The organism is Emticicia agri, from assembly GCF_004168285.1.
GTDB classification, from domain to species: Bacteria; Bacteroidota; Bacteroidia; order Cytophagales; family Spirosomataceae; genus Emticicia; species Emticicia agri.
Map to the genome: position 1 here is coordinate 1 of NZ_SEWF01000014.1, position 57671 is coordinate 57671.

General features: G+C 39.1%; 50 protein-coding genes (1 of these 50 running past the window's edge). 16 read left to right on the forward strand and 34 right to left on the reverse strand.

The window, feature by feature from the left end; translation table 11 throughout:
* Positions 1–37: 37 nt before the first annotated feature.
* From EWM59_RS11215 to EWM59_RS11225, 3 genes are all read right to left on the reverse strand, one after another.
* The gene (locus EWM59_RS11215; RefSeq protein WP_130021068.1) at positions 38–1027 is read right to left on the reverse strand and encodes a transposase; all 990 of its coding nucleotides are present in this window, start codon (positions 1025–1027) and stop codon (positions 38–40) included.
* A 290-nt stretch (positions 1028–1317) separates the two neighbouring features.
* Positions 1318–2568: an alkaline phosphatase family protein gene (locus EWM59_RS11220; RefSeq protein ID WP_130021069.1), complete on the reverse strand. Its 1251-nt coding sequence runs from the start codon at positions 2566–2568 to the stop codon at positions 1318–1320.
* Between the two features lie 354 nt (positions 2569–2922).
* Entirely contained in the window at positions 2923–4206 is a 1284-nt protein-coding gene (locus tag EWM59_RS11225) for a Gfo/Idh/MocA family protein (RefSeq protein WP_130021070.1), read from the reverse strand.
* A 280-nt stretch (positions 4207–4486) separates the two neighbouring features.
* Here EWM59_RS11225 and EWM59_RS28235 point away from each other — a divergent pair, with 280 nt between their 5' ends.
* The 4 genes from EWM59_RS28235 (at position 4487) to EWM59_RS11245 (ending at position 12695) form a co-directional block, all read left to right on the forward strand.
* A complete protein-coding gene (locus EWM59_RS28235; protein WP_207219971.1) occupies positions 4487–9823 on the forward strand; it encodes a fibronectin type III domain-containing protein in 5337 nt (1778 codons plus the stop codon).
* Positions 9824–9929: 106 nt separating this feature from the next.
* A complete protein-coding gene (locus tag EWM59_RS11235) occupies positions 9930–11711 on the forward strand; it encodes an ABC transporter ATP-binding protein (protein ID WP_130021071.1) in 1782 nt (593 codons plus the stop codon).
* A 216-nt stretch (positions 11712–11927) separates the two neighbouring features.
* Complete coding sequence (locus tag EWM59_RS11240; protein ID WP_130021072.1) at positions 11928–12464, forward strand: DUF2975 domain-containing protein; 537 nt, start codon at positions 11928–11930, stop codon at positions 12462–12464.
* 3 nt (positions 12465–12467) lie between these two features.
* Positions 12468–12695 carry a helix-turn-helix domain-containing protein gene (locus EWM59_RS11245; RefSeq protein ID WP_130021073.1) on the forward strand — a complete coding sequence of 76 codons (228 nt, stop codon included), beginning with the start codon at positions 12468–12470 and terminating at the stop codon, positions 12693–12695.
* A 181-nt stretch (positions 12696–12876) separates the two neighbouring features.
* Here EWM59_RS11245 and folE read toward each other — a convergent pair whose 3' ends face one another.
* From folE to EWM59_RS11345, 20 genes are all read right to left on the reverse strand, one after another.
* On the reverse strand, positions 12877–13578 hold the full coding sequence (folE, locus tag EWM59_RS11250) for a GTP cyclohydrolase I FolE (RefSeq protein ID WP_130021074.1): 702 nt from the start codon (positions 13576–13578) through the stop codon (positions 12877–12879).
* Complete coding sequence (locus EWM59_RS11255; protein ID WP_130021075.1) at positions 13538–13957, reverse strand: 6-pyruvoyl trahydropterin synthase family protein; 420 nt, start codon at positions 13955–13957, stop codon at positions 13538–13540. The genes folE and EWM59_RS11255 overlap by 41 nt, the downstream gene beginning before the upstream one ends.
* Before the next feature lie 540 nt (positions 13958–14497).
* Positions 14498–15859 carry a vanadium-dependent haloperoxidase gene (locus tag EWM59_RS11260; RefSeq protein ID WP_130021076.1) on the reverse strand — a complete coding sequence of 454 codons (1362 nt, stop codon included), beginning with the start codon at positions 15857–15859 and terminating at the stop codon, positions 14498–14500.
* A gap of 129 nt (positions 15860–15988) precedes the next feature.
* The gene (locus tag EWM59_RS11265) at positions 15989–16483 is read right to left on the reverse strand and encodes a gamma carbonic anhydrase family protein (RefSeq protein ID WP_229239338.1); all 495 of its coding nucleotides are present in this window, start codon (positions 16481–16483) and stop codon (positions 15989–15991) included.
* A gap of 100 nt (positions 16484–16583) precedes the next feature.
* Positions 16584–16943, reverse strand: a complete 360-nt coding sequence (locus tag EWM59_RS28560; RefSeq protein WP_130021077.1) for a DUF3179 domain-containing (seleno)protein — start codon at positions 16941–16943, stop codon at positions 16584–16586.
* The gene (locus EWM59_RS28565; protein WP_130021078.1) at positions 16925–17773 is read right to left on the reverse strand and encodes a DUF3179 domain-containing (seleno)protein; all 849 of its coding nucleotides are present in this window, start codon (positions 17771–17773) and stop codon (positions 16925–16927) included. Before EWM59_RS28565 ends, EWM59_RS28560 begins: the two co-directional genes overlap by 19 nt.
* Positions 17774–17825: 52 nt before the next feature.
* Positions 17826–20003 (reverse strand): TonB-dependent receptor family protein, encoded by a 2178-nt coding sequence (locus EWM59_RS11280; RefSeq protein ID WP_130021079.1) that lies wholly within the window; start codon positions 20001–20003, stop codon positions 17826–17828.
* A gap of 146 nt (positions 20004–20149) precedes the next feature.
* Positions 20150–20689: a hypothetical protein gene (locus EWM59_RS11285; protein ID WP_130021080.1), complete on the reverse strand. Its 540-nt coding sequence runs from the start codon at positions 20687–20689 to the stop codon at positions 20150–20152.
* Positions 20690–20927: 238 nt separating this feature from the next.
* Positions 20928–21497 (reverse strand): carboxymuconolactone decarboxylase family protein, encoded by a 570-nt coding sequence (locus EWM59_RS11290; protein ID WP_130021081.1) that lies wholly within the window; start codon positions 21495–21497, stop codon positions 20928–20930.
* Between the two features lie 102 nt (positions 21498–21599).
* Positions 21600–22142, reverse strand: coding sequence for a carboxymuconolactone decarboxylase family protein (locus EWM59_RS11295; protein WP_130021082.1), 543 nt, complete (start codon positions 22140–22142; stop codon positions 21600–21602).
* Positions 22143–22154: 12 nt separating this feature from the next.
* On the reverse strand, positions 22155–23408 hold the full coding sequence (locus tag EWM59_RS11300; RefSeq protein WP_130021083.1) for an MFS transporter: 1254 nt from the start codon (positions 23406–23408) through the stop codon (positions 22155–22157).
* Positions 23409–23431: 23 nt separating this feature from the next.
* The gene (locus tag EWM59_RS11305; RefSeq protein ID WP_130021084.1) at positions 23432–24286 is read right to left on the reverse strand and encodes a hypothetical protein; all 855 of its coding nucleotides are present in this window, start codon (positions 24284–24286) and stop codon (positions 23432–23434) included.
* 210 nt (positions 24287–24496) lie between these two features.
* Positions 24497–27268 (reverse strand): TonB-dependent receptor, encoded by a 2772-nt coding sequence (locus EWM59_RS11310; protein ID WP_130021085.1) that lies wholly within the window; start codon positions 27266–27268, stop codon positions 24497–24499.
* A 49-nt stretch (positions 27269–27317) separates the two neighbouring features.
* Positions 27318–27881, reverse strand: a complete 564-nt coding sequence (locus EWM59_RS11315; RefSeq protein ID WP_130021086.1) for a carboxymuconolactone decarboxylase family protein — start codon at positions 27879–27881, stop codon at positions 27318–27320.
* Between the two features lie 312 nt (positions 27882–28193).
* Positions 28194–28736: a carboxymuconolactone decarboxylase family protein gene (locus EWM59_RS11320; RefSeq protein WP_130021087.1), complete on the reverse strand. Its 543-nt coding sequence runs from the start codon at positions 28734–28736 to the stop codon at positions 28194–28196.
* Between the two features lie 2 nt (positions 28737–28738).
* Positions 28739–29809: a hypothetical protein gene (locus EWM59_RS11325; RefSeq protein ID WP_130021088.1), complete on the reverse strand. Its 1071-nt coding sequence runs from the start codon at positions 29807–29809 to the stop codon at positions 28739–28741.
* Positions 29810–29853: 44 nt separating this feature from the next.
* On the reverse strand, positions 29854–31392 hold the full coding sequence (locus tag EWM59_RS11330) for a vanadium-dependent haloperoxidase (protein ID WP_130021089.1): 1539 nt from the start codon (positions 31390–31392) through the stop codon (positions 29854–29856).
* Between the two features lie 73 nt (positions 31393–31465).
* Complete coding sequence (locus EWM59_RS11335) at positions 31466–32386, reverse strand: hypothetical protein (protein WP_130021090.1); 921 nt, start codon at positions 32384–32386, stop codon at positions 31466–31468.
* 242 nt (positions 32387–32628) lie between these two features.
* Entirely contained in the window at positions 32629–33096 is a 468-nt protein-coding gene (locus EWM59_RS11340) for a hypothetical protein (protein WP_130021091.1), read from the reverse strand.
* A gap of 134 nt (positions 33097–33230) precedes the next feature.
* Positions 33231–33842: a trimeric intracellular cation channel family protein gene (locus EWM59_RS11345; protein WP_130021092.1), complete on the reverse strand. Its 612-nt coding sequence runs from the start codon at positions 33840–33842 to the stop codon at positions 33231–33233.
* A 71-nt stretch (positions 33843–33913) separates the two neighbouring features.
* Between EWM59_RS11345 and dnaG the strand changes: the two genes are divergently transcribed.
* From dnaG to EWM59_RS11360, 3 genes are all read left to right on the forward strand, one after another.
* Complete coding sequence (gene dnaG / locus EWM59_RS11350) at positions 33914–35887, forward strand: DNA primase (protein ID WP_130021093.1); 1974 nt, start codon at positions 33914–33916, stop codon at positions 35885–35887.
* Between the two features lie 21 nt (positions 35888–35908).
* On the forward strand, positions 35909–36316 hold the full coding sequence (arfB, locus tag EWM59_RS11355) for an alternative ribosome rescue aminoacyl-tRNA hydrolase ArfB (protein WP_130021094.1): 408 nt from the start codon (positions 35909–35911) through the stop codon (positions 36314–36316).
* Positions 36317–36434: 118 nt separating this feature from the next.
* Entirely contained in the window at positions 36435–37331 is an 897-nt protein-coding gene (locus EWM59_RS11360) for a PE-PGRS family protein (RefSeq protein WP_130021095.1), read from the forward strand.
* A gap of 110 nt (positions 37332–37441) precedes the next feature.
* Here EWM59_RS11360 and hslU read toward each other — a convergent pair whose 3' ends face one another.
* Positions 37442–38836, reverse strand: coding sequence for an ATP-dependent protease ATPase subunit HslU (gene hslU / locus EWM59_RS11365; protein WP_130021096.1), 1395 nt, complete (start codon positions 38834–38836; stop codon positions 37442–37444).
* A 200-nt stretch (positions 38837–39036) separates the two neighbouring features.
* Between hslU and EWM59_RS11370 the strand changes: the two genes are divergently transcribed.
* Together EWM59_RS11370 and EWM59_RS11375 are read left to right on the forward strand one after the other, a co-directional pair.
* Positions 39037–39567, forward strand: a complete 531-nt coding sequence (locus EWM59_RS11370) for a M23 family metallopeptidase (RefSeq protein WP_229239339.1) — start codon at positions 39037–39039, stop codon at positions 39565–39567.
* Positions 39568–39856: 289 nt separating this feature from the next.
* On the forward strand, positions 39857–41320 hold the full coding sequence (locus EWM59_RS11375) for a Gfo/Idh/MocA family protein (RefSeq protein ID WP_130021097.1): 1464 nt from the start codon (positions 39857–39859) through the stop codon (positions 41318–41320).
* A 140-nt stretch (positions 41321–41460) separates the two neighbouring features.
* Here EWM59_RS11375 and EWM59_RS11380 read toward each other — a convergent pair whose 3' ends face one another.
* Positions 41461–42138 (reverse strand): NUDIX hydrolase, encoded by a 678-nt coding sequence (locus EWM59_RS11380; protein ID WP_130021098.1) that lies wholly within the window; start codon positions 42136–42138, stop codon positions 41461–41463.
* 32 nt (positions 42139–42170) lie between these two features.
* On the opposite strand from EWM59_RS11380, the gene EWM59_RS11385 reads away from it, so the two are divergent.
* The 5 genes from EWM59_RS11385 to EWM59_RS11405 all read left to right on the forward strand — a co-directional run bounded on the left by EWM59_RS11385 (position 42171) and on the right by EWM59_RS11405 (position 46698).
* Positions 42171–42395 (forward strand): DUF2905 domain-containing protein, encoded by a 225-nt coding sequence (locus tag EWM59_RS11385; RefSeq protein WP_130021099.1) that lies wholly within the window; start codon positions 42171–42173, stop codon positions 42393–42395.
* A gap of 72 nt (positions 42396–42467) precedes the next feature.
* On the forward strand, positions 42468–43901 hold the full coding sequence (locus EWM59_RS11390; RefSeq protein WP_165372156.1) for a PepSY-like domain-containing protein: 1434 nt from the start codon (positions 42468–42470) through the stop codon (positions 43899–43901).
* 85 nt (positions 43902–43986) lie between these two features.
* Positions 43987–44526 (forward strand): RNA polymerase sigma factor, encoded by a 540-nt coding sequence (locus EWM59_RS11395; protein WP_130021101.1) that lies wholly within the window; start codon positions 43987–43989, stop codon positions 44524–44526.
* Positions 44527–44562: 36 nt separating this feature from the next.
* Positions 44563–46161, forward strand: a complete 1599-nt coding sequence (locus EWM59_RS11400) for a hypothetical protein (protein ID WP_130021102.1) — start codon at positions 44563–44565, stop codon at positions 46159–46161.
* Between the two features lie 78 nt (positions 46162–46239).
* On the forward strand, positions 46240–46698 hold the full coding sequence (locus tag EWM59_RS11405; RefSeq protein WP_229239340.1) for a hypothetical protein: 459 nt from the start codon (positions 46240–46242) through the stop codon (positions 46696–46698).
* An 87-nt stretch (positions 46699–46785) separates the two neighbouring features.
* On the opposite strand, the gene EWM59_RS28670 is transcribed toward EWM59_RS11405, so the two are convergent.
* From EWM59_RS28670 to bamJ, 5 genes are all read right to left on the reverse strand, one after another.
* A complete protein-coding gene (locus EWM59_RS28670; protein ID WP_310587849.1) occupies positions 46786–47304 on the reverse strand; it encodes an ABC transporter permease in 519 nt (172 codons plus the stop codon).
* The gene (locus tag EWM59_RS11410) at positions 47265–49484 is read right to left on the reverse strand and encodes an ABC transporter permease (RefSeq protein WP_310587850.1); all 2220 of its coding nucleotides are present in this window, start codon (positions 49482–49484) and stop codon (positions 47265–47267) included. The genes EWM59_RS28670 and EWM59_RS11410 overlap by 40 nt, the downstream gene beginning before the upstream one ends.
* A 16-nt stretch (positions 49485–49500) precedes the next feature.
* Positions 49501–49851 carry a PadR family transcriptional regulator gene (locus EWM59_RS11415; RefSeq protein ID WP_130021103.1) on the reverse strand — a complete coding sequence of 117 codons (351 nt, stop codon included), beginning with the start codon at positions 49849–49851 and terminating at the stop codon, positions 49501–49503.
* Between the two features lie 253 nt (positions 49852–50104).
* Positions 50105–52180, reverse strand: coding sequence for a carboxy terminal-processing peptidase (locus tag EWM59_RS11420; protein WP_229239341.1), 2076 nt, complete (start codon positions 52178–52180; stop codon positions 50105–50107).
* A gap of 174 nt (positions 52181–52354) precedes the next feature.
* Positions 52355–53098 carry a BamJ family beta-barrel-assembly machinery protein gene (gene bamJ / locus EWM59_RS11425; protein WP_130021105.1) on the reverse strand — a complete coding sequence of 248 codons (744 nt, stop codon included), beginning with the start codon at positions 53096–53098 and terminating at the stop codon, positions 52355–52357.
* Positions 53099–53230: 132 nt separating this feature from the next.
* Here bamJ and moeB point away from each other — a divergent pair, with 132 nt between their 5' ends.
* Both moeB and EWM59_RS11435 read left to right on the forward strand, forming a co-directional pair.
* Entirely contained in the window at positions 53231–54334 is a 1104-nt protein-coding gene (moeB, locus tag EWM59_RS11430) for a molybdopterin-synthase adenylyltransferase MoeB (protein WP_130021106.1), read from the forward strand.
* A gap of 61 nt (positions 54335–54395) precedes the next feature.
* A complete protein-coding gene (locus EWM59_RS11435; protein ID WP_130021107.1) occupies positions 54396–54839 on the forward strand; it encodes a transcription elongation factor in 444 nt (147 codons plus the stop codon).
* 145 nt (positions 54840–54984) lie between these two features.
* Here the strand turns inward: EWM59_RS11435 and EWM59_RS11440 are convergent, their stop codons facing one another.
* The 4 genes from EWM59_RS11440 to EWM59_RS11455 all read right to left on the reverse strand — a co-directional run.
* Positions 54985–55731, reverse strand: a complete 747-nt coding sequence (locus EWM59_RS11440) for a glycosyltransferase family 2 protein (RefSeq protein WP_130021108.1) — start codon at positions 55729–55731, stop codon at positions 54985–54987.
* Between the two features lie 111 nt (positions 55732–55842).
* Positions 55843–56667: an amidohydrolase family protein gene (locus tag EWM59_RS11445; RefSeq protein WP_130021109.1), complete on the reverse strand. Its 825-nt coding sequence runs from the start codon at positions 56665–56667 to the stop codon at positions 55843–55845.
* Between the two features lie 21 nt (positions 56668–56688).
* Positions 56689–57315, reverse strand: coding sequence for a carotenoid biosynthesis protein (locus tag EWM59_RS11450; RefSeq protein ID WP_130021110.1), 627 nt, complete (start codon positions 57313–57315; stop codon positions 56689–56691).
* A 17-nt stretch (positions 57316–57332) separates the two neighbouring features.
* A protein-coding gene (locus EWM59_RS11455; RefSeq protein ID WP_130021111.1) for an N-acetylglucosamine kinase crosses the window boundary here: on the reverse strand, positions 57333–57671 show its 3' portion. The gene runs 504 nt beyond the window's last position; only the last 339 of its 843 coding nucleotides appear in the window; its start codon lies off the right edge, out of view — the gene reads right to left on this strand; it ends in the stop codon at positions 57333–57335.

Consider the following 57671-nt stretch of genomic DNA (forward strand, 5'->3'; position numbering starts at 1 on the left):
GATGAACTGTGTTAAAAGTCAATAAAAAGTCGAAATATTATTTGGCAAACTCAAAATCATTGACGAACAAGGTTTGGTTTTTAACCACCCCAAAAACTTGTCTGATTAATTTGTTCATCACGGCAATCATAGCGACTTTGTGAGCTTTACCCAAGGCTCTTTGCCTTTGATAAACAGCCACACAGGCCAGGTTATATTTTTTAGCACTTCGGGCAGCCATATAAAGAATCGCTCTGACATAACCCAGTCCGGTTTTAGCCAGCCCATAGTTTTTGTGTACACTTTTGGAGGAGTGTTTTTCGATGGGAACAATTCCTAAGAACTTAAGTACTTGCTTGACATTGCTAAAGTTCTTAAACCCATCACTGGCGATAATCAAAGCATTGGCAGAGGCATCACCGATACCCACTACTGATTTGATTAAACCAAACAAGTGTTTATGTTGGTCATCATCTAAAGTAAAGAGTTCCTCTTTAAATTTAGTGATTTGTATTTGCAAGGTCATTTGCAATAATTCTAAACTTTCAATGACTAACTTGTCAGCTCTTGGGTCAAAAGACAAGGCATGAAGTTGATTCTCATAGGCTTGTTTCTGAGTCATTAAAGTGGATAAATGTTTCCTTTTTTGTCTGAGATGATGCAAATGCTCATCTTCGATACTGGTGGGAGCAGGTTGATAATTGGCTCCATACAAGCTTAATAAGGCTGCATCCACTCCATCATGCTGATGAGTAACTTTCATACTTTTGACAAACCCTTTGCTTTGGCTTGGAGTGATTACACTAAAAGTAATCTCATGAAGCGTTAAAGCATAGCTTAATGGAAGATTATAAGTACCAGTTTGTTCAAAAATAATATGTACATTTTCACCAAGTGTCTCAATCCACTGATTGATAGCTTCTATAGTATTGTCGATAGTTTGTACAGGAAGTTTGATGAATTTGGATGAAGCTTGACTTAAGCCCTGAGCGATGACTAACTCATGGCTTCCCACATCGATACCTATGTACTGTTTGTTTATAGTCATTGTTTTAAAATAGTTTATTTCATGCTTATAACATCATCGTTTGAAGAGATCTATGTCCCAGTGAACTGTCCATAATCGCATGAAGTGGGTAAGTTGGCTATTAGCATCACTCCAGATATATTTTACCAATTTAGCGTCAATATGACCAACTTAACCGTGTCTTAATTTTATTGTATCTTAACTATAAACCAAATTTTATTCCGACTTTGCAATACTACGATTTGGCGATTGAGCGATTGAGTGATTAATAGGTATTCCCAATTTAATCACTCAATCGCTAACTCACTCAATTATTTCTTAATTATCCCCTCAAGCACCTTCGCATCGCCATCAATATTTTCTGGCACCTTGATGCCCAATAGTGTGGCAACAAAAGGATAAACATGGATATTCTGAAATTCGGGAATCGTTTTTCTCTTTTTGATATTCGGGCCTTGGGCATAAAAAATTGCCCCCATTTCAGGAGTTGTGTAAGGGTCGAAACCATGTGCACCCCATATTTTTTTAGCTATTGGTTTCTTAGCCAAACTTGCTCTCGAATAAAAGCTATAGCCTGCCTCTGCCATCAGTGTTAAATCTCCTATGCGTGGATGGTCAGTATAATGCAAATTTGCAGGAAGGTCAGCTTTTCTATAGACTTTAAAATGACTTTGTTTATTAGCTATACGATGTAGAATACTATCTTCTTTGGCTTTATTTTTCAGAAAAATATTGGCATGTGTACCGCTGTTTACAAAAACAATATCATTATTATCAATATCTTCCAATACATCTTCTGTATAAATAAATTTATCCGGTTCGTTTTTCATTTCATACATCCCGTGGTCTGAGGTCAGAATTACATTCACAGGTAAGTCTATTTTCTCCAAGCCTGTCATCAACATATTTACCAGGCTATCGGCCTCCATCACAGCAGCCCTTGTTTCAGGGGCATTCGGTCCATAATTATGGCCTTGCGTATCTATCATCGAAAAATAGATAGTTATCATATGCGGCCGCTCCGCTTTGGGTAAATGCAACCAGTCAAACACCGCTTCTATTCTTTTCTTGTTCGGTATTTTTTCATTGTAAATATGATAATAGGTCGGATGAGACCCTGCAATGGGTGCTTCAGAACCTACCCAGAAATAAGAAGCCGCCTTCATACCGTTTTGCTGTACCAATTGCCAGATAGGTAAACCACCGTAGTAATAAGGGTCTTCTACTTTTGCTCTCTGACTGATTGAATAAAAAGTATCACGATTTACATCATAAAAAGTATTATCTACTAAACCATGATGCGCAGGATATAAGCCTGTAACCAAAGTATAATGATTGGGAAAAGTCTTACTCGGATACGAAGGAAGCATTTTTGTAGCGGCCGCACCTTTTTTAATAAACTTTTTAATGTGTTTTGGCTTATACTTCTGTACATAATCATGGCGAAAGCCATCAAAAGAAACCATAATTACATAAGGTACCTCTTTAGCCTGGCTAAAAACTGAGAAACTACAAAAAAGGAATAGCATACTTGCCAATCCGGGTTTTGATAATCTTAACATACAGATATTTATTGTTGATGAATCAGAAAACTCAAAAAATTAAGAGCATCTTAAAGGTTTTAAGATGCTCTTACAGATAAAAGAAAACAAACAAATTCTGACATTAGTCTCGCTTACTATTGCGTTTTTCTTCCTTGGCAGCACGTTTTTCTTTCAACGTTTTGGTTGATTCCTTTTTCGTTTCTTTTGCGGGCTTATCCTTTGCCATATCTATAATTGTTTGGTAATACTAAAGTAAATTAAACTGTTTTTATAACTTTTACTACTATCAAATTGTTAAAATTTCTTCCGGGATTTTTTTCAACAATTTAATGACAGCTTAAATAGCTCATATTCAATCGCTTTTTTCTTGTATCAGGTTAAATCCCATTCTTTGCGGTATTCTCTTGAAAGCAAGGCATTAGCTTCTTTGTCATGCCTGAATTTCTCTTTTTTTGCATTCCAATGCAGTTCTCTTCCTAATCTGTAAGAGATTAAACCAAGGTGCATAGGCATGGTCATCTGCCGTGCATATTCTAAATGAGACTCTGGCAAAGAACGATTTTTTACTGCCGTAACAAAATTTTGCTGATGCCCAGGCGAACGGGTAATAGTAACCGGAATCTCAGGAATATCTTTCATAACAACCCCGTTAATAGTTATTTCACGAGAACCGTAATCACACAGCAAAGTACCTTTTTCTCCTTCAAAATAAGCACCTATGCCTTTATTGGCAGCACCGGGTACATTAGGTGGCTGAGAAGTCCAATGCAGTTTAAGTCCTTCAAACTGGTAATCAATATCAATCCATTTGGGGGCATCACCAATACCTTCCGGTGCTTCTCCCTTGGCTTTAATGGTAGTCAAACCTTTAGGTTCTAAAGCCCACCACACCACATCAGCAATATGACACCAGAAATCCTGAAAAACCCCACCGGAATAATCTAAGAAATAACGATAGGTAAAGTGGCAACGCTCAGGGGTATATTTTGAGTAAGGTGCCGGCCCCAGCCACATATCCCAATTAAGTGAGGCAGGAGGTGCCTGATAATTTGCCGGGCCTAATACCGGAGGAGAACCTGTTTTCCAGAGTCTTACAGTATGTACTTTGCCAATAGCCCCACCTTTAATTAATTCTACTACTCTATGGTAATTATCTCCGGCATGAATCTGGGTACCTAACTGAAAAATGCGGTCGTGCTTCTTCATAGCCTTTAGCATCTGTTGCCCTTCTCTTACATTATAAGACAGTGGTTTTTCTCCATATACATCTTTACCTGCCTGAAAGGCCATAATAGCAATCTGGGCATGCCAGTGGTCGGGTGTGGCACAAGTAATGGCGTCAATGTCTTTACGGTCAAGCACATGGCGGAAATCGGCATACCCTTGTGCTTTGGTATCAGGCTGTTTAGATTGTAGGCTTTTGAGTGTCGTATTCAGGTGGTCTGAATCCAAATCACATAAGGCTACTATCTCTACTTCAGGTAAAGCAGCAAACCAGTTCATGTGACTATTGCCCATACCTCCCAGGCCAATATGTGCCACCCGAAGACGGTCGCTGGGTGCTACTTTACGCACCAGACCCGGAAGCAAGGTAAGACCTAATGCTGCAGTACTACTTTGTCGGATAAAATCACGACGATTGAGTGTGCTTTTCATTGTTGAATATTAATAGTGTAGGGGGTGAATATTTGAATAAAAGAATACGGATACAATTTAGAAAAATACTTGGACTGAAGCAAGGTTCTGTTAAATGCGCTCAAAATCTTTATTGGTTAGCCAGCATATTTAGAAGCATACATTGGGCAGAGATACCTTTCTTTTATGTATTAATTCGGCATAAAAATTGCTACTCTTTAATAAAAATACAGTCGTTTAATAAAAAAGTCTATTAAAATAATTAATTTATGTATATTTTTATAAGATTTTTTAAACCTAAATGCCCAGATTATACTCTTTACTTTTACTACTACTTGCTTTTTGTCAGTCGGTAAATGCCCAAACTATGTCCATTTCTTATAGTGGACAAAACCTTTGTCAAGGAAAAGTTGAAAAAATTGATTTTGTTACTTCAGGAAGTTTCAATGCAGACAATTATTTTAAAATTCAGCTTTCAGATGCTTCAGGAGACTTTACTAATCCTGTCGAATTAACCAGATTCTCGCAGACTTCTTTTCAGAAAGTTGCTTTTGTAGTGCCTGACAGTATAGCCGTAGGCACATCTTATCGTATCCGTGTCATTAGTACCAGTCCTGCTATGACAAGCATACCTACTGACGAATTAACAGTATCTGATTCCTGCCTCTCTCCTACGCCACTTCCTATAATAAGTTTACAGAGCCTTAGTTCAACACTGATATGTTCTGGTGCAACTGTTTCAGTTAACTGGAAAGTTACGGGTACGGCACTGGATTCAACTCATTTTTTTACTGTACAACTATCTGATGCCAACGGTAGTTTTGATTTGCCCTATACTGTTGCTGTAGCAGAAGCCAATGATACTACTGCCAGTTTTAGTATTCCTCAGGGTCTTATAGAAGGAACAAAATATAGAATCAGAGTAATAGCTACCAGTCCGGGTATTATCAGTAATACCAATGATACTGATGTAACTATTTTCTCAACACCGCCTGTTCCTTCCATTACAGTTGTTCCTGCTCAACCCTGCTTAGGCGATACTTTCAGGCTTATTGCCAATAATGGTGGCTTAGGAAAAACCAGTTTTTCATGGACAGGGCCGGTAACGGCATCAAAAGATACATTACTGATTACCTCGGGTAGCCCTGCGCATGAGGGTACTTATACCGTAACTATTCAAAGAAATGGTTGCTCTGCTTCTGCTTCTAAAAGTATAATGCTCAGTAATTGTAAACCTGCATGGTCGTGGGCGCTGACAGATAATTTCTGGACTAACACCTTTAATTATCCTTCAACCATCGTTGACACTGAAATAGATAGTGAAAATAATCTGTTTGTTGCAGGGTTCTATTCTCAAGCCATGAGCTTAGGCAATACCCTTCTAACTACACTCAATAGCAGCAATATTTTTTGCGATAATTCAGAGACGGCTGATAAACGAACAGGTTTTATTGCTAAAATTAATGCCGACGGTAAATTAGCTTGGTATAGAAAATGGAATACCCAAAGCACTACCAGCGATTATAAATATTGCGATTTAGCAATAGACAACGGTCAGGTTTTTTTAGTTTCGGAATTCAATGCTACCTCTGCCTGCCCCATTAATCCCGAGACTGGAGCTTCGTTAGTAGTAGCTGATGAAGAAGATTTTTCATTAGGCAATATTGCAGGCTCTTGTCGGTATGTTGTTTCAGATACACTTCCGAACCAATACGAATATCGTTATAAAGGACGCTTTACATGGTTAGCCAAATTTGACCTGAATGGTAACCTCAATATACTAACCAACCTTACCGAACTTAAATCCTGTGGTGTCACTACCAACGGTTTTGATAGCAGACCTGCTTATGGTTTGGGAGAAAAAGGCTACTACTCAATAAAGGCCCGTAATAATAAGTTATGGCTGTTATACACCTGGAATCAGGGTTTACCAAACACACTCCACTTTAGTGATGGCCACGAAATAAAAGATGAAGCAGCAGGATTAGTTGTGATGGAATTGAGCCAGAGTAATCTGAGTATCGTTAATTACCAGAAGGTAAATGTTTTCTCTCCATCAGGCTCTTTAGGTATGTCGAACCTTGAAATTGATGCGCAGAATAATATCATTGTAACAGGTTCTACTGCTACCATTGGTGTAGGTACAGCCGAAGCCGTTTCATTTGGCTCCTATCCGCTTATATTCGGTGATACCGATTATTTTGTAGCTAAATTCAATACTACCTCAAATAACTGGGCATGGGCCAATCGCTCGCAGGTTATTTTATTAGATGACAATGCCGATTCAGCACCCACCATCAAAACAGATTCACAGAATAATATCTATTTAGGTTTTTCTGTGAAAACATCTTATGGTGGCAATTTCGCTAATGTTAACTTACCAACTACTCCACAGGATTATGACGCCAATAATACTTCGGCTTTACTAAAACTGAATCCGAGTGGTGACGGACAATGGGTAAAACTGAATAATCATACCCTAAGAATCGGACGGAATAGCATGGGTATAGATAAGGATGATAATATTTACTTTACCAGTTATCTCAATAACTCTGCTACTGCCGACCGCTTTTTAATTAATGAACACCGTCTGCCTCAAAAAGACCTGGCAACCTTTAGCAGTGTGTCAGGAAATCCATTCGTAGCTATCTATAAACCCAATGGAGATTTAGCAGGCTCAGTGAGTAATATAAGGGTATATGATGCCCTTTATGTGAATGGTTTAGTGATAGACAATAACAAAAATATTATTCTGAGTGGCAGTAACTATGGTAGAGCCGATTTCGGGCAGATGAGTATTAATACTAATTTTGGTAATGCTGCCAATACCAACGATAACCGCCAAAGAGGTTTTATCACTAAAATTGATAATCCTGAAAGTATTGTTTTAGATTATACCAATACCCATCTGTGTACGGGCCTTGAAAATCAAATCAGTTTCAGCACTACAGGTAACCTTGAGAATACATCGTTTAGAGCTGAATTGGTTGAAACAACTACAAACCAAGTAATTACCGTAGCCACAGGCACTACAAGTCCACTCTCTTTTATAGTGGCAGATAGTCTGGCGGGCAAAAAATATTACGCCAGAGTTGTAAGTAACGATAATACAGTAGTAGGCACTATACGTGTAGATAAAATTGTCGAAATCAACACCACGCTTAAACCTGTCATTTCAAGTACATTATTAGGTACGGCTTCTGTACAGGGTATTTGTTACACTCAATTGCCCGACTACCGGATTCAAACCAATATTACAGGGGCGCATATTACCTTAAAAAGAAACGGAGAAACCATTTACGAGGGCGAAAATCTGGATTTTGCGCCTACTGAATCGCAAACGGGTATCTATAAGGTATTTGTTGAAAAACAAGGTTGTACAAGCGAAAGTGCAGAGTTAGATTTCAGGGTAAATCGCCCTGCCAGCGCAAAGCTCACAGGCACGCAGACAGTCAATGATTTTAATTCTCCTGTCTCGCTTTCTCTGGTATTAGAAGGGGGTGGTGAATATGAAGTAAATATTGATGGTATTCCATCGACCCTGAAACTTAATAATGCTACTGAAACAATAAAAGTCAACCCGACACAAAATACTACTTATACTTTAACTTCTGTTTCTAATTATTGTGGTTCCGGTACTATTGTCGGTTCAGCTACTATTTCACTTTGCCAGAACTCTCTGACACTCAGCAATCCTACTGACCATTATAATTCTGGCACAATTGTCAGACAGACCGATGCTAAGCATGGAGAAATTATAGCCAACAACACAATAACAGATAGTGCCAAAGTAACTTATAGTGCCGGAAGAAGCATTATACTCAGCCCTGGTTTTTCTGTTTCCGGTTCAGGTAATTTTACTGCCGAAATTAAAGGCTGTAATTATGTAGTAACAGACCCTGGAACTGGCAACGGGAATGGAAACGAAAATGGAAATGGAAACGGGAATGGAAATGGAAATGGTAACGGAAATGGAGGTGGCAACGAAAACGGGAATGGAAACGAAAATGGAAATGGTAACGGAAATGGAAATGGAGGTGGCAACGAAAACGGGAATGGAAACGAAAATGGAAATGGTAACGGAAATGGGAATGGCAACGAAAATGGAAATGGAAACGAAAATGGAAATGGGAATGGTAACGGCAACGAGAATGAAAATGAAAACGAAGAAGTCAAAGACACTAATTTTAAATTAGGTTTTCAGAAACTACACATTAACCGACCAACGATTGATAAAACTATTGCCGAAATGACCGAATTTGCTCAAAAAGGAGCAAAATTATTTGAAGTAACTATCAGGCTTGACGAAGTATTTAAAACACGCTCACAATTTGATGAGACCAACCCTGAGATTTTGAATGAGCACTGGTATTTGTATGATAAAATTATTAACCATGCCAAGAATACGTATGATTTTGTAGTACTTCGTATCAATGTAGATTATGACGATACACGCTATTATTTTCAGGATAGGAATGAATTTGACCCGACACAAGCTCCTTATGATAATTTTGATAATGCACTGTTTAATCTGTTCGGCGAAATTGTGCAAGACCAGTTCAATAATCCGGCTCGTGTAGCTTACGGCTCAGGTCATGGTTCGTTTTCGTCTCTCACAGCCATAGCTAAGATGAAAGGTTTTGTTCAGAAAGTAATGGACAGATACTACCCGGTACTGGGGCAAAAACTTTATTGGGTTTCAGTAGTTACGACGGCACAGTTTGAGACCGGTGCTAATTTTGAAAATAGCTGGGATGGTGAAAACTTCATTAGTCCTCATCCTTGTGAGTATGATTATTCGCCTGATAATATAAATGCGTTCAGATACTGGTTAGTAAACGAACACTATAATGGTTTAGCTGAACTAAATGCAGCCTACCATACCAATTACAGTGAATCAGGCCAGATTGAACCACCTAAAGTAGGTGTTGATAATATCCGGGCTATGACCTCAGAGCACCTGTTGGCAATGTATAACTCAGTAAAGTTTGAAGACTGGTACAAGTTTAATTACAAACAGATGAAGAACTTTCTGATAAGTTGTAAGAATGTTGTCAAGTCTAAAAATAATACTATTAAATTCTGTTTTGAGTCCGGCTCGGTTGCTGACCAGCTAAGTGCCGCCCGCAAAACCCTTGATGTGCCTGATATCAATACCTTTGCTGATGTATTGAAAACCAATACTGCAACCATGAGTTTCGGAGGACAACACATGTGGGACGGAGATATTGTAAGGTCTAATTTTACCGGAGAAATCCAGACAGAAATCAATGAAATGGATGTGGTGAATATGGCAGGGGTTACAGAACCTACCTTAGTAAAACAAAAAATGCTTGAATATTCAAAAGCTGCTTATCTGAATAAATCGAGAGCTATTATTTTTGTGGCAGAGAAAGATACGCCTTATTATACCAACTCTTTAGAGGCTTTAGGAGAATTAAATGCCTGGATTAATAACCATACTGAAAAGTTTACCGAAGGTGAAACCATTTATATAAACTTATCTGACTTAATCAGGAATTTCTCACAGGCCATTACGCCATTCTACAATATTTCAGCTTCACTGCCGAAGAGTGGTTATGAGAAACGCCCAAAAATTGTTATTAATAATAATACGGCTACTCCATCAGGAAATTAAATCATCGATAACCTGATGCAACATTTTTAGAAAAAATACTGTTAGGTTTTTATAATTGGTTCAGCATTAATGCTGAACTGACTCAAACCTACGCAATCTCTTTTTTGTGAAACATTTAGCTTACCTCAACAAGTTTCTGCTTAAATACAAATGGTATCTGATATTGGGTACTATTTTCACTATTATTTCTAACCTTTTTGGTGTTATTCCGGCACAGGTTGTGCGCCATGCCCTTGATTTGGTTAAGGAAACCATTGATGTTTATTTCCTTTTCGATAATACCGGTATCCAAAAAAATATGTATGATGTTTTTACGACAAGTATCAGCATCTATGGGTTATTAATTTTAGTGATGGCCATTCTGAAAGGTATTTTCCTTTTTGCAGTTCGGCAGACACTTATTGTCATGTCAAGGCATATTGAGTATGACCTCAAAAACGAAATTTATGCCCACTACCAAAGTCTTCCGCTGAGTTTTTACCGAAAGAATAATACCGGAGATCTGATGGCTCGTATTTCGGAAGATGTCAGCAAAGTGAGAATGTATATAGGGCCTTCGATTATGTACCTGATGAATATGGCAGTTCTGGTTGTTCTTGTATTGAGCTATATGTTTTCTATCAATGCCCGACTGACCTGGTGGGTTCTGTTACCCATGCCTCTATTATCTGCCAGTATCTTTTTTGTCAGTACATCTGTCAACAAACGTTCTGAAGAAATCCAGCGAAGTCTTTCGCATTTGTCAACTTTTGTGCAGGAAGCCTTTTCAGGTATCAGAGTACTGAAAGCATTTGCCCGTGAAGACGACTCTGTGAAGCGTTTCAGAAAAGAGAGCAATGTATATAAAGCCAAATCATTGGCACTTACCCGATTTGATGCCCTTTTTACCCCTACTATTGCTTTATTAATTGGTTTAAGTACAGTTTTGTGCGTCTATATAGGTGGACAGGAAATTATTGCAGGCAGGCTGACCCCCGGTAATATCACCGAGTTTATCATGTATGTATTTATGCTTACCTGGCCTTTAACTGCTCTGGGTTGGACATCAAGCCAGATTCAACGGGCGGCGGCTTCACAACAACGTATCAATGAGTTTTTACATATCAAAACTGATATTGTTTCAGAAAAGAACCTGACTAAAGAAATTCAGGGCAGTATTACATTCAGAAATGTGCATTTCACTTATACCGATTCAGGTATTCATGCCCTGAAAGATTTTAATCTGCATATTAAAGCCGGAGAATCGGTAGCCATATTAGGCACGACAGGGTCAGGCAAAAGCACGATTGCTAACCTGATTGTAAGAATGTACGATGCTACCGAAGGAGAAATTCTGATTGATGGTATAGCTATTAAAGATTATAATATTCAGCACGTGCGTAGCCAGATGGGTTATGTACCGCAAGAAGTATTCCTGTTTTCGGATACCATTCTGAATAATGCTAAGTTTGGTTCTCCTGATATTACAGACGAGCGTATCATAAAAGCAGTAAAAGATGCCGACCTCTATAAAAATATCATGGATTTCCCTAATAAATTTGAGACCAAATTAGGTGAGCGCGGGATTACCTTATCAGGTGGACAAAAACAACGTTTGTCTATTGCCCGTGCCATTGCCCGTGAACCTAAAATATTAGTTTTAGATGACTGCCTTTCAGCCGTTGATACCAATACCGAAAATATCATTCTGAATAATTTAGAGAGAATCATGCAGAATCGTACTTCGGTTATTATCTCTCACCGTGTTTCCTCAGCCAAATTAGCCGATAAAATTCTGATGCTCGATGAAGGGGTAGTAATTGAGCAAGGCACACACGAAGAATTGTTGAAGAAAGACGGTGCTTATAAAGAATTATACGAGAAACAATTGCAGGGAGAGGAAGTGTGATAAACCCACTAATGGAGCAATATTATATTTAAACAAACTATATATAATAAAATCTACCCTCCTAATCGAATTTATACACTCAAATACAAACCACAATCAGTAGCTTATCGTTAACTACTTGTAATATCAAAAAATATTTTTTGAATATAGACATATATTTATTGTTTATCAATAATATTTTATTAATTTTGACATATCAAATTAATTTCAACAATTATGTCAAAAACAAACAACTTCGTATTTTGGGGCTTATACATTGTGGCTTGGGTCATTTTTGTCGGCTTATCCATTGAAGCAGGAGGCTTAATAGTAAATTTCTTTTTCAGTCTGTATAAGCCTGAATTTGTCCAGAATCTTTATCAAAAGTTGGACTTAACTCAAATGTATAATGAAAGTAAGTTAGCTTTTTTCGGCATCTATAGCTTTATTCTAATCATTTCAATTTCAAAAGCCTGCCTATTTTATATAGTTATCAGACTCATGCACACAATGGATTTATCAAAACCTTTTAACACTTTTGTTTCGAGACAAATTTCACAAATTAGTTATTACACCCTTTCAATCGGGCTGTTAAGTTATATTGCCAGACAGTTAGCTAAAAATTTAACGCATTACGGTTTTGTTACCGACCCTTTAAATCAATTCTGGGCAGACAGTGACGCCTTTATTTTAATGGGAGCTGTCATTTATATTATTGCTACTATTTTCAAAAAGGGAGTAGATATTCAAAACGAAAATGATTTAACTGTATAAGCTATGGCAATCATTGTAAATTTAGATGTAATGATGGCAAAGCGGAAGATATCACTGAATGAACTTTCTGAAAAAGTTGGGCTGACGTTATCGAACCTTTCTATTTTAAAGACAGGAAAAGCAAAGGCAATCAGATTTAGTACACTGGAAACAATCTGTAATGTATTGGATTGCCAGCCAGGTGACATTTTGGAATATGTTAATGACGAACAAAAAACAACGACCCGCTAATATTGATATTGGTGCAAATGGGGCAGGTCGTTGAAAATTCGACTATTTGCATCGTTGTACTCTACTAATAATCTTGCCATTATTAGTAATATTTATCTTTGCAACGAGACAAGAACGGGTGTACTTGCTTCGTTGCAATTTCCCATTATTAGCTTCAAATACTCACTTTATCCTCAATTCTTTACGCGATATACTTCAAAAACTCAGCCTTTGTAGCCTCCTGCTGAAATTTACCGCCATAAAAACTGGTGATGGTAGTTGATGTATCGTCTTGTACCCCACGTGAGGCCACGCATAAGTGTTTGGCATCCATTACCACGGCTACATCTTCTGTACCCAATACTTTTTGTAATTCTTTAGCAATTTGCATCGTCAGGCGTTCCTGCACTTGTGGTCTTTTGGCAAAATACTGAACTATTCTGTTCAGTTTCGATAAGCCAATTACTTTGCCATTAGCAATATAGGCTACATGCGCTTTGCCAAAAATAGGCACAAAATGGTGTTCGCAATTAGAGTAGAACGAAATGTCCTTTTCTACCAGCATTTCATTGTACTGATACTTATTATCGAAAAGGGTAACAGATGGTTTATTCTCCGGGTTAAGCCCGCTAAAAATCTCTTTCACATACATTTTTGCCACTCGCTTAGGCGTACCTTTCAATGAATCATCGGTTAAATCCAATCCTAAGGTATCCATTATCTGGCGGAAATAGTATTCAATCTGCGCTATCTTCTCCTCATCTTTCATTTCAAAAGCATCGGCACGCATAGGGGTATCTACAGAAGTGTTCAGGTGGTCGTCGCCAATCTCCTCGTCCGTAAGGGCAATTTTAGTATCGTCTTCAAATAACAGGGTATTCAACAAAGTTTCGTTCGGTTTCATATAATCTGATTCTTAGGTCTAAATGATCCGGCAGTTTTGCCCTCAATTTCTCATAAATTACAACTGCGATATTTTCAGCCGATGGATTAATATCTTTAAATTCTTCGGTATCCAGATTCAGATTTTTATGGTCAAACTTATCCAGAATCTCTACTTTTATTAAATCACTTAACAGCTTCATATCCATAACATAGCCCGATTCAGGGTCAATATCTCCGATTACCTGCACTACAAGGTCATAGTTATGCCCGTGGAAATTGTAATTATTACATTTTCCATACACACGTTCATTTTTCTCATCTGGCCAATTAGGATTATTAAGGCGATGAGCAGCATTGAAATGTTCTTTTCTGAACACCGCAACTCGTTTAGAACTCATTATTTTTCTTGATTTAAACGCTTTGAGTATTTGTTTCAAATACCAAATGTGTGAAATTTCAGGGATTTAGTCTCAAAGTTTAAAAGTCGTCTGAAAGGTTGTCAGCAACACTCTTAAACTAAATCAGTGAGAATTTTTCTTTTAACTAAAATGCTTTTTTGTTTTATACTAACATAACAAAATTGCTTACAAAAAGTTGCAAGATGTATTAGACTATTGATAAAAATACTGACAATCAACATTTTGAATTTACATAAATACGTATGTAACAGCGAATAGAAACGGTCTGCCGTCGCAGTCGCCGTCTAAATTAACAACGGTATTTTTTATTGCAAGGCCGGACTTAAGCGGCCGCCGCGCGGTCCGGCTCATACAGACAATAATTCCTTTGTTATTTTAGACACTGACTTCAGTCGGTGAAACACAGAAGGCTAACTATTGGGAACAAAAAAACTCACTCCCCTGAAGAATCAAGAAAGTGAGCCTGGTTTTAAACAAAGGGATTCTATCGTGTACTAAAAATCTTTTTTACTCCTTGGGCTATTTTTTAAAATTAAGCTTTAATATATTCTTTGCAATCTCTCTGCCATTTTTTTGTCCGTTCTCATTGGCCATCCGATACTGAACCCCTGCAAATAGCTGTGCTACAGTAGCTTCATTGGTATACTCTTCAAAAGACTTAAACGAACGGTTAGGTAAACTTCCCTGATAAGTATTATCGGTAAAGGCATAGTTTTCTCCAAAAACTGAGGTCAGTATTTCAGCACTTGCGCCCGAAATCGTTGCGTTGTCGGATGTATATGATGGTACTGGCTGTGTAGCAACCAATGGTAACCAACCGGGTGCAATGGCTTGTCTGATGTAAGTAACAGGTGCCATCAGGTTATAATTATACTTTAATTTCCAGCAAACCACAAAGGCATCGTTCATGGTTAAACCTAACTTAATATATACCTCTGCCGCTTTATCCAATTTAGATTTTTCTTTTTTCAAAGCAATGTTGGCGATACTAAAACTATGTCCGGCTGGTGTAATACCGGCATCTGCCCAGAAATTAGCCAATGCTTTTTGATCTGCCGTCAGGGCTTTATTTATCGTATATACTTCTTTAGCCGCATTATACATGGTTGAATTTTCTTTGAACGAAAATGCAATCGGTGCCAATGGCACTACTGTATTATTGAGCGATGAAAAATTACGGTTTTTTCCCCAGTAAGGCAACAAAGGTGTTTTCTGGTTACTTACAGGCTCCCATGAACCAATAGCTATGGGTACTTTATAAGTAGTCGAAAAATTATTATTCCAACCCTCGTTTCCGCCATCGGTTTTCGAGTAATCCCAGATAGCTTTGGCAATATCTGCCCCGAAATTAATTGAACGCTCTATTAACTGCTGGTTGGTTATACCTGTTTTAAGTGCCGCTTCTGATACCCGACGCAAAGAGTCTATAGACGCCTTGTTATCGTCGTTAGTAGTGGCATATAATTCTTTTATCAGGGTAGAAATGGCAGCATTGGCTGCTATAGCCCAGTTATATTCTTTGGTTGAATCGGGAACGGGCAAGTTTTTTAATCCCGTAATTTTCCCTGTCAACGATTGATAACCGTCTAATCCATACACTACACTTTCATAAAAAGCAAGACTGGTATAAGCTAAACTACGAGCCGCAACAGGTGCTGCATAACCGGGCGTAGATTTTATCAGGCGCAGTTGCAGACTTGCCCAGTTAATAGCAAGGCTTGCATCGTATGTATTTGTTTTCTTTGATTCAACAGCAGGGGCGATTACTTCTTTGTCGGTTTTATCCTTACAAGAAGAAAGCAGAATAGTAAGTATGCAAGTTATGGCGTATAAAGTTACCTTTACGCGTTTTATTGAGAATACTGCGTATAGATTCCTCATATATTTTTTCTTATGTTCCTGACCTAAAAATCTATTTAAAACAAAATCAAAAACCTTGCCAAAAGACCGGGTAAAGTTTTCTATTCTTATTTAGATGAAGAAAATTTTAGGATTCCAACTAATGAGCATTTATTCGTTGGACTTTAACGGAAATTTTCCTGCTTTATGCTCATGTGCCATTTCTACATAATGTTCTGCACTCATAGCTAACTTTTCGGCTATTTCGGGCAACAGGGTTTTTATTACTCTGGCGGGTGTGCCTACTGCCATTGAGTAATCAGGAATTTCCATATTTTCTGTTACCAAAGCATTGGCTCCTATAATACAATACTTACCGATTTTTGCCCGATTCAATACAGTTGCTCTCATGCCAATCAACGAATAATCTCCTACAGTAGCCCCATGCACAATGGCTCCATGTCCTACGGTTACATTTTCACCAATTATTGTAGGTTCGCCAAAGTCAGCATGCAGAATAGCTCCATCCTGAATATTGGTGCGATTCCCAATTACAATTTTCTCAACATCAGCCCGAATCACTGCCGAGTACCATACCGAAACATCTTCGCCAAGTGTTACGTCGCCCATTACACTTGCATTTGGTGCAATAAAATATCCCATCATCTGTTTTTGAATAAGCCACGAATAAACACAAATGCTATGAATTTTCAAGAATCAATCTTCAAAAAAATCATAGCATTTATTAAAACTAATTCATATCAGATTACGGCCAGATGTCAGTAGGCTGGTGAAATTGTTTCCATGCACGCAGGTATTCCTGATATGCCTGTATTTTTGGCAATGTTTTTCCTTTCAGTTCGCCATCTGTACATTCACCTCTCCAGTTCCAGAGGCTATTGGTTTCTCTGTCTCTGAAACCCGCAGAGTCTTGTACAAAGTTTAGTATCTTACCCTCAACTGTTCTACCAAAAACATGGTAAGAGTGGTTATCTGGTTCTACAACAATGGCTATCGGTGTATCTCCGACTTTATCGTTCAGCGTAGTTAGCTTAACCAGATTTTTCCAGGCGTAGGCTTTATTCTTTTTATCAATACTTACACCTACTACCCAACTTCTATCCATAATTTGTCAGGATTTGTCAAAGAATCCACATCCTTGCGCTGACGACGGTCGTAGTTTTTCAAGTCATTGTATTCTTCTGTAAAAGTATCATCAGCCTGAAAAACCTGACCATCAGGGTATTGTACAAAAAATGATTTCAATGTCATTTGCTCAGATGGGATAATTGCCAGTTGCTTGCCTGCCTGTTCGCCTATTACAGCTTCTCCGGTTGCCTGATACCACCACGATTTGGTAGCTGCATCTTCTATCACCGCATTATAATGTCTGGCCCCTACTAAACGGAAAACCTGTTTTTTGCCATCAACAGTAGGGTCAAAAACCAGACCTGAGCGGCACATAGTGCAATAAGTAACCAATACAGGTTTATCACCCACATTATCCTGTATCTTGTGGTGATACCCCACAAACTTGATTGGGTAGGCTTTGGCTATTCCCCCATTCACAACCGTCATCACCACAAGGCTGTCAGGTACTTTATTGTCTTTTTGAGTAGCAAACTGAATTTTGCCGGGTTCTTTAAACATTACTTCTGCTCTGTACGAAACGTCAGTAAAATAATACAGACCTGCGGCTATCAATACAATGACCACTAATAAAATCTTTTGTTTTATGCTGCCTTGAGTAATGTAAGACCAGGCCGGATAAATCAGTAATACCAGACCTATAATTCTTGAAGGAAAAATGATTTTTTCAAGAAAATAGGTAAGTTTAATTGCCTCTAAATCCTGACTACCCGGAAAAGGCATCAGTAGATAAGCCTGTAAGAAGGCAGGTAGAATAAGGCAAATGGTACCTATCCAGAACAAACTTTTTTTAATTGTAGGGGTCATTGTATTCAGGTTATGGTAAAAGTCGCCTCCCCGAGGCGACCCGATAATAGACTTATATTTTCAACCCGAATGATACATTCACACTTCTGCCATCTGATGACCATACGCCGGGACCAGGATAAAAACTCGGACGTTTGGTGAAGTATTGTTCATTCGTCAGGTTATTAATATTCAGTTTCACCATCATACTTTTTGTCAGACGATACGTTGCATTAAGGTCTAATAGTCCATAAGAAGGCACAAGACCTACTGCTCCATTGGCTGATGGTTTTACAGTATTTAAAGCATCGGCATAGCTTTCGGCTGTATAGCTGTATAGTGCTGTTATGCTTAGTTTCGTATAACGGAATGTTATTCCGTTGCGGCTTATCCATTCAGGGGTACTTTCTACTTTGTTGCCTTTTACGCTCACATTTTTGTCGCCTACTCTTAATGTGGCATCCAGATAATGCGCATCCATATAAGCAGTAGAGGTAAAGATTGAGAACGTTGCCTTTTGTGATAAACGGGTATCGTACTCTACGAATGTTTCGATACCATTGGTACGTGAATCCCCAATATTCGTACGTAAATAATAAAAAGCACCATTGGCTTCTGTACCATAGGTAACACCCATCCGGTTGTTATATTGAATCTGAAAAGCACTTATATCCCATTTCCAGTGTTCGGTATTGCCTCTATAACCAATTTCAGCATTGTATCCATAGGCGTCTTTCAGATTTTTATCTATTTTCTCGTAAGTAGCCGAAGGGATAATATCCTTAAATACTACCGGACGGTACGCCTGTGCAAAACCTGCATAGAGATTCTGCGATTGACTCAACTGATAATTGGCATTCAGCCCTAATAATGGAAACTTATGCGTAATAGTAGTTGCCAACTGATTAGCATCATAATACGCAATCTTACCACTTAGGTTCGACTCCCCTACCTCTACTCTTATCCCCGGAGTAAGTGAGAATTTAGAAGTAATGGCAAATCGGTTTTCGGCAAAAAAGGCAAAATTCTTTGTTTTCAGGTGCATATCCCGTACAAAATCACCTATTTTAGATAAATCAAAATCTACACCTGTGGTACCTTTTCCTAATTGCTGGCGATTCAGGTCATTATTCATTAACTGGATACCTGCTACTAAAATAGATGACACTTTGCCTAAATTATAATTATGTAACAACCGTGCTTCTACTGTAAAACTTTTAAAATTGTCAATATCCACCTGACGATTGGCATATTGTAAAGTAACAGGGTCTATGGCATCTACTATGTTTACGGTTCTATCAAACAAAACACTATTTCTGGCACCAAATACGCCTGATGCTACAAACGAAGCACGGGTGCGTGGGCTCAAACGGAAATCTGCCGTGAATGATGGCACGTAGATACTTGGGTTAAAGTAATTACGTGCACGGCTCGCCTGACGAGGATTGGCATAAAACACACTATCGCTCAACGGCCCCGGTACATGATAGAGGTATTTTGAATGTTTGAAATCGGCTTTTAGCGTAACTTTTGAAGAAGCCTGATAAATTAATCCGAGCGCCTCTCCACTATAATCACTTTCCGAATTATCACGGTATCCATCAGAATGTCTTCTTGAATAATAACTATAGTATTGCAATTTCCCTATCTTTCCACTTATCCCATTATAAGTACTCACTAAACCAAAAGAGCCAATTGAGTTAATTGTCTCAAAACTAAAAGCCTTTGTGGTATCGGGCTGTTTAGAAATAAAATTCAGCATACCGCCAAACTGTGCGCCATATTGTAAAGAACCTGTACCACGTACTAACTGAATGGTCTGAATGGCTTCCATAGGTAAACTGAAATGGCTCGCCGGATAGGCATACATATCTGAATTAGTAATGATACCATCGGCACGAAAATTATACTCCCAACCACGGTGCGGGTCAAGTCCACGGGTTGAAATATTAGTCTGGTTGCCTGTACCGTCCATGTCGTAAACAAATACGCCCGGTATTTTAGCGAATATCTGACGAGGTGTTTTTTCGGCAATATTGGCATCAGTCCCCAGCACATTAATCACTTCACTTTTCTTTCCACCAAACAGATAAGTACCTTGTGTAAGAGGCAATCGCTCAATAGAATTTTTGTAACGTTGTTCTAAAATATTTACCTCTTCTAATTCTTTTACTTTTACCGAATCTATTTGTTGAGCATATATATTTGTAAAGCATACCATCAGTATGCATAGTAATTGTATTGACTTCATAAAAATATTCTTTGGAAGCAAAATATGCTGAACAGGCTTGTATTCCTGTGCGTTTTTTTGCTTCAATTAATACTGATTTTATTAAAAGAAAATAGGTATAACACCCTCATGAGAAGGATATTATACCGGGTACTCGTTATATAAAATCAGGTTAACTCAGGCGGAGGTGAATGTAGCAAATGTATGACCTGCTCATTCGACTGGTGTGGTTCTGTATAAAAAGAGGTTTGATATAAACCGGTAATTGGCTCATTTAAGCCAAGCAATACTTCATCAGAAAGGTAAACTTTCTGTAAATCTCCAAACAATTTAATGAGTTTCCCTAATGGGCTGTGCGGTGTATCTGTTTCGGTATCAGTCATTCCCAGAATCAGAGATGCCAGTTCTGTAAAACGTTCCTGCGCATTCTGGTTCGACTTTAAAATTACATACAGGGTATCATTCTCCTGATACTCATGCATAATATTATAAAAATCATTCCCACTTCTTATCAAGCCATCTTTCTCTACACTATTATAATGTGCGTTTGAAGTAGCAGCAGGAATTTTTATAATTTTCCATTTATCGTCAATAATAATATTGGAGCTTGTGCGGTAATTATCTTCAAAAAACAAAGTAGCTATCGTCAGCCCAAACATATTGTAGAGCAGAAGCAATAATAGGCCGATAGCGATAAGTTTTTTCAATGTAGATATTTATCAAAAATACTAAAAACTTTCATTTTTAATAAAACTCTGCATACCTATCAGCTATGCAGAGTCTGTAAATTTTTAACTAAAAACAAAACACAAAATAATTCCTTAAACGAATCTTGTTTCGGCAATTGCACTTAATCATTTGTTAGAAACTCTGCACACCAATCGATGTGCAGAGTATAATTGTCAACCTATGATTAAATCAAAACTAAGATTCAATAGCTTTATGTCATTTGCCGATGCTTTTCATGGCATCAAAACTGGCATAACCTTCTTCTGCAATACGAATACCTCTTGGTATATACACTTGTGGGTCGGTAGGTGCCCAGGTACCCAAACCATCTACATACCTGTTGAACAGACAGAAGGCAGCGGCAATCAGTACCGTATCATGAATTTCTTTATCACTTGCCCCTACATTACGAGCCGCTTCTACCTGCGCTGTTGTTACGTTTTTTCCACCCCTTTGCACGCTTGCAGCAATGGCTAACAATGCCTTTAGCTTGTCTGAAATAGGGGCTTCTTCATAATTCTGTTTGATTTGTCCAATCAATTTTCCATCATCTTCCAGATAACATTGAGCGGCGGCACCATGCACACTCTGGCAAAACAAACAATCATTCAGATAAGAAACATAGGTAGCTATTGTTTCACGTTCACCTCTTGAAAGACTGTTGTTTTCGTCTCTCAATAAGACTTCTGCCAAAGCATTCAACGGGCGAGCCGTATCAGGCCGAAAAGCCATTAATCCTCTGATACCCGGTAGTAGTTCTTCTTCTGGTAATTTGATGTAGGCCATTGTCTGTTTCTTTATGAGTAACAGCGAATAAATTCGCTGGCTAAAATAAATAAGGTAATTTCATCATTCAGGTGCAGACTAAAGTCTGCACGCAACATAATTTTACTTTTTAGGTGCATAACCCAGCCCTTCTGCAATCATCTTGCCTCTCTGACGGAAAACCTCCGGGTCTTCAATAGCAGCTATTCCCATCCCGTCTATATAGCGGTTAAAAAAACAGAAAGTAGCGGCTATAATTACTGTATCATGTATTTCTATATCTGTGGCACCTAATTCTCTCGCTTTGCTTATCTGGCTTTCAGAAACATGCTTTCCTCCTTTCTGTACACTTGCAGCAATTGAAAGTAAAGCCTTTAGTTTATCCGAAATCGGTGCATTTTCATAGTCTTCTTTGATTTGCTCAATCAGGGCTTCGTTATCAGCCAAGTAACAAGCCGCTACTGCTCCATGCACACCTTCACATAACTGGCAATCATTCAACTTTGAAACGAACATACCTATAATCTCACGCTCGGCTTTTGTTAATCCTTCCTCAATACATAAAATCCCTTCGGTAAAGGCGCCTAAGTGCGGAGCGAGATGTGGACGAAAAGCCATCAATCCTCGCATACCTACTGCACCTTCGGGTAACTGAATATATGCCATACGCTTGTTAAATTATCCGTTAATTAAGTTTTTCTCCTTATCCTTACTAAAATAAGCCATACCCAAAGCCACAAAAAACATCACCGAAAATGCCAGTAAGGCATTACCAAAGCCACCAAAAAAAGTTACCAGTGCCCCTACAAAGAATACGGCAGTAGCAGTAAAGAATCGGCCTACATTAAAGCAAAACCCTGTTGCAGTTGCCCTGACAATCGTCGGGAACAATTCGGGTATATAGCTTGACAAAGACCCCTGACTAATGCCAAAACATAATGTCAGCAACGCAGTTTCGGCATAAATAACCGGGCTGAAAGTTTTATTTGTTAAGAATAATACACAACAAGCGCATATCACCCCTATAAAAGTCAACATAAGCGTTTTTCGGTTACCAATGGCACGAATCAAAAAACCGGATAAAACTCCTCCCACAATACCTCCAATACCTAACAACATCATCGTATTACCTCTTTCAGTATTCCCACTTTGTCCGGCGGGGAGTAAAGTCTGTATCCAGGTTGGCAACCATGAAAATATACCCCACAAGCCTATCAGCACAGAACCGAAGAGTATAGAACCTTTAAGCAGATTAGGGCGGTATTCTTCGCTGAATAAATCGTTTAAGGGTGATTTTTCTACTTTTTTAAGGTTATTCCATTTAGGAGATTCAGGCAATAATAATCCTATCAGTATGGCTACGGCAATAGGTATCAAACCTATCCAGAAAGCCTGACGCCAGTCTGAAAAAAGTTTGCTTAATCCACCAGATGCTACAATACCTACCGGAAAAGCTACTGCCAGAATACCTACAAAAATGGGGCGGGTTTTCTCAACCCAGATTTCAGAAATATAAACCGTTGTTACCAGTAAAACCCCTCCTACTCCCATGCCAGAGAAAAAACGATAAGCCATTAATACATACCAGTCAGGCACAAAAACAGTCAGTAAAGTGGCTACGCCATATAAGCCTGTTACCAGTACCAATACCTTTTTACGACCGATTTTGTCGCTTATTATCCCAAACAAAATGCCGCCAATCATCCATCCATATAATGATACGGCACTGATATAAGCCCCTACTTCCCCCAGCCTCGCTTCCGAAACCTGCTCATTCAGTAATTCAGGAACAGCTACCGGCAGATAAACTGACATTAAAGTGGAAACCGTTCCTCCGAAAGCATAACTGATGAGGCAAAGAATAAAAGCCAGTACTCTAATATTGGCAGACAGTACTTCTTGCTTTTGAGGGTTTTCTACTGTTAAGGTCATAGTTCAGGTTAATTAAAGGTTTATCAGGTTTTTGATACCACTGTCTGGTGTCTGGCTTTACTATAATATTTAGAGCGATAATATTCAAAAAGAATCAGGGGTAATACATAATCGCCCATACGCTCGATTGTCTCAAAAATATCTTTGCCCGTTCCTACAATCGGAAAAAGCAATTCAAATCCTAATTTATATAAGCAAATCACTATCAATAATCCTGGAATACGTGGTTTCAATAATACCAGAAAGCCCAACACAATTTCAACTACCCCAAAAATCTGAAGATTTGTACCTGTCATGGGTAATCCGATTCCGGTCATATTTTTTATTAAAATCGGATGATTCATAAATACCGCTAATCCTCCATGCCCTGCCAACAAACTGAATAAACTCAGGCGCGACACCCACTCTATAGTATAAGCCTGTTGAAATGATACTGATGTCAGTGGTTTCAGTCTGGAGAACCATTGTGCGCCTACAGCAGGAAAACCATAAAGTAAAAAGAACAAAATCGGTACTCCGAAATTACCTGCCCGCTCAAAGAACTCAGACATACCCATACTTGCAGACGGACGCAACATGGCAGTAAAAACTGTCCAGAAAGCGGCCCATAGTAATAAGCCTCTGTTTGGATAAATAAATACAATAATGCCAATCAGCATATCCATTGCACCAATCAATGGCATAAAGCTGTAAGCCATCGACTCATTAATAAAGAACACTTTAAAAAATGGTAGCCATCCTTTTTTGGTAACTACCCCCCAGAAACCGTGTCCTACAAAACAACCCAAAACGCCAAAACGCAACCAGAAGAAAAGTTTCTCTTCAAAAGTATGTTTTGGAGAAAAAGGATTGATTAATAGTGAATTACTTGTACTCATATGCTGTAATGATGTAGTGTTTCTTATAAACTCTAACTCATCCTTTCTATTGCTGAGTTTCCTACACAAAAATCTGAATGTTTTTACTTTATTAAAAATTTAAAGTCCAATTATTACTATTTCTTAATTTTATTAACTACTCACTTTCAGGCTTTTAGTAGAATACGGGCATTAATTAGTTACAGCATAATTAATGCCCGTTTTTATTCATTATCGCAACAATTCATCAAAGTTCAGACTCAGATAGTATAAACCACCAACAGCCGGAGAGCCATAAGCCTGTACAATGTATTGATTAGTCAGATTTGATGCACCTAACTTAATAATAGATTTAATAGCCGGAACTTTGTAGCTCACTTGCGCATCTAATAAACTATAAGCATTGATTCTGCCCGGGAAATTAGAAGTAAATGTACCGTACCAGTCAAAAGCACTTTGCCAGTGCCATGTTACGTTAAAGCCAAAATTATTTGCCAGTTTAGGGTTGCCAAACGATACATTGGTTTTCCATTTTGGGGTATTAAACGCAGGAATATTGCTTGGATTAGCATTTAACAGATTAAAGCTGGTCCATGTTACGTTGGTATTCAGGCGATAGCTTTTAGGCATCAAATAAGATAAGCCTGCACTTACGCCTTGAATAGACACCTTATCAGCCGCATTAGTATATAACTGGAATGCCTGTGTTTTACCACTTAGAATATCACCTGCTGCTGCCGGATTCACTGAACCGTCTGGTAAAAGAACCGGGCTATCAGGGCGAATAACTACAGTATTGATGATAAAATCTTTATACTGGCTGTAGTAGTAGTTGATATCAAACAATACTTTCTGGCTGAAAACGCCTTTGTAACCAATCTCAAAGCTTTGCACTTTTTCAGGTTGGATATAAGGTACATTCGATTTTACCAGTTTGTCTTTGTGATTAGCAACAACTGTCGGGAACGGAACGCCTTGTGCCAACTGCGCACCTGCAGCACCGCCAAACGCCCCTACTGAAGCCACTGTGAAAGAGTTTTCGTATGCCCCCATACCCACAGAGTTTACAGGCGCACCACCTAAAATAATAATTGGACCAACATTCAGTTTAATGTATTGGTCACCGATTACAGGGTTACGAAAACCTGTCTGGTAAGAAGCTCTGATATGATGATTATCGTTAGGAGAGAATACTGCCGAGGCTCTTGGCGTGAAACGGCCATCAAAGTTTTCGTTTTTATCATAACGACCCGACAGTGTAATTTTCAGTTTATTATTTGCCAAAGATTTTGAAGCCTGCAGAAACGCTCCGTATTCATCGTTTGTCAGATTCTTGTCCTTATCATCAAATAGTGTTCCTTGTGTATCCAGATAATATCTTCTATAGTTAGCACCAATCTGTAAATTCAATACATTATTCAGGTGTTTACTGAAATCATACATACCTTCGATATGTTTCAAACCACAACGGCTGAAAATACCTGCCCCACTTAAGCCTTGTGTTTTAATCAATTGCTCTTTGGCGGCATCAAATGCAGCCGTACCGGGTAGTATTCTTCCCTGGTCAGCAAATGCACGGGCTGCTGTATGACTTTGTCCGGTTATGCCGTTAACAGTACCATTATATGCGGCAGTATAACGTTGAAACCAGGTAGCATCTGCCTGACCCGGAGCAACAGTATTTCCATCTAACCCTTTTACCCACATGCGGTTAATCAACTGACCTAACGAACGGCTGTTGTAAGAGTCTTGTGAGTCTTCTTGGTTAGAGTAAGCTCTCAGATAGAAATTGTTTCCCTTTAATTCCAGACGATGTTGCATCATGTGGAAATTATTAATCACAAATCGGCTGCTACCTGTATATTGCGCAATGCCCTCGCTATAATTAGCCTGATAGTTTGCCTCTAAATTATCAGTAATACGATAATATAACGAACCGTTCAGTTTAAGGCTATATACGCCATATTGTGCCAGGTCTTTTTCTTCATAACCTGTTCTTGATACACGACCAATGCCTGCAATGGTTTGTGCTACCTCATCACCATAGATATTCAAGGCATTCTTACCCGGGTTGTTCGGGCCACGATTGGCCACTGCAGTATTAGGGTCTATGTCGGTATAGTCATTGGCATACCAGTCTGTTCCCTTCAGGTAAGACACATTTGCTTTGAAAGCAAAACGGTTATTAAATGCTTTGGCGTAACGTAGACCTAAATCATATACAGGCTTTGCACCAAGACCAGTCCCATCGTTCAGGTGATTTAAACCAAATTTAGCCTGCGCACTTAAACCCTGATAATCGAATGGATTTTTGCTACGAATCTGTAACAGACCGTTGAAAGCAATAGGGCCATATAGCGCAGATGCCGCTCCCGGAATTAATTCTACGCTTTCTACATCAATATCATGCGGGCCAAAAAGGTTACCCATTGTAAAACCTAAACCTGCCGATTGGTTATCAACACCATCAACCAATTGTAAAAAACGGCTATTCCCGGTTGTATTAAACCCACGGGTATTAATCTGTTTGTAGGTAAGACTACTGGTTACCATGTCTAACCCTTTCATATTTACCAAAGCATCGTAGAAATTAGCAGAACCACTTTGTTGGATAGTTTTTGCATCCATTTTCTCAATACTTACCGGAGAACGGAGAATACTTTCTTCAATTCTTGAAGCAGAAACTACCACCTGGTTCAGGTCTTCTGTTCCTGCTTTCAAAGACACATTTAATAATGAGGTCTCATTATTGACAACTACTTCCTGGCGTTCGTAACCCACCATAGATACGATTAAGGTAGACGGAAGTGTAGTGCTTAATTCAAAGTTACCCTCCCCATTGGTAACAGTACCTGCTACTTTTCCTTTAATTGCAACAGAAACACCTATTAATGGTTTTTGTGTTTCAGTATCGGAGACTTTGCCCTTAATTGTAATTTTTTGGGCAAAAGCACCTGCTGAAATGAATAATAATAAGATTATATAAGTAGAAATATTTTTCATGCAAACTATTCAGGTTAAAAATAGGATTAGATTAGTTTTAATCCCCATCTTAACTTTTCTTCAGGTGGTCGTAGCCTTGTGGTAAACGGGTGTATCCATGATTGACTATTCTTTCACCTAAATACTGATAAAATGAGGGGTCGGCCGGCGTAACACTTGCCAGACCATCAACATAGCGGTTGTATAAACAGAAAAGGGCTGCAATCAACACAGTATCATGAATCTCCATATCGGTTGCACCTTGTGCTTTGGCGTTGGCTATCGCTTCAGGCGTAACACTTTTCCCGCTTTTTTGTACCATTTTAGCAATTGTCAGTAAAGTTTTCATCTTCTCACTCACAGGTGCATTGTCTAAATCATGCTTTACCATTTCGCAGGTTTCTGTTTCTCCTAATAATAAGTCAGCAGCAGCTGTGTGGGCAGAAGTGCAGAATATGCACTCATTGTTGTGTGATACGATGGTGGCTATCAACTCTCTTTCACCTTGTGTCAAAGAGCTTTCACCTCTCAGCAAAATTTGTGTTAGGTCTCGGATAGGCGTTGCTGTGTCCTGACTAAACTCTAATAGACCCGTAATACCGGGTAAATGGTCAGGAAGTGATATATGAGGCATAATTTTTAGACAATAGGAATCCTGTATCGGCTATTTTCAGCCAATGCAGTGATAATGAAAATAAAAACCAGGGAAAAGCTAACAGATGTAATCTGTGATCTTAGCGAACAAGTATATTAAGTTTTGATTTTAACCAAAAAACCGCAAAATTTTAAATGTAAAATGTAAAAGTTAAGATTAAAAATTGAAACGATTTGCCACTGCGATGTTATCGCTACGGCGCACCGTTTGGCAAAAAACCACTTTTACATTTTTCAGTTTTTCTGTTTTACATTTTTCGGTTCACTTTTTTGAGAACTTAACGCCTTAATCTCAGCGAGGGCGGTTATAACCTAAAAAGGCCATTTTCTCACCCATTTCACGATAAGCCTCGTTTTCTTTCGGAGCCCACGTGCCTAAGCCATCGACATAGCGATTAAACATACAGAATGCTGCTGCAATCAATACCGTATCATGAATTTCTTCATCGGTAGCACCTTCGTTACGGGTTGCCTCCACATCAGTCGCTAATACATATTTACCGCCTTTTTGTACTTTGGCGGCTATGTTTAGCAAGGCTCTTAGCTTAGGTGAAATGCCTGTCTGAGCAAAATTCTGTTTGATATCATCTATTATTGATAAATCGCAAGCTAAATGTGCCGCTGCCGCTGCTCCATGAGAAGTATGGCAGAAATGGCAATCATTCAGGTGCGAAACATAAGAAGCAATCAATTCCCGCTCGCCACTTGTCAGCGTAGATGAGCCACGCAACAAGGTTTCGGCTAAATTCAGTAACGGTGCGGCTGTACGGGGATTATTGGTGAGTAGCCCCGAGATACCCGGCAGCTCCTCATTCAACAATTTGATATACGCCATAATCAGAAACGGAACGCATACGTTGCTGTAATCAGATAATCAGCAAACGCGGCGTCGCCATGTTTCTTGCCTGCTGGGTCTTGCATATCACTCCACGATTTTATACGGTTACGAACCACAGCATAAGGCACAGCAAACGTAAATGAGTGATGGTGAGTATTCAGAATCAAACTTGGCTCCACTGAAACAATATAACCCGGACGGCGACTACCCTCACTATTACCTATTCTGTCAATAGCAGGTAAGCCTTCTACTCTACCACCTAATGCAAATGAAATTCCGCTTTTTGGGGCAATCAGGTAGCTAAAGCCCGCACGCCCTGCAAACTGGTCGGGTACCGAAAAATTGGTGGCAGGATTAACCGTTTTGGGACTGAACATATAAAACCCATTGTAATACACAGAAGCATTTTTGAATAAGGTCTGGTATCCTTGTAATTCAATGCTATATCCCCAACCACTATCACCCAATTGCATAGATTGGTCAAGGGCTTTGCGTTGAATATATTCAACTTTGTTTTTGTCTAATTTATGGAAATTTCCTTGCACGTTAGCATCACCTGTCGGAGCTTTGATACCTACACCTATAGCTATATTTCCTTTCAGATGGGTAGCAGGGTTTAATAACCAGTAAGTAGTTGACAAACGCATATCACCCACCCCTTTTGAATAGGTAAAGAAACGTTTTTGTTCAGGATTTGCTTCGATTGAATTTCCATAATGCTCATATAAAGAAGAGCGGGCATTATCAATAAACGGGATATTCAAAGCAAAACTTAATCGTGGATTTACTGCATAGCTTAATCCAAAGTCGAAAGCATGTGAGGTATTGATTACCTGTGTATTGTTTTCGATACGTTCTTTTTGCTCTTCTGTTCCTACAAAATGGCGGAATGAATATAAATAGCGGTAAGAGGCTGTAAACTGAAACTGACCGCCTTTCATCATTGAAGTTGTACTGTTGGGGTTACCAGTCGCTGAAGCCATGTGGCGAACAGCAATACACCCCTGAGAATATACGTTCAGAGAACCCAATAGCATAGCTACTGAGAAAAAATATATTATTTTTTTCATTGAAATACGTTTGAAAGAAATTGTAAATAAGAATTAAATCAGGTCTACAGACCTGAGCCATCTGCTTTGCCACGGGCAACGGCATATTGACCTATTTTTTTGCCGTGATCTAAGCCAACCTGACAATCAAAACGAAAATGGATTAATCCATACACTCTTGAATTAGATGCTTCCAGAGCCATAGCAGTCAGTTTTTCAGCTTCACCCGGGAAAATAGAACCCAATACATGGGCAGCCGCTCCTGAGAAAGTCGAATGTCCTGAAGTATAAGACTGGAAATTAGGCAAACCTACTGAGGTCTTCAGACCAAACTGCTGCGGACGAGGATAATAATAGTAGTTTTTAACATCCCAACAGGCAATGGCGGCATCCATTTCTGCGGTACCAAGTAGTGCCAAAGTACGTGCTGTGGCTAATTCGCTGAATTTATTCTGGAAACACAAATTCGCTGCTGCTCTGTGCCAGTGTCCGGGAGGAGTATAACTTCCTGCGCCGTCAGACCAATAATTGGCAATACGGGCTTGTTCACGTGTCTGGCTTTTATCTATCTTTTTCAATTCATCAAGTGCCTTGTTAAACTCATCACTATCCAATGCCGGAGGTGGACCTGGGCGCATAGCAATCATGGCAGTTTTGTCAAAATTCCAGGTTTGTACTGTTCCGTAATTTGGCAACATGGGCGGACGAGCCGGAAGTTCCTGGCTCAACCACTCTGATTTCAGCCCCATTGCTTTTGCATTAGCAATGGCTGCTGCATTCACAGTCTGATTATTAGCCGCACCCATACCATCAGTTCTTGCTCTGCCCATTACTTTGGCCGCAACTGCTTTTCCTAAAGCATCACCTGCCGAAATATCAGAATCTACATTCATACCACCCCAGATACGTGCATTTTTTGCTTCTGCTAATTTAGCATCTAATAAAGGCACTTCACCCGGAAACATAGCTACCAAGATGGTATAAGAAGCAGCCGCTACAACGGCATCTTCAGATGGATAAGAAGGCAAATCAGAAACAGGTAATAGCGCAGAAACTGACGCATCATTTTTAGCCGGAGCCTTGCGGTTATATTTATATTTATAATTCCAGGCAGCTACTAAGGCATCATATTGTGCTACGCTCAGGTAGGCCAAGGCACGAGATACATACGGCGGATTGGCAAATGGAAACTTAGGGTCGGCCAGAGGTTTCGTGGCATCAGGTACCGGATATTTGCCTTCTGCATTTGAAGCAGGGGGAATATTGTAACGTGCAGACAACTCACGGGCGATTTCGTTCCAGCGATAGACTGCTCCGGCTCCCCAGTAAGTAACTGCTTTTTTGTTCTCCGGTGTAATGGTTGAAATAGTAGTTTTTAGTTTCGCTATCTCTGCCTGATACTCTGCTGAACCTGCTGCTTTTGGCTCTGCCACAGGAATTTCGTCTGAATTAGCCAAAATATATGTTTTCCAGGTTCCCCCCTTTTCATCTAATCTGGTTGGAATATAAGCCTCTCTTAATGGCTCTTCTAATTCCTTGTTACAAGATGAAACAAAAACACTGAATGCAATAAGAATAATAAATGATAAAAATATTTTTTTCATATTACGGCCCCTTGTTCGGGTAAACTGAACTGCCGGGGAAGCATATTTTCTGTGATTAATCTTTTCTACAATTTTATTGTTTGGCAGTTTCTGCCGACTTTGTCTTAAAGTTTATCTGGTATAAGAAACCTGCCGATAAAGTAGTTGCCTGCCCCATATTCTCGCCATCGATTACTCTTCTGGCCATTATGGTAAAGCCAATGTTTTTAGGCTGGTATTTGCCATAAAAACCTACTCCCGTAGATTTCATATTATTTGTTGGGAAAGGCATGTCATTCCGACGAATATAATCACCACCAACACAGGTATTTTTATCAATGAAAAGCTCTGCCTGGATACCTTTTTTATAATAACCTGCACGTGCAGCCACATCAGTTGCATTGGGTATTCTTACTTCATTGGTATTATAAACACGGTCATCGGCCTGATAAGCGTCTCTGTCAACTTTTATATTGCTACGGAAGAAGTAACTTCCATGAGCAGTGATATAAAAGCCTGAGTTATGTCTGTAATGCGCTATTAAACGAGTAGTTAATGTTTTAGACCCGATTCCGATTGACATCGGTAAAAAGTCTTTCACATAATTAGTCAAAGGTACTGACCCTCCCAATACGCCGTGAAGTGATAATCCACTTTCGGTTTGCACCATGTTGTATTTTACAAATACTGATAGATCCTGAATTCCTTTTTGGCTCATCAGGTTTCCGGCGCTTGTTTTAGTCCATACATAAGGTACTCCGGCAAGAAGGTTCAATTTTTTGGTAATTCCATAGGCAATCATGGGCATTACACTCTGGGTGGTATGGGTACCAATATTGAAATTCTCTCGTTTCAGGTTATTTTCCCAATATTCCTTCCACTGGCTATTCGAATAAGTTGCTGCTATACAAAGAGAATTTTTGTTCATATAGATAGCATCATGAGGCATTTGGGCATTCGCATGAAGACACACACCGCCTACCAACACAAGTATTAACTTGTAGAGTAATTTCATTTTAAAAATAGAGAGTTATTGGTTAAAAACAGTCTTGTTAAACAGGACAATCACATGATTTCAAAACAGACATAGCAATAAACAGACTTAAAGCTATCTATTCATAAATGCTATGCGTATGGTTTGAAACCAGATACGGTTTTCCAAAAGAGTGTTGATTTTAGTGCGTAAATTCTTATCATCGACGACAAAGTGCATACCTTGCCCATCTATGACAAAAATTGTAGAAAAGAAAATCTGTTTTAAACCAAATCAGGCGGAGGAGAATGAACTAATTTTGTTGTAGCAGGAATAAACTCCTGATAGGTGTAGATTTTTAACGGGAGGTCCTCAATCCAGAAGTAGGCAATTGTACTACTATTGAACTGAGTATAATCTTTCGTAAGATTCTTAAAGAAATTAAGGGCTTTTTTACCCGGACTCGTCGGCTCGTCGCTTACATGTTTTTTTACTTGTTGCAATAAGCTGAACACGTTTTCACGGCTCGCATTTTCTTTCGTACAATAAGTGTAAAGGGTGTCGTTTGCAAATTTGCGTTGAGTAGTACGGAAAAAATCGCCTTTGAAGATAATCAAACCATCTGCTTCCTCTGATTCATCCCAACCGGCTAAGTAAGGAATGGCCATTGGCACTTTCATCACTAATTGCTCGCCATTTTCCTCATAGAATACATTAGTCTGTACCATACGTTGCTCCTGCCATTTATCCATTATCAAGACAAATGTAGAGCCGAGTATATTACAGATAAGTAATACCAGAAGCGATATGGAGGCAACTCTTTTCAGTAGTAGTTTTGGTTCATGCAACAAATTAATCAATTAAATTGAAATTTTCCAACAACTTTTTACATTTTATTGATTTTTGGTAAAGAAATGTTTTTCTTGATTGCCAGTGTACGAATGCCAAAAATGGATAAAACTGTCATTATATCTATTAATTCGGGAGAAATATTTAATTGCTGCAATGCAAAAAATAAACCCCCTCCTACAATACAAACAGTTGCATATAACTGGCCTGTTCGGAAAAGTGCCGGAATCTCATTCAGCATAATATCTCTTATTACTCCCCCGAAACAAGCCGTAATAGTACCTAAGATAATGCATGAGGGAATATTTAACTGAACCGAAATACCTTCCTGTATCCCTCTCAATGCAAAAAAGCCTAATCCGAGAGAATCGAAGAACGTAAGGGCTTTATCTAAATGTTCAATTTTACTTCTGAGGAGAACAGTAATACCTGCTGAACCAATGATTAACAGGATAATGGAAGAATCTAAAATCCACCTGACAGGTAAATGTCCTATCAGTACATCACGGATAGTTCCTCCGCCAACAGAGGTAACAAAGGCAATCACTAAAAGTCCGAAGATGTCTAAATCTTTACGCATAGCCGCTAATGTACCCGAAGCAGCAAAGGCAATTGTTCCGCCTATATTAATAAAGGTGAAAAATTCCATAGGTTTTCTTAATTTTGGAACAAAATTAGTCGGAAAAACGTCAGATTAACGTTTTCTTGTAAAATAGCTTCATGCGCATAGACCAGGACACAGTCCAGCAGATTATTCAGGCCGCCGATATAGTAGAAGTAGTGGGCGACTATGTTTCTCTCAAAAAACGGGGAGCAAACATGATAGCCTGTTGTCCTTTTCATAACGAAAAAACGCCTTCTTTCTCTGTTTCGCCCTCTAAAGGAATCTATAAATGTTTTGGTTGTGGCAAAGCCGGAGACTCAGTAAGATTTGTGATGGATATTGAGGGTATGGGCTATCCTGAGGCATTGAAACACTTAGCCAAAAAGTATGGAATCGAGGTTGCCGAAAAAGAAGTAACCAGCGAGGAGCAACAAACCCAGAATGAAAAAGAGAGTCTGTACATTGCTTTAGACTTTGCCAATAAATATTATCAGGAACAACTCTGGAAAACACCGGAAGGCGAAAGCATCGGACAGAGTTATTTTAAAGAACGGGGGTTTAATCATCAGACTATCCATAAGTTTGATTTGGGCTATAGCCCCGATGGGTGGGATACTTTTACCAAACATGCCTTAAAAAGTGGTTTCGCACTTGATATTTTAGAGAAAGCAGGTTTAACCATTATCAAAGAAGGCAAAGACCCTATTGACCGTTTCAGGGGTAGAGTGATTTTCCCGATTCATAATGTCGCCGGAAAAGCCATTGCTTTTGGAGCCAGAATCCTGAAAAAAGACCCTAATTCGCCTAAATATCTTAATTCACCAGAAACGGCGGTTTATCACAAGAGTTTTATTGTTTACGGTATTGCTCAGGCTAAAAACCCAATCCGTCAGGAAGAGAATTGTTATCTGGTAGAAGGTTATACTGACGTGGTTTCGCTCAACCAAGCGGGTATTGAAAATGTAGTGGCCTCTTCGGGGACTTCCCTCACCAAAGAACAGATTCAGCTAATCAGGCGATTTACCGATAATATTACCGTATTATATGATGGCGATGCCGCAGGTATCAAGGCTTCTTTACGGGGAATTGATATTATTTTAGAAGAAGGCCTGAATGTGAAAGCGGTGGTATTCCCTGATGGTGATGACCCCGATAGTTTTGTGCAAAAGGTAGGGAGTCAGGCATTTAAAGATTATGTAAAGAATACCCAGAAAGACTTTATTCGTTTTAAAACCGAAATTTCACTCAAAGATGTAGGCAATGACCCTATCAAACGAGCTGAACTAATAAAAGAACTGGTTGAAACCATTGCCAAAATACCTGACTCTATTAAACGCTCGGTATTTTACAAAGAGGTAGCTTCTTTATTAAGCATTGATGAACATATACTGATTACTGAGGGCAATAAAATCTTTCAGCGAAAGGCACAGGAATCAGAAAAAGACCGACAAAGGCAACAAAGAACTCAGCCCGTTTCAGACATTAATATCTCTGTTCAGGAACTCCCTCCTACCCAGTTTCAGGACTTAATTGAAGTTAATCAGGAAAAAGAACGGAGTATCTTATCCTATCACGAAGAAGAATGTGTAAGGCTATTGGTGTGCTATGGCAGCAATGTTTTAGAACGGAATGTTATAGACAATATAGATTTTACACTGACAGATTATATTTTCAATGAAATTAAAGATATGCAGTTTGCAACCCCATCGTATGGAAAAATATTGAATATCTGTCGGGAGTTTCATCAGAGAGGGCAAATACCTGAAACGCTCTATTTTACAAGTCATCAGGATAATGAAATACAGATACAAGCTATCAACTGGCTTTCATCGCCGTATGTATTAAGCGAAAGCTGGGAAAAATATGAAATTTATGTACCTGTAGAAGCTGATAAATTAGCTGATATGGCGTATTCTAATATATTAAGGCTAAAGAAGAGTCGGTTTGAAACTGAAATGGCCAAATTAGAAGTTGAATTGATAGAAGCAGAATCTTATGAAGTACAGGAACAGGTATTGATAAAAATGATGCAATTAAAAGAAGTAATTAAAAAAATAGCCAAACTGCTGGGTACAGTTGTGCAAGGATAAAACGAATCACACAATAAAAACATGATAAAAGACATAGATTTTTCACCCGAATTTGAATTTGCTACCTCCAGAAGTGGAGGGCCGGGTGGGCAGAATGTAAACAAAGTAGAAACCAAAGTAGAATTACGCTTCAATATACAAACCTCTGCATTATTGTCAGACACGCAGAAAGAAAGGCTACTTGAAAAGTTAAAGAATCAGTTAGTACAGGACACTATACTGGTGATTACAGCGCAGGAAAAACGGAGCCAGTTAAAGAACAAAGAATTATCGGTACAGAAATTTTATAAAACGCTGGAAAAGGCACTGCACGAGAAGAAAAAAAGATTGGCTACCAAACCAAGCGGTGAGGCAGTAGAGAAAAGATTAAAGTCTAAAAAAATAGAGTCAGATAAAAAAGCAAACAGAAATCAGAAGATTGAATATTAATTGACCGTAAAATAAAAAAACGGCATTGATGATTCGACAGGCAGGATTAAATAATTATTAAGTCCAATATCTTAGCACCAGAATCGTTTTCTTTGCAAAGATTATTTCCAACAACCGAATGAAAAAAATACTATACTTACTGATTCCACTTTCTCTCTATTCCTGCAATTGGTTTAAAGACCCTAATCCTGACCCACAGCCTGACGTACTTCCGGAATACGAAACTACCCCAACCATAGCCACGCTTCCGAACAATATAGCCAATGAAGCATCTGGTGTTTGTGATAGCCGGAGTATGCCGGGTAATGTATGGTTTCAGGAAGACGGAGATAATCCGAATAATATTTATCTGTTCTCTCATCAGGGACAATATAAAGGCTCAGTAAAAATGCCTTTCCCTAACCGTGACTGGGAAGATATTTCGATAGGCTCGGGGCCGGAGAATGGCAAAAACTACCTTTATCTGGCTGATATTGGAGATAATCTGGCTGTTTATGACAATAAGTATTATATCTACCGATTTATCGAACCACAAGCGTTAGGGCAATCAGTTACTGCGCATGACCGTATCTCATTTCAATACCCCGATGGTAGCCGGGATGCCGAATGTATTATGATTGACCCTGCTACCAAAGATATTTATATAGTTACCAAGCGAGAATTTAATGTACGTTTGTATCGGCTTAAATATCCGCAGTCGGTTTCTGAAATACAAACAGCCGAATTTTTGCAGAATATTCCTGTACAGATTATCACAAGTGGGGGAATTTCGCCTGATGGAAAAGAAATTGTGATTCGGAACTACGAAGTATTATACTACTGGTATCGCAAAGACGGAGAAACCATTCCGCAAACGCTTGCAAGAACCAGAGACAAGCTATTACCCTATGTAAGAGAGTCGCAAGGGGAAGGTTTTTGTTTCGACACAGACGGGAACGGCTATTTTACCAATAGTGAAACCCCCGATGGACAAACAACCCCTTCTTATTTATATCATTTTTCTAAAAAAAAGTAATAACATTTTACCACGGAGTTACACCAAGTATTGCACGGAGTAACTCGGAGTTAAAATCACTCTGTGCAACTGCTTGAGTTCAACTCCGAGTTACTCCGTGGTAAAAAAAACTACAAAATATACTGGCTTAAATCTTTATTCTTCACCAAATTAGATAATCGTTCGTTTACCAGTTCTTTGGTAATAATTATCTGGGCATTGGCTCCGATTACATCAGGCACGTTAAACATGATTTCATTCAATAGATGGCTCATTACCGTTTGCAAGCGTCTGGCACCTATGTTTTCTACTTCACTATTGGCATGAAAGGCAATACGGGCTATTTCTCTTAAGGCCTCATCATCAAAACTTAAACTTACGCCTTCTGCTTCAAGCATCGCTTCATATTGTTTGGTCAAAGCGTTTTTGGGGGCTTTCAGAATCTGATAAAAGTTTTCTTCTGTGAGGCTCTCTAACTCTACCCTGATAGGAAAACGTCCCTGCAACTCAGGAATCAGGTCTGACGGTTTGGCTACGTGAAAAGCTCCGGCAGCTATAAACAGAATATGATCGGTTTTTACTGAACCATGCTTGGTATTTACCGTGCTACCCTCTACAATTGGTAGTAAATCTCTTTGTACTCCTTCACGGCTTACATCAGGCCCACCTGATTTACCACTTGCTGAGGCAATTTTATCAATTTCATCAATAAAAATAATACCTAAATTTTCAGCTTTCCATACGGCTTCCTCCTTTACTTCGTCCATATCTATCAGTTTGGCCGCTTCCTCTTCCAGCAACAATTTACGGGCTTCAGCAATGGTTACTTTGCGTTTCTTCCCTTTTTTTGGCAACATCCCTCCTATCATTTCCTGAATGTTCATCATCGAAACATCATCAATGGGGCCGCCCATGACACCTATAGAAGGTGCCCCATTCCCCTGCACATCAATCTCCACCTTGCGGTGGTCTAATTCCCCGTTGCGCAGTTTTTCTCTGAAAGCCTCACGAGTTTTTTCGTTTAGCAGACTTTCGGTATAATCTTCTATCTCCTGCTTTTTGGTTTCTAAGGCAAAACCTACTTCTTTTTTATCTTTTACCGGTGGAATCAGAATATCAAGCAAAGTATCTTCAACAGATTCTAAAGCTTTGGCTTTTACTTCTTCTTTCTTGGCAGCTCTCACCATATTTACCGACTGCTCTACCAAATCTCTTACCATACTTTCGCAATCACGGCCCACATATCCTACTTCTGTAAATTTTGAAGCCTCTACTTTGGTAAAAGGTGCCTCTGCAATTTTTGCCAACCTACGGGCGATTTCTGTTTTACCTACCCCCGTAGTACCTATCATTAAAATGTTGTTCGGAATTATCTCTGATTGCATCTCTACATTGGCATTCATTCTGCGCCAACGGTTTCGTAGCGCAATGGCTACATTTCTTTTCGCCTCTTTCTGACCAATAATGTATTTGTCAAGTTCCTGTACGATTTGTTGCGGTGTAAGATTTTCTATGATTTTCGCCATGTAAGATAAAGCTATATTTAAGTGCTTATTATGTTATTATCAACAGTTAGGGCGCAAATTTAGTTTTCATTCGGTCTAAAACAAACAGCAGACCTTTTTTTATGATTAACGGCTGAAGAGATGTATAAAAAATTACTGAGATCCTTTTGACAGTATTAAGGCATTTTTCTAAATTGCTCTACACGCTAATCTAACCACGAATGAAACGCTTTATTTCTTATAATAAAACTTTCCAGATTTTGCTACTTATTATTATTGCAGGTTTTCTTATGCCTCAATCATTCAGGATGCCTGTAAAAGGGGCACCAAAAGCCAGTTACAACCAGCAATCTTATTGGTATTATCCCTGGGGTACATCTGGCACTCATAAAGGGGTAGATATATTTGCACCAAAAGGTGTGGCTGTTAATTCTGCTACCAAAGGTCTGGTTATTTATAATGGAACATTAGGCAAAGGAGGTAAAGTAGTGATGGTGTTAGGTCCTAAATGGCGTATACACTATTATGCGCATCTGGATACAGTTACGGCAAAAATATTTTCTTATGTAAACGGGCAGGATACCATAGGTACAATAGGCCATACAGGAAATGCCAAAGGTAAAGCACCACACTTGCATTATTCACTCATTACACTTTTTCCCTATGTCTGGCAGATTGATGGTTCTAAACAAGGTTGGAAAAAAATGTTTTATCTCAACCCCATTGTATTGCTCAATCAGGCGACATCATAAGACAGACGTACTTCCTGATAAAAGAATCAGATAAATAAGCATAAACTCAGTAGCCTTTCGTTAATACAAGCGAGTATAAGAAATACTTGTTTGTATTGTTTAAACCAATAGCTTATTATACGCAATACAATTATTTTTTCATGGAAATGTCATAAAATTTATCAAGAAAACAGATTTTTTTGTAAGTTTGAACTAAAAATCAAGCGTATTCAAAACGCTTAACAAAACGTAAAATCTCAGTCAGATTTTACATACTTTAATCTAATTTTCACTATTCAACTCTTCAATAATGCAAAACAAAAAGACAACGAACAGAAGGGATTTTATCAAAAGCGGCGCTGTTGCTGCGAGTGGATTCTTTATTGTACCTCGTCATGTATTAGGTAAAGGTTTTCTTGCACCAAGCGATAAACTGAATATTGCCGCCATTGGTGCCGGTGGTAAAGGTAGTTCAGACATTGCCAATGCCTATAATAATGGCGTAAATAATGTAGTAGCACTTTGCGATGTTGATATGGCTCGTTGCAAAGGCAGCCTTGACAAATTCCCTAACGCCAAGCGTTACAAAGATTTCAGAGTAATGCTTGATGAAATGAAAGGAGATATTGATGCCGTTACTATCTCTACTCCTGACCATCAACACGCCGTAGCAGCTATGGATGCGATGTCGAGAGGTAAACACGTATATGTGCAAAAACCTTTGACACACGATATTTACGAAGCTCGTAAGCTGACCGAAGCTGCCAGAAAGTACAAAGTAGTGTCTCAAATGGGTAACCAGGGTGCTTCTAACCCGACACAAAAAGTAATGATGGAGTGGTTGGACAAAGGCACTATCGGTACTGTAAGTGATGTACATATCTGGACTAACCGCCCTGTATGGCCACAAGGTAGCCCTGCCCCAACTGATAAGCCTGCTTTAATTGAGTCGATGACTCCGCAAGACTGGGATTTATGGGTAGGTACTGCCTCATGGGTTGATTATCACCCATTATATCACCCGTTCAAATGGCGTGGCTGGTGGAACTTCGGAACAGGTGCATTGGGTGACATGGGTTGTCACTTGATTGACCCTGCTTTCCGTGTGTTAGGCTTGGGTTATCCGACTGAAGTTGAATGTAGTGTTGGGCAGGTATTCCTGAAAGACTGGCAACCAGAATATAATCCGGAAGGTTGCCCTCCATCTTCAAGTGTACAAATTAAATTCCCTGCTACCAAACGCAACAACTCCCCTGTTACGATGTACTGGACAGACGGTGGTATTCGTCCGTTCCACCCTGAGTGGATTCCGGCTAACGAGCCATTGGCAGAAGCAGATAGCAGCAATGGTGTATTAATGATAGGTACTAAAGGCGTAATGACTTGCGGTACTTATGGTAATACGCCTAAGATTTATCTGAAAAACGGAGAGAAAATAGATATTATGCCAAAGGCTGACCCTAATGCAAAACCTCTACCGGAGCATGGCCATCAGGCATCTTGGGCTGAGGCTTGTAAAGCAGGTTTCAATAGCAAAGAGCACAAAGGGCTTTCATCCTCTTTCGATTACTCAGGCCCATTGACTGAAACAGTATTGATGGGTAACCTGGCTATCCGTAGCTATAATCTACGTAAATCGAACGGTAAAAACGGTTTCAACTACGATGGACGTAAAAAATTGATCTGGGATGGTACTAACATGAAGATTACCAACTTCGATGAGGCTAACCAATTCGTTTCACGTCAATACCGTGAAGGCTGGAAATTGGTGTAAATGAGAGCGAATGCAGTGCCGACTTGAGTCGGCACTATCAATAAAAAATACCATTGTTTCAGTAGCCACCCAATTCATTGGGTGAGCATCGCATATAAAGCAAAATCCTGCCTCGTGAGAAGCAGGATTTTTAGTTTCTCTCAAAGTTGAGCCATCAGGGCAAAATCTTTTATTTTAGTCAGATAAAGATAGTTTAATAATAAAGCATTGGTATTGTCAATTAAACGATGTGCTTCTACAAAAGGCAGAATATGTGTGGTTATTTTTTCAAATTCATAATCAGTACCCATTTCTTTTTCGTTGAGGTCTGCTATTTCCTGTGCACTCATATATAGCTCACAATAATACAAATAAACGGCCTCATCGCTTGTTCCCGTGCTTGGGAAAACCCTTTTCTGAGGCGTAACATTAATCAGTTGGTCAGCAGTAACAGATAAGCCGGTTTCTTCTTTTATTTCCTGCACGGCAATTTCTAAAGGCGTTTTACTACCGTCTACCATACCTGCGGGGTGTTCGTAAGTAAATGCCCCCTCTGCAATTCTTCTCTGTTTTACCAGCAAAAGGTATTTTTCGTGAGTATCTTTGTCAATCAAACAGGTTAGTACGCATACAACCTCTCCTTTCAGGAAACATATCGGAGGTATCTTATCACCTTCAGGAGTTTCGGCATCTAACATCAACAGAGAAAAAAGTATTTCTCCATTATAGCGGTATCGGGTATAGTGTTGGTCGATCTGATTGATTTTTAGTCCGTTTTCTACCAAATTCTTTTTCCAAATCTTAAATTTGTGAGCGTCTTCGAGTTTTTCGTGGGTCATAAACAGAATTTTTCTGCAAAAATAGTCAGTACATGAATCAAAACACAGGAAAATATATCATCTTCATTGGTGGCATCATTCTATTAATAGGCATCGTTATGTATTTTTTTGCCGACAAATTGCATTGGTTTGGTCGATTACCCGGCGACATACGCTACGAAAAAGGCAATACCCGCATTTATTTTCCCGTTGTTACGATGATATTGCTCAGCTTACTACTGAATCTCATTATTTATCTCGTAAAAAAGTTTTTGTAATTATTTTAATGCAACCAATTTTTATTGGGGTGCGTCTTTATGTATAAACCGATAGAAGGATTTAACGCTAAAATGAAGAAACTATACATATATGTGTTGTTGATAGGCTGTATTATGTCGGCATGCGATAGCGTAAAGGATCTTCAACCTGTCTTTAATCCGGGCGAAGCAGTACCAAAGACGGCTGTTAATGCCATTAAACAAGAATTTCCGGAAGCTACACAGATAAAGTTTTCTACACTTGAAAGAGATAAATTGTGGGAGTCGAACTTTCAGTATAAAGTAGACCGCATGTCGGCCATAGTCAACAATATCGGGAAAATTACTGAGACCTATAAGATAACTAATGGGATACAGTTGCCCGAGAATGCCAAAACTTATATCAGTACTAATTTTCCGGGGGCTGTCATAAAAAATGTGTGTCAGCAGTTAGCGCCAAATAATAGCACGGTTATCGGTTATAAAGTAATTATAACCCTGGCAGAAGGCAAAGACATAGCCGTAATATTTGATGCTACCGGAACCCTAATTATGATAGCCTCAAACGACAGACCCGGTCCAGGAGGTGGACCCGGGGGCATGGGTGGGCCACCTAAAATTTACTTTATTGAGCAAAAAGATTTGCCCGAAGCTATCAAGGCTTATCTATCAGAAAAACACAAAGACTATACTTTTGTTAAAGCTGCGGTGTCTATTCAGGGAGGCAACAAACTCTACTCGGTTGTGGTAACTAAAGACCTGAGCACATTTGAATATCTGTTTGACGAAAAAGGAAATGTATTAAGGTCGGGCACTTTGGGTCTTACTGTGCCATTCAACCGATTAGAATATAAACCCTTGTTGCTTAATGGTTTACCTCAGTTTATCAAAGATTTTCTGAATCACAGTTTTAGTGAGTGGACTTATGAAAATGGCATTACATTTTCGCAAAACGGGCAATTAGAAGGGTATTTTATTTTAGTAACATCTGGTAAAAAACAATTCTCCATACAGTCTGACACACAGGGAACTTATATAGGTGGCAGACAGGTATGCGGCCCCATAGGTGCATCAAGTGGGAAGTATGAAATAAAGACCATTCAGCCAAAAGATTTACCTGAGTTCGTTACTAATTTTTTAGCTAACCGTTATCGTGAGTTTACTTATATACAAACCTCGCTTATTACAGATAAAGACAGAAAAATCTATTGGGTAGCTATAGTGAAAGAGAATTTTGCCATCAGCCTCTCATTTGACGACAAAGGCAATGTGCTCAATGCTTTTGAGAACCTGTTGAAATTTGATAATGGCAAAATGATAAAAAAATACATGAAGGATACAGATATACCCGACCAGATAAAAGGGTATTTCAATACTTTCTATACGGGTTGGGGTTTTCAGGCAGGTATTATGCATTACGTTGACAATCAGTTATTTTCATATATCATAGTTATCAAAGTTGGCAGTGAATTTTATATTTTAAGCTTTGATGCGAATGGCAATTTTGTGGCTGCAAGAAAAGGATAACTCCTCTTTTGCGGCTCATATTGGGGGCAGATAATGCTAACCTATTTTAAACGTTATTACTAAGAACACTGCAATCCTTTTGAGAATGCCCAATGAAATTGAATTAGTACTTGGATGCCAAAGGAACGACCCCAGAGCACAAGCCGCCTTTTATAATCTTTATAAAGGTCGGTTATTGGGTATTTGTCGGCGTTATGCACGTACGGTCATGGAAGCCGAAGATATTTTTCAGGAGGCTTTTATTAAAGTTTTTAATAAAATTCAGGATTTACAAAAACCTGAATCGGTTGAATATTGGGTAAAATCACTTGTTATCCGAACGGCTATTGACCATTACCGGCAGAATACCAACGAAAGGCAGTTTGTAGATTACCATGTATTGGAAGATACCAGCAATGCAGATATCAGTGCCATATCTCAATTGGGGCATGAAGAAATTGTGGCAGTCATTAACGAACTTTCAGATGGATATAGAATGGTAGTAAATATGTACCTGATTGATGGCTACGAACACAATGAAATAGCTAAAATTTTAGGCATTTCAGAGGGAACTTCAAAGTCTCAGTTATCAAGGGCAAAAGTTCATTTAAGAAAAAAGCTCATTGAAATGGGCGTAACTGTTTAAAAATTAATAAGGTTTGTTCCCTATAGGGAATAATATATGCAACCGGACGACGAAATAAAGAAAAAACTGTCAGAAATGTTTAAGGACTTCGAAGCTGAGCCCAAGGAAGAATCTTGGGACAAAATTCGTGCGTCTGTACAACTCTCTCAGCTATTTCAGGATTTCGAAGCCGAACCACAGGAGGATTCGTGGGAGAAAATTCGTGCCAGTCTTGACCTCACCCAACGCATGGCAGCCTATGAACCCGAACCACAGGAGGATTCATGGGAGAAAATCCGTGCAGGTGTTGACCTGGCACAGAAATTCAAAGATTATGAGCCCGAACCGCAAGCTATTAGCTGGCTGAAAATACAAGAGGCTATTCAGCCTAAGAAACGCCGTCGTGGCATCATTATCCCATTATTTTATCGTATTGGTGTTGCGGCAGGACTTGTCTTATTATTAGGTAGTTTATGGTGGCTGCTCAATAGCAAAGACGATTCAGACATGACTGCTATAAATTCCGGCAATAAAAAGCCTGCTTCTGTTAATCAGCTAAAAGATAAAAAAGCTGGAGAGAAGAGAGATTCTCAGGAAGCCCAGTCAACAGCAAAAGTTCGTAAAAAACAACTGCCATCAGAAGCTACTTCCAATGAAAATATAGTATCCAACCATACGCCTATCAACAAAGATAAAAACGGCGTATCAAATAAAGACTTTAGTACTCCACGTAAAAAAGCCACTCAAGAGGCTAAAAATAGTGTAAATAATACCCTCGAAACACAGATAGCTCATAAAAAGCCCAATCGAAGAAACAATCAGGATTCAGGTATTAATCCTGTTATGCAGGAGAAAGAAGTTACTTCAAAACCAACCCATGAAAACGAAGTTTTAGCGAATGCTACTGGTGAGAATAATGCAACAGAAGAGTTGAAATTAGAAGAGTTGTCGGGTAAGGGGTTCCAACAAAAAGCGATTCGAAAGCCTTTCAGTGCTATTGCCTATAATGCCGAAAGGCCTTATCAGGTTGAAGAACCTCAACAAAGAGTATATCGGAAGATAAATTTTACGGCCAGTCTGATGCCTTTGCAAACCTATCAGGCATTTACAATTCTGCCGCAAACTAATGCCTATATTCAACAGGTAGGCCGTTTAGATGCCATTGATAATCAACGCCTCGGCATTCAGGTAAGAGCAGGTGCCATGAAACCATTGTCAGACCGCTTTGCTATGGGTGTTTCAGCGGCCTATACAGGTGTGCAACAATGGGCTAACTATGAAATAAATGTTGGCGATTATGAAGTGCAGACCGCCGATAACGGCGCTTATACTTTGGTAGGTATTGGTGAGCAAGTGGCTCAGAAACAATTCATGCAATCCATAGGCTTAAAATTAGATAATGCCTATTTAGTAAGCCGGAAGAAAACAAGTATCTATGCCATAGGGGGTGCAGAAGCCGTTCATGTACTCAATAACAAAGATTTCGGGTATTATGTCAATGCTTCCGTAGGCGTTTCTTACCCGATTAAAGGGGGTAAATCGCTCTGGATAGAGCCTACCTTCAGATACAGCCTTTCTCAATCATTTGATGCCAATAATTATTTAAAGATACGCCCTTATAATATCGGGCTTAATTTGCGTATCAATTTTATATAATAAAGTAACCTGCTATTTTTTGCAATTCTCTCAAAAATCATTTCATTTGCATCATCAACACATATAAACGATAACGCAATGAAACTGAGAGTTTTTCTGATAATATTGTTATTGGTAGTCTTAGGAGTGTTCTATTATCTTACTGCCGGATATTATTCAAAAGGAGAAAGAGCCGGAACTATCTCAAAACTCAGTGAGCGTGGCTATGTTTTTAAAACATTTGAAGGAGTTTTGAATGAAGGAGGATATTCGGGTGAAACAGGTACACTTACACCCCGTTACTGGGATTTTTCGTGTAAATTAGATTCTGTTACGCCCAAACTACAACAAGCTTTAAAAACAGGAGAACGTGTAACGCTGAAATTCCGTGAGAAGTTTTTCCGCTTTCCCTGGAATGGTGATACCAAATACTTTATAGTTGATGTTGAATTTTTAGACCAACCACAGCTACCGACCAATCTGTCTCTGCCACAACCGCAACAGCAGCCAGTGCCAACGGCTCCTGTTGATTCGGCCAAAACTGATTCGACTTTATAGAATTATCATACACCTGAATCACAAAAAAGCACTGTCTTCATGCAGTGCTTTTTCGTTAGCTGATTTTCTTAAACTTATCCTTAGTGTTTATTCACTTTTTAAACTCTTCACCGGATTCACTAATGCCGCTTTAATCGTCTGGTAGCTAACCGTCAATATAGCAATAGAGGTAGCCAATACGCCCGCTATGGCAAACATCCACCACGATAAATCTATTCTGTAAGCAAAATCATGCAACCACTGGCTCATAATATATCCGGCAAGAGGTGAGGCCACAAGAATAGCAATCAGAATCAGTTTAAGGAAATTTGTCAATAAGAGTGAAACAATGCTTCCGACAGATGCGCCTAATACTTTCCTGACGCCGATTTCTTTCGTGCGTTGATGCGTAGCAAAAGCAGCCAATCCGAATAATCCCAAGCAAGAAATCAAAATGGCTAAACCTGCAAAAATGCCAAACAGCCTTCCAATCCGTTGTTCGGCCTGATACATACTATTGAATCGCTCATTTAAAAAAGAATACACAAAAGGAGTATCAGTTTCAGCTTTCCATAGTTTTTCAAGACTTACCAATAGACCCCGTATATCCTCTGTTTTAATACGCAAAGCCAATTGAGAATTATCTCCCCATAAAACATTATCAATGGCGCAATGCTTTGGTGCATAGATTCAAAATGGAAGTCTTTAATTACACCCACAATAGTATATGTACGTTTGCTTCCGGCAGAACCATCTCCTGTCAGAGATACTTGCTGACCAACAGGATTTTTAAACCCAAATGCTTTAGCGGCCGATTCATTAATCAAAATAGCTGAATTATCCGTAGGAAAAGTCTTTGAAAAATTACGTCCCTGTGCTATTTTCATGCCTAAAACAGGCAGATAATCTTCATCAATATAATAACTTTTAGTTCGGTGTGTAACGATACGTGAACCGTTTGCAATCTGCACCCCATCTACACTCTTACGCAAAATACCAGCCGGTAAAAAACCTGCAAGCGAAACCCGAACAACCGGAGACAGTTTTGCCAATTCATTTTTAAAAGCATTTAACTGCTCCCCTAATACGTGGGTTTCGTGTAATACTAATACCTGTTCTTTATCAAAACCCACTTTCTTATTTTGCATGAATCGCAATTGTTGATTAGCAACAATGGTAGCGATAATGATACCGATTGATACCACAAACTGACCTGTTACTAAAGTATTGCGCAACCAGCCATTCCGGAAACCGGCCTGCATTTTACCTTTCAGAACCGTGATAGGCTTAAACGACGACAATATAAAAGCCGGATAACTACCTGCCAATATACCGATTAGCAGACAGCTCAATACAGTACCTGACAACATACGCCAATTGAAAATGGCACTCAGGGAAAGGTGTTTTCCTGTTAGGTTATTAAAGTTGGGTAATAGTAAAATAATGAACCCCAATGCAAGTAATAGCGCAAGAAATGTTAAAAGAACAGATTCTGTCAAGAACTGACTGACTAATTGTTTTTGAACAGAGCCTAATACTTTGCGAATACCAACCTCTTTAGAACGCCCTGCAGAACCTGCCGTAGATAAATTCATGAAATTAATACAAGCTAAAAGCAATATAAACGACGCAATAACCGAAAATATATACACATATTTTATGTCGCTGTTGGCTTCTATTTCATCGTCTAAATCAGAGTGCAGATGAATATCGGTTACACGCTGAAAAGGATAACTAAAGTAATTTCCTTTTTGCTGAAATTCGGCAAAACTAAGCCCGAAAAACTCTTTAATCTCGGCCGATACATATTTATTGACCAATGCCTGGCTCTGGGCTTCTAACTGCTTGAGGGTATAACCCTCCCGAAGCACCAGATAAGTGTGCGCACCGCTGGCTAACCATTTGGTACCGCTGTTGACAGATTTGAAAGAGCCAAAAATATCATAATGAAAATGGGTATTGGAAGGGACATCTGCACAAATACCTGTTACCTGAAAAACCCCCAGATTACCCATTATCAGGGTTTTGCCGATAGGGTCGGTATCGCCAAAATACTTTCTGGCAGTTGTTTCGGTAAGCACTACTGTTTTGGGGTTAATGAGTTCCTTTGCCATACTTCCTTTCAGCATAGAAATTGAAAAAAACTGAAAGAAATTTGGTTCAACAAATGCGATGTTTTCTTCTTTAAAAACATCATTGCCATTTTTAACGAGTAATCCTCCATCGTTCCGGATACGGGTCATAGACTCTACCCCTGCAAAGTCTCTTAGCAGTGCGGGCCCGGCAGGTTCGGAAGTATAAGCCAGTTTGATTTCTTTTTCATCCATTTTACCATACAATGTCATTCGATACATTCTATCGGCATTGGCATGATAACGGTCGTAACTTAGTTCGTGCGATACAAAAAGCACTATCAACAGACATGAGGTCAAGCCTATGGCCAAACCAAATACATTAATGGCCGTAAATCCTTTGTGTCGCCACAAATTCCGAAAAGCAATGGTCAGATAATTTGAGAGCATATCAGTAAATGAGGGGTTAGAATAATTGTTGTAATAGCTATAATTGGTTTTTCTTCGTTTAAAAAAGAAGGGTGTCAGACAATGCAATACCGACCAGATATATTCTCGCCGGGCACGAGTTAAACCTACCTGAATAACCCGATTTTGAAAATGTTCATGCAAGTCGCCTTGTATGTATTCCAGCAGGTGAGGCGCTACAAACCACTCTAATAGCTTATCAACCCATCGAGGTGGTTGAGGATTAAAGGATTGGGAGTCTGCTAATGATTCTTGTTGCTTTTTCATAACAGTTGGGTATTGGTTAAGTCAGGTCAAGTTTACCTAATAGTGGTAGTTTGCTTTGCGGAATAGACTGCCAGAGTCGGTTACGTGTCTGTTGTATCTCTGATAATGCCTGCCCGCCTGTTGCAGTTAAAGCAAACAAACGTTTGCTCCTCCCCCCTCTCTCGGCAGTTGCTCCTCCTACTGATGACGAAAGGAAGCCTTTTTCTTCCAGTCGGTAAAGGGTAGTATGCACGGCACTGATGGTAAAATCACGTCCTGTTTGCCGTTGTAATTCTTCCATCACAGGCACGCCATAAACCTCTTCGGTACTGGCTGCAACTACCAGCAACACCAATTCTTCTAACTCTCCTAATATCGTTTTTTTCATATACTTCTATAAAAGTTGATTAGATACAATATTGTAAATCAAATCGTGTGCCATTTATAAAAAACATGTTTTAAGGCTCATAGAAGCGGATATTGAAGAATGGCACTGTCCAGAAACGGACAAATGCCCGTCCAGAATTGGACAAGGTAAAAAACAAAAAACGAGTTACACCAAATAAGCGTAACTCGTTTTTATATGTGCCAAAGGTGAAATCCGAACTTATTCGAGTATCTCAGTCCATAGATCTTTTGTATTATTTAATGCTGATTAAATCGCAAAGGATTCGTTCAGATTCGCTTAATATCAGGTCTCTGTCTTTACCATCTTTTTCGCCTGTGCTCAACTTATTAACGGCACTTCTGTGTTTCTCGTTTTCGTCTCTTTCCTGTTTACGTTTCGCCTCATTCAAAGAAACCACAGTAATGTCTTTCGTTTTACGATATTCGGCCAGGTCTTCTACCAATTGCTTCATGGCAACGTCAGAGTTTAAACGTTCGTTGTATTTCTCCTGCAATTTACTAACCACTTTATCAGTAATGATATTGGTTTTATCGTAGTTTGAAGTATTAATCTGGTCGAATGGTAAAGCCGTTGGCTGAGAACTTTCTCCCATTTCTTCCGGGTCAAAAGGAGACGGAAGATTAATATCTGCCGAAACACCTTTGCGTTGGGTACTGTTACCCGTAACCCTATAGAACTTCTCAGTAGTCAGTTTCAACTGTCCGTATTTCTCTTTCTGGTCGAAACCAACATTCGCAGAAGCCTTTTTATCAGTAGAAGCCGTACGTGGCGACAAAAGGAACTGGTCTAAGTCAACTAATTGTTGTACAGTACCTTTGCCAAAAGACTTTTCACCAACAATCAACCCACGTTTATAATCCTGAATAGCCCCTGCAAAAATCTCTGATGCCGAAGCACTGAAACGGTTCTGAAGAATTACTAACGGCCCATTATACACTAATTCAGGGTCTGTGTCGCTTTCTACATCAACTCCTCCATTGTTATCACGACGTTGTACCACAGGGCCTTTGGTAATGAATAATCCGGTAAGGTTAATCGCTTCTGTCAACGAACCACCGCCATTATTTCTTAAATCAATCACAACTCCTTCTACTCCTTTGGCTTTAAACTCGTCCAAGAATCTTTTTACGTCTTTTGTAGTACTCTGGAAATCGCCACCTTTACGGGCATCTTCAAAGTCACGATAAAACATCGGAATATCAATTACCCCTAATTTATAGTCTCTACCGTTGTGTTTAATCGGCACAACTTCACCTTTGGCAACTGCCTCTTCTAATTTCACTTTCTCACGTACCAGTCTCAACTCTTTAGTGGTTGAACCTGCAGGGGCATCGCCCGGTAACAGACGAATACGCACTACTGTTCCTTTCGTACCTCTGATTAGCTTTACGGCGTCGTCAGTCAACCAACCTACAATATCCTGCCATGCCCCATTATCACCCTGTGCTACTGCCACAATACGGTCATTCTTTACGGCTTTCCCATCTTTAAACAATGGGCCGCCCGGAATCACCTCTGCAATGGCAACATAATCGCCTTCATTTTTCAATGAAGCTCCGATTCCTTCTACCGACTGGCTCATTTCAATATTGAACTGTGCCGCCGTGCTTGGAATCATATAGCTGGTATGAGGGTCAATACTTTCAGAAAAAGCATTCATAAATGCCTGAAATATATCTTCTGAACGCCATTTGGCAATTCTTGACTCCCAGCGTTTGTAGCGGTCTTTCAAGGTAGCTGTTATAGCACTATCTTTACTTCCGCTTAGTTTCAGATCTAATACCTGGCTTTTTACAATCTTATGCCATACGTCATCTAATTCTTTTTCTGATGTTGCCCACGGAGCTTTTTCTCTGTCAGTATCAAAAGTTTCATCACTGGTAAAATCAAATGGCTTGTCAAGCAAGGTCATGATTTTATCATAACGGTCTTTATATCTCTTTCTGAATAGATTAAAAACTTCAAAAGGAGCCGTCAAATCCCCCTCCAATAAATCTTCATCAATACCATAGCGATATTTTTCAAAAGATTCAACATCGGCTTTTGTAAAATAAGAATGCCCACCATCTACATCTTTGAGGAAATTATCCCACACTTTTGAGGAAAAATTATCATCTAATTTGAATTTCTGATAGTGATGATAACTCAGAAACTGGGTAGCAAACTGCTCAACCTGCTCCTGTGTGCGTGTAGGAACTAACTCCTTGTAGCCATAAGTTGGCCCGGTGGGTGTCTTGGTGTTCTGAGCTTTATTCTCAAAGCACCCGAAAAGCCCTGTCAGGGTGAATAGGACTAATATTTTTTTCATAATTTCTAACATAATAACCCCGCCCCCTTAAGGAGAGTTTTGATTTAAAATATACCGAATCGTTAATTATATGCCTTAAAAAGCTAATTATAAGTAAATTACTAAATTGTTAACAATTATCAAACTGATATGGTTGCCTATTTTATAATCTCTCTCCTACAATGCTTTCTTTTTTTATTTTACAATATCTATCAGTTCTAAATCAAAAATCAATACCTGATTCGGGCCGATACTTGGTGGTCCTTGCGGGCCATAAGCCAGATTTGCCGGAATAAATATTTTCCATTTAGAACCCACAGGCATTATCTGCAATATATCCTGCCATCCCTGAATCACTTGTGTTACACCAAACTCTGCAGGCTCACCTCTCTGTACAGAACTATCAAAAATTGTTCCATCAATGGTTGTACCATGATAGTGTACTCTTACTCTATCTGTTGCCACAGGCTTTGTTCCCGTACCTTCTTTTACTACCTGATATTGTAAACCACTTGGTAGGGTTATAATACCTGTTTTGCCTTTATTAGCTGCCAGAAATGCGTCTCCGGCTTTTTGGTTAGCAACAGCCTTTTTCATAGACTCGTTCTGAAAATACCCTTGAATGTAAGCATTGGCTGCGCCAGGGTCTAAAGCCGTAGGCTGACCATTCAACACATGATTAATGGCACTCGCCAACATATCTGTATTACATTTGATATTCTGCTGTTTAAGATTAGCTGCAATATTCATTCCGATAGCGTAGCTCAAAGAATCCATTGTATTTTTCATCGGGCCACTTGTATTTGCCGCAACTGGCTTTGGGGCAGCAGGTTTTGCCGTGCTTGCAGGTGCCTTTTTAACCGGAGTTTTTGGAGTTTGTGCAACAGCAAATTGTGTGGTAAATATGCTAACTGAAAGAGCCACTATGATTTTCTTCATTTTTGGAAACACTGTTTTTTTTAAATTTGTTAAAGAATAACAAATAAACGTACTTTTACCTGAAAAATTAGATTCAGTAGAAAAAAAACTACAAAAAATATTAATTTTCCTTAAATTTTAAGAATTTTTAACATGGCTCTAAGCTTACAGGAATTCAGGCGATATGACCGCCAGATACTATTACCGGAGTTGGGTGTAGAAGGTCAGGAGAAGCTAAAACAAGCCAAGGTGCTCGTGGTGGGTTGTGGCGGATTAGGCAGCCCTATACTGTTGTATTTAGCTGCTGCAGGGGTAGGCACTTTAGGGATTATTGAAGACGATAAAATCAGCCTCAGTAACCTGCAAAGGCAGATTTTATATACTTCTGATAAAGTCGGTAAATCTAAAATACATGAAGCTGAACGCCGATTACAGGCACTGAATCCCTTAGTAAATATTATTAAACATGGCGTTCGGTTATCAGCAATTAATGCATTAGCTCTTATTAAAAATTATGACCTTGTGGTAGATGGTACTGATAATTTTCCGACACGCTATCTGGTAAATGATGCCTGTGTGATACTTGGTAAACCCTTTGTGTATGGAGCCATTCATCGTTTTGAGGGGCAAATCGCCTTGTTTAATTATAAGGGTTCTTCTACTTATCGTGATTTATTTCCAACTCCTCCCCCACCCGAGCAAGCACCCAATTGCTCAGAGGCAGGGGTATTAGGCGTATTACCGGGCATTATAGGCTCTATGCAGGCATTAGAGGCGATTAAAGCAATTACAGAAATCGGAGAGCCTCTGGCAGGGAAATTATATATGCTGGATACTTTGTCTATGCAAAGCAGAACCCTGAAAGTGCCTAAAATACCTGATGCCCCTGCTATTGAAAAGCTCATAGATTATGAGGCTTTTTGTGGGATAAACAAATATGAAGACGGGCAAATAACTTATGACCAGTATCTTGATTTATTAGCAGAGCCTGATATAAACGGTGAATCTGCCTTTCAGTTGATAGATGTGAGAGAAGAATATGAGATTTTTGACGAAGAAAATATCGGCGGAGAAAATATGCCCTTTTCAGAAATAGAAAAGCATATTCCGAACATCAGAAGAGATAAACCTGTGGTTGTTTATTGCCAGAGCGGAGGCAGAAGTCAGAAGGTAATTAAATTACTAAGTACTAAATACGGCTATACCAATCTGCTTAATTTTGCAGGCGGTATTGACGCCATTTTACGAACATTATAGATACGCTAAAAGGATTGGTGTATTAACTTAAAATGATAGTTGACATATTGCAGATTTATCTATGAAGGCTGAATTATTAGAGAAGGTAAAAGAAATTATTGAGAAGCGAATGAATACTTCATGGCAGGCGATGGAAGATGCTAAAAATTCGGCCAATGAAGAGGGGAAAAGTTCGGCAGGAGATAAATATGAAACCGCCCGTGCTATGGGACAGATAGACCGTGAAATGAATGGCAGAATGTATGACCAAGCCCAACAGGAAAGACTTCTATTAGACAAAATAAACCCTCAGATTCCTTTTTCGCATGTGGGCTTAGGTGCTTTGGTTAACACTACTATGGGTATCTTTTTTGTAGCCGTTGGCGCAGGTATAATACCTCTGAATGGCACAAATATCATGATTATCTCTCCTCAATCTCCTATCGGGCAGATACTGATGGGTAAGACAGCGCAAGATGCTTTTGAATTCAGAGGGAAAAAGTATGAAGTTATATTAGTTGAGTAACTTTGTCTGAACTATGATTTACCTGATTGAATGATTTTACTGATTAAAACTGTTTAGTTATTTTCTTAGCAGGAGAATCAAAATAAAGAAAATCAATTTTATCAGTTCAATCAGGTAAATCACAGTTCAGACAATAATTTCGCAATCATTTAACCACCCACTGCAAGACCTTAGATAAGGGCTTGGCATAAAGGGTGTACCATTTTGGAGTCAGTCCATTAATATCCCAGGCTCTGCGGTCTTCTTTATTTGCTCTGATACGGTTTTTTAATGAGGCATTACTTGTTCCTCCTGTTCGCATTTTCATTAATACTTCAGGTACATAAAACGAAGAAACATTATGCTTGTATAACATCCTGAGCATCAGTTCATAATCACCTGCACTTCTGAAAGAGGTATCATATAGCCCATAGGCATCATAAGCCGATTTTTTTAAGAAAAAGGCCGTATGTGGGGGCATCCAACCAGTCAGAAAACGTTTTTTGTCGTATTTACCCGATTTCCAGTTGCGCACTACTTTGTTTATATCTTCGTTGTCCACATAATATAAATCACCATAAACCGAATCTGCTTTCGATTCCTGAAAAGCCTTGGCTACTTTAGAAATCACCTGATTATCGGGATAAAAATCATCTGAACCCATAATACCCACTACCTCTCCGGTAGCCATTGCTACCCCTTTACTCATGGCTTCATAAATACCACTGTCTTTTTCTGACACCCACTTGATTCTGTCTCCATACGATTTCAGGATGTCCACCGTCCCATCTTTAGAGGCACCATCGGCCACAATGTATTCAATATCGGGGTAATCTTGCGAAAGTACACTTTCAATAGTATCACGGATAGTTGCGGCAGAATTGTAAGCGGCAGTAACAATTGAAATTTTCATTCAGTAATGTCAGATTTTAAAATCTATATGATTTTAAGGAGATTATATTTATTCAAGCACCAAAAATACAAAAGACTCCTTATAAAAAGACCTTTTCAGGTATTTTGTTCTTTACAAGCTATAAAAACGGGTGGCATTTTCTCCAAAAAGCTTCGCTTTTTCTGTTTCACTCAATTGAGCGAAATAAGATTGTACAATCCCTAACTGGTCTTCATAAGCACCTGCTACCAGACACACAGGCCAGTCAGAACCATACATGATTCTGTCGATTCCGAAAAATTCTAATACACAGTCGAGATAAATATAAAAATCTTCTTTTTCCCATTTGTTCCAGTCAGCTTCTGTTACCATGCCCGAAATCTTACAGTATACCTGCTGATGTTGTGCAATTGCTTTCATATAATTCGACCACTTACTGATGCCCTTATTCTTAATATCAGGCTTGGCAATATGGTCTATCACAAATTTATTATCAGGACATTCACGCACCAGGTGCAAGGCATCTTTCAGTTGTTTCGGATAAATCAGTATATCATAGGTATAATCAAAATCTAACAGTTTCTTTACCCCTCTGATGAAACTCTCCTGCTGCATAAACCCGATTGGTTCACCCTGCACAATATGTCTGAACCCTTTCAGTTTATCAAATTGCTTAAAATAACTCAGGCGTTCCCACAAATTATCGGCTCGTAAATCAACCCAGCCTACTACCCCTTTGATGAAACTATATAGTTGGGCAAATTTCAAAAAATCATGATTCTCATGTTCAGTCTGGTTTACCTGTACTAATACGCAACCATCAAATCCGTTTTTCTGTAGAATGGGTTCTAAATCAGCCGGTAAAAAATCATGCTGGATAGTTTTCATTGAGTCGTCAATCCAGGCATAATCTTTAGCAGTATAATACCAGAAATGTTGATGTGCGTCGATAGTCATTGCAATGAGGTATTGAATAGATTAATGGATAAAGTTCTGTATACCGAAAAAACAAATCTGTAAAATCAATAGCCAGAGAGCTATGGGATTGTCTTTTCTGAATTTCATACTATGAAACAAAGATAGCAAAACCGCTGATACGATAAACCATGCTATATAATTCTGAACAGGTGGGTTAGCTACTTTCCACGACCACATATTCAGCCTGATAGCCACAGGTTCTACCAGAAAATCGAGCATGGTCATTAGCATGGCGCCATAAAGTACTTTTATATAGATAGGTTTAGATGTCCGGCAAAAAGAACTCCCTACACAATACACCAATAAAAGCCAGTTTACGCCTATCATAGGTGGTACTTCCAGGACTTTAAACCCTAATGTAGTTTCATACTTGTACGGGCCAAATATCACTCCTGTTTTTACCCCTGCCACTTCAATAAAAAAGCCTGTCAGGAATGTAACAATACAAAAAATGATAAAATTACGGTTCCATTGCTGATGGAAATAAAGCAGAATAGCCAAAGAAGCTAAAAGATTGAAGGGAGTCAGCCATTGAAACAGTTGCGTTGTTTGTGGAATATTCATACCTATCAATCCGGCTATATACATAGCCGTAAGTAGCAATAAATAAGGTATAGGATTGGGCATATTATGTATCACGATTTTTAAATCGTATGATATTTTACTAAACCATCAATTGGTGTTATCAATACGTTTCCGATTTGCAGTTTTTTGCTTTCGGCCACTTCTCTCAGAATCTGTTCGTAATAAAATCCTATTGAGCCTACAAAATTGAGTTTTACGGCAAAGCACATTGGGTATTTCAGAATATATTTCTCAAAAAATTGACTGAAAGACTCAGCGACTAAATTGTGGCAGAAACTATCCCGTATATTATCAGCTATAAATCTGGCATAAGAAGCAAAATATCTGTTCGGGAAAGGCTTATGATAAGCATTGTCTAATACCATCAGTCTGTCCATTACACCATATTTTTCTTCAAA

Coding starts and splice junctions, on each gene's coding strand:
- EWM59_RS11300 (WP_130021083.1), bottom strand. CDS start 23,408: ATGACCTTAACAGTAGAAAACCCTCAAAAGCAAGAAGTACTGTCTGCC.
- EWM59_RS11225 (WP_130021070.1), bottom strand. CDS start 4,206: ATGAAAAGCACACTCAATCGTCGTGATTTTATCCGACAAAGTAGTACT.
- bamJ (WP_130021105.1), bottom strand. CDS start 53,098: ATGAAGAAAATCATAGTGGCTCTTTCAGTTAGCATATTTACCACACAA.
- EWM59_RS11400 (WP_130021102.1), top strand. CDS start 44,563: ATGCAACCGGACGACGAAATAAAGAAAAAACTGTCAGAAATGTTTAAG.
- EWM59_RS28560 (WP_130021077.1), bottom strand. CDS start 16,943: ATGGATAGAAGTTGGGTAGTAGGTGTAAGTATTGATAAAAAGAATAAA.
- EWM59_RS11375 (WP_130021097.1), top strand. CDS start 39,857: ATGCAAAACAAAAAGACAACGAACAGAAGGGATTTTATCAAAAGCGGC.
- EWM59_RS11395 (WP_130021101.1), top strand. CDS start 43,987: ATGCCCAATGAAATTGAATTAGTACTTGGATGCCAAAGGAACGACCCC.
- EWM59_RS11310 (WP_130021085.1), bottom strand. CDS start 27,268: ATGAAAAATATTTCTACTTATATAATCTTATTATTATTCATTTCAGCA.
- EWM59_RS11420 (WP_229239341.1), bottom strand. CDS start 52,180: ATGAAAAAAATATTAGTCCTATTCACCCTGACAGGGCTTTTCGGGTGC.
- EWM59_RS11325 (WP_130021088.1), bottom strand. CDS start 29,809: ATGAAAAAAATAATATATTTTTTCTCAGTAGCTATGCTATTGGGTTCT.
- EWM59_RS11265 (WP_229239338.1), bottom strand. CDS start 16,483: ATGATGGGATATTTTATTGCACCAAATGCAAGTGTAATGGGCGACGTA.
- EWM59_RS11435 (WP_130021107.1), top strand. CDS start 54,396: ATGAAGGCTGAATTATTAGAGAAGGTAAAAGAAATTATTGAGAAGCGA.
- EWM59_RS11410 (WP_310587850.1), bottom strand. CDS start 49,484: ATGAAAAAGCAACAAGAATCATTAGCAGACTCCCAATCCTTTAATCCT.
- EWM59_RS11390 (WP_165372156.1), top strand. CDS start 42,468: ATGAAGAAACTATACATATATGTGTTGTTGATAGGCTGTATTATGTCG.
- EWM59_RS11260 (WP_130021076.1), bottom strand. CDS start 15,859: ATGAGGAATCTATACGCAGTATTCTCAATAAAACGCGTAAAGGTAACT.
- EWM59_RS11440 (WP_130021108.1), bottom strand. CDS start 55,731: ATGAAAATTTCAATTGTTACTGCCGCTTACAATTCTGCCGCAACTATC.
- EWM59_RS11305 (WP_130021084.1), bottom strand. CDS start 24,286: ATGAGTACAAGTAATTCACTATTAATCAATCCTTTTTCTCCAAAACAT.
- EWM59_RS11445 (WP_130021109.1), bottom strand. CDS start 56,667: ATGACTATCGACGCACATCAACATTTCTGGTATTATACTGCTAAAGAT.
- EWM59_RS11345 (WP_130021092.1), bottom strand. CDS start 33,842: ATGGAATTTTTCACCTTTATTAATATAGGCGGAACAATTGCCTTTGCT.
- EWM59_RS11280 (WP_130021079.1), bottom strand. CDS start 20,003: ATGAAGTCAATACAATTACTATGCATACTGATGGTATGCTTTACAAAT.
- hslU (WP_130021096.1), bottom strand. CDS start 38,836: ATGGCGAAAATCATAGAAAATCTTACACCGCAACAAATCGTACAGGAA.
- EWM59_RS11370 (WP_229239339.1), top strand. CDS start 39,037: ATGAAACGCTTTATTTCTTATAATAAAACTTTCCAGATTTTGCTACTT.
- EWM59_RS11295 (WP_130021082.1), bottom strand. CDS start 22,142: ATGGCATATATTCAGTTACCCGAAGGTGCAGTAGGTATGCGAGGATTG.
- EWM59_RS28235 (WP_207219971.1), top strand. CDS start 4,487: ATGCCCAGATTATACTCTTTACTTTTACTACTACTTGCTTTTTGTCAG.
- EWM59_RS11240 (WP_130021072.1), top strand. CDS start 11,928: ATGTCAAAAACAAACAACTTCGTATTTTGGGGCTTATACATTGTGGCT.
- EWM59_RS11415 (WP_130021103.1), bottom strand. CDS start 49,851: ATGAAAAAAACGATATTAGGAGAGTTAGAAGAATTGGTGTTGCTGGTA.
- EWM59_RS11330 (WP_130021089.1), bottom strand. CDS start 31,392: ATGAAAAAAATATTTTTATCATTTATTATTCTTATTGCATTCAGTGTT.
- EWM59_RS11290 (WP_130021081.1), bottom strand. CDS start 21,497: ATGGCCTACATCAAATTACCAGAAGAAGAACTACTACCGGGTATCAGA.
- folE (WP_130021074.1), bottom strand. CDS start 13,578: ATGAAACCGAACGAAACTTTGTTGAATACCCTGTTATTTGAAGACGAT.
- EWM59_RS11360 (WP_130021095.1), top strand. CDS start 36,435: ATGAAAAAAATACTATACTTACTGATTCCACTTTCTCTCTATTCCTGC.
- EWM59_RS11320 (WP_130021087.1), bottom strand. CDS start 28,736: ATGGCGTATATCAAATTGTTGAATGAGGAGCTGCCGGGTATCTCGGGG.
- EWM59_RS11220 (WP_130021069.1), bottom strand. CDS start 2,568: ATGTTAAGATTATCAAAACCCGGATTGGCAAGTATGCTATTCCTTTTT.
- EWM59_RS11245 (WP_130021073.1), top strand. CDS start 12,468: ATGGCAATCATTGTAAATTTAGATGTAATGATGGCAAAGCGGAAGATA.
- EWM59_RS11335 (WP_130021090.1), bottom strand. CDS start 32,386: ATGAAATTACTCTACAAGTTAATACTTGTGTTGGTAGGCGGTGTGTGT.
- EWM59_RS11450 (WP_130021110.1), bottom strand. CDS start 57,315: ATGCCCAATCCTATACCTTATTTATTGCTACTTACGGCTATGTATATA.
- dnaG (WP_130021093.1), top strand. CDS start 33,914: ATGCGCATAGACCAGGACACAGTCCAGCAGATTATTCAGGCCGCCGAT.
- EWM59_RS11215 (WP_130021068.1), bottom strand. CDS start 1,027: ATGACTATAAACAAACAGTACATAGGTATCGATGTGGGAAGCCATGAG.
- arfB (WP_130021094.1), top strand. CDS start 35,909: ATGATAAAAGACATAGATTTTTCACCCGAATTTGAATTTGCTACCTCC.
- EWM59_RS11340 (WP_130021091.1), bottom strand. CDS start 33,096: ATGGATAAATGGCAGGAGCAACGTATGGTACAGACTAATGTATTCTAT.
- EWM59_RS28565 (WP_130021078.1), bottom strand. CDS start 17,773: ATGACCCCTACAATTAAAAAAAGTTTGTTCTGGATAGGTACCATTTGC.
- EWM59_RS11255 (WP_130021075.1), bottom strand. CDS start 13,957: ATGAGTTCTAAACGAGTTGCGGTGTTCAGAAAAGAACATTTCAATGCT.
- EWM59_RS11380 (WP_130021098.1), bottom strand. CDS start 42,138: ATGACCCACGAAAAACTCGAAGACGCTCACAAATTTAAGATTTGGAAA.
- EWM59_RS11315 (WP_130021086.1), bottom strand. CDS start 27,881: ATGCCTCATATATCACTTCCTGACCATTTACCCGGTATTACGGGTCTA.
- EWM59_RS11405 (WP_229239340.1), top strand. CDS start 46,240: ATGAAACTGAGAGTTTTTCTGATAATATTGTTATTGGTAGTCTTAGGA.
- moeB (WP_130021106.1), top strand. CDS start 53,231: ATGGCTCTAAGCTTACAGGAATTCAGGCGATATGACCGCCAGATACTA.
- EWM59_RS11385 (WP_130021099.1), top strand. CDS start 42,171: ATGAATCAAAACACAGGAAAATATATCATCTTCATTGGTGGCATCATT.